A 43,813-nucleotide genomic window follows, 5' to 3' on the forward strand; every position below is an offset into this window, starting at 1 on the left:
TCGCTGCATGGTATCTTCCAAAGGAATAGGCTCGACCGTGACCCGTACAAGGTCCTCTGACTGGGAGTACTCTTCTGCTAGGTGCTGATCATACCGCTCGTTGATAATCAGTTCCCACTTTTCCCGACCGGGAATGGTAAAAAACGCATAGGTTCCTGCCGGAATATCGGCACCGTTTACGACGACATCGTTGGAAAAAGTCACTGCCGTAGCCCAATGGGATCCGCTTACCCAAACCTGGTCATAGGACACGAGACCGTTCCAAATAACCCTGCCTCGAACACCTGGCGATCCATGGTTGATGGTGACGGTGGTGTTACCGACCCTGCCATGAACCTCTAGCCTTGCACTTCCCCGCTCTGTATCTTCTCTCAACCCTCGGTTTACACTATCCGCATACCCCACCAATTCCGTCAAGTGCTCTTTTTCTAACCGGCTAAGTTCTTCGGCCGGAGTTGTTGCAGATTCCTCGTCGGTGTCAGTCTGCATCCGCTCCCCGCCACAGGCAATCACCGTAGAAAAAACAATAAGGAGGACGAGCCTCCACCCAGCTAGTAGACTTTTCATTTTTTTGTTTGTTTTTCAATTATTTCTTCCTTACAAAAGTAAGGAAATTGAAAGAATTCTTGCAGCTATTGCCTGCTTTTTGATGGGAGTTGTCCTAATACAGGAAATCCTTGTCTTTATATCTAGGGCGGGGATAAGTATAAAAACCTTCACCGGACTTTTCACCTAGTTTGCCCTGTTCGATGTATCTTCCCAACAGATCCGCAAACGCCTGCGTGTATTTGTCGGGATTGTTGTTGGTCACGTGCCACGCGGTGTCCAAACCGATCTGATCCAGAATACCAAAAGGCCCTATCCCCATGTGAAAATTGACCATCCAGGACCTGTCAATATCCTCCACTTCAGCCACACCCCGGGTCAACAGCTTGCCGGCCGCATGGATACATGACATCAACATGGTATTGAAAAGGTAGCCCGGATATTCCTTTCTCACCACCACCGGCACTTGATTCAGGGATCTTCCAAATACTTCCAGTACGGGTATCACCGATCGATCCGTTTTTGGATGCGGCATGATATCCACAAGGCGTGCATGAAACACGTCATGAAAGTGCAATGCACAAAATAACGAAGGCCTACCGGAACTACTTGCAAGCTGCGATGGGAGCAAAAAAGACGTATTGGTTGTAAACAGTGTTTTGGAAGGGGCCACCTCTCCGAGTTCCTCCCAAACACGTTTTTTTACAGCCAGATTTTCTGTTACACTCTCACTCACAAGATCCGCATCCGCAATGGCTTCCGCTAGATGCGGCAAAAATTGGATGGAGGCCAATGCAACTTCCGGGTTCTCCGGCAAGGCCACCTTTAGCTTGATTAGCTGCCCCAAGAGCTTTTGCATCAAGTTAATGGATCGATCCAATGCCTTTGTGTCCACATCATAGACATGAACCCTGTACCCTGAGAGTGCACATTGCATCGCAATTCTACTACCCAATGTACCTGCCCCAACGATACATACTTTCCGTATTTCCATGTGCGTAAGTTAGGTCACTGCTATACGGTAAAGCCACCGTCCACCGTAAGCACGGCACCCGTTGTATAGCCTGATGCTTCCGAGGCAAGGTATAATGCGGCAGCACCAATCTCCTCCGCCGTCCCTATGCGCTTGATCGGTAGCCGCTCCATCATCTTATCCCAGATGACCTGATTACCCCAGAGTGCCTCGGAAAATTTAGTCTTAATCAATCCGGGACAGATCGCGTTCACCCGAATTTGATGACCACCCCACTCCTTTCCGTAAGCCTTGGTTAAAGAAATTAACGCCGCCTTACTAACGCTGTAGATCCCGAGTCCCTCTTCGGGAGATAAGCCTCCTATAGAACTAATGTTAATTACAGATGCTGTGGTAGATTCGATCAAGTAGGGAAAACACAGGTTCATCAACTGAAACGGTGCCCTGACATTGACATTCATAATCTTGTCAAAGGCCTCCAACGAGGTTTCGTGTACGAGACCAAAGACCGGGTTCGTCGCTGCATTATTCACCAATATATCAAGTTGCCCGTACCGTTCCACCGTACTGTCCACCAAGTGCTGCAAGGCCTCGGGGTCACCTACATTACAGGCTATCCCAACAACCTCGTACCCTTTGTTAGTCAATTCTTCGGCTGCCTCGTCCAGTGCCTCCTGCTTTCGGCTGCTTATGACGACTTTTGCACCTGCAGCGGCGAAAATCTCCGCAGTGGCCAAGCCGATACCCTTACTGGCACCCGTGATAATAGCCACTTTGTCGGAGAGTGAAAATAAGTTTGACAGATCCATTTTTCTGATTATTAGTTGACATAACAAAGAATCCAAATTACGGACTTGCTGTCTCAATGGCTAAGAAAATCGGAAATAGTTCCGAATAATCCTTCCTAGCAACCAAGCAAACTACTATCTACCAATAACTTATGCAATTCCACAAACCATGAGCCGGAGCTGCCCAAATCTGTTTAGGTAAGAGGATCAGGTACCGCAAAACGTTTGGTAACCCATCTCCCATTCCGCTGCCGGTACAGACTGATAGGGCCTTAGTGACCGGTCTAGGTTGTAGGGATTCTGGACCACTTCCAACAGCCGATACAATGGGCGAATGTCTCCATTTACCGCCTGATCCAGCACCTCCTCCACTAGGTGATTTCGGGGTATCACTTGGGGATTATAGGGCCTCATTAACTGCTGAACTTGCTCCAAGGATCGGCCGTCAGTTACTACCCGCTTAGTCCAACGCATCCACCAATCCTGAAACTTGGGATGTAAAAATCCGGACTGCTCCTCCGACTCGAAATCTCCCTGCAAAAAAAGGAAAGCATGGGTATAATCCAACTTCAATTCAGACAGCACATCCAGTAGATCGGAAATGAGTTCCCTGTCGGTTTCTCTTTTGGCACCGAGTCCAAGTTTCTCTCCCATCATTTGCTCGTAGCGTTCCTGGTACCTATCCGTAAACGAATATACCGCTTCTTTGGCCAGGGTGATGGCGGTCTCCTTATTTTCATGGATTAAAGGCAGCAACGAACTGGCTAGACAAGACAGGTTCCATAAGGCCACCTTGGGTTGATTTCCAAAGGCGTACCTCCCTTGCGTGTCAATGGAACTGAAGACCGTCTCAGAATGGTAGGCGTTTACAAATGCACAGGGGCCATAATCGATCGTCTCTCCGGCTATACTCATGTTGTCGGTATTCATCACTCCATGGATAAAGCCCACGCGCATCCATTGGGCAATCAAAGCCGCTTGTTGGTTAACCACTTCCTTAAAAAAAGCGAGGGCAGGAAAAGCGTCTCCGGCAACATGTGGATAGTGCCTTTTGATGGTGTAATCCATCAAGGCCTTCAAGTTTTCCGTGCCTAAATACTGTGCGGCATACTCAAAAGTCCCTACGCGTATATGGCTCTTGGCCACGCGGGTAAGCACCGCCCCGGCCTGTACCCGTTCGCGGTATACGGGTTCTCCGGTGCTCACCACTGCCAGCGAACGGGTAGAAGGAATCCCCAAACCATGCATGGCTTCAGAAATCAAAAATTCACGTAACATGGATTTAAGCGTAGCGCGACCATCTCCCCTTCGGGAAAAAGGCGTACGGCCCGATCCTTTTAGCTGAAGGTCCCAAAGTGTTTCGTCCGGCGCTTCCTGTTCACCTAACAGCACCGCCCTGCCGTCACCCAACATGGTGAAATTGCCAAATTGGTGACCTGCGTACGCCTGCGCAATTGCCATACTGTCTGGTGGCAAACTATTTCCTGCAAATAACCGGGCCAGCTGCTTTTCGTCCGAATCCTCGAAATCCAGTCCCAAAGAGTCAGCCAATGGTTCATTTAACAGCACCATGCCGGGGTCCGCTACCGACTGAGGCTTTTGATTGGCGAAGAATTTCTCAGGTAGAGACGTATAGGTGTGCCGGAGGTTCCAGCCTTTGCCTATGGGAGATTTTGGCATAATTTCCATGGAAGTTCGTTAGCAATTCAAGTAATGCTAACAAAAGCACGGTACCGATAATTCCGCTACGCCTACTAAGCGTAGATACTTTTCTGCCTATTCCTTTTATGGAAGGGTCTTTGAATACCCTCGCCGGCATATAGCCATCGGCAACCTTGCGCGTCATCGAATATTCTCTAGATAAAACGATTTAAGAATGTAATTTAGCTGTTCAAACTCGATCAAAAATGCGTCGTGTCCATAGATGGAACGTATTTCGCGATAGTTTCCACTCGGCACATGCCTACTTATAAAGCGGGATTCCTCACTGGTAAAAAGCACATCCGAGTCCACCCCTACGGCCAAAACCTTGCAGGGAATTTCGGAAAGCGCCTTTACGGTACCGCCTCTACCTCTACCTACGTCGTGGCTATCCATGGCTTTGCTCAGCACCCAGTAAGAAAGGGCATTGAATCTATTGGCCAGTTTCTTACCTTGATAACGCAAGTAACTGCTGATTTTAAAATTATCCCGCTTTTCCTCGGTTTCACTTTGGCTTTGGATAAAAGTCTGCGGGTGCCGATAGCTCAACATACCTATGGCCCTAGCCGCTTCCAACCCACGCTTTCCCGCATCAGGGCTCTTTTGTCCCCAGGTGCTGTCAGATTCGATGGACATCCGCTGTGACTCGTTAAATCCAATGATCCATGGAGAGGCTTTTGCATTAGAGGCGACGATTACTGCATGCTTTAACCTATCCTTCAAGGTGTAGGCCCATTCCAAAGCGACCTGTCCGCCCAAGGAACCACCTATAAGGGTATCTATTTTCACAATACCGAGATGAATCCGCAACTTGTCAAAGGCAGCAGCTAAATCCCGGGTAGTAAGCTGCGGGAAATCATAATAGTACGGCTCTCCGGTGGCGGGGTTTATACTTAAAGGCTGCGTAGATCCATAGCAGGAACCCAGCAGGTTAGCGCATACAATGAAATGGTTGGTGGGATTAAAAAATTTATCTTCCCCAATCAGCCCAGACCACCATTCGTGGGCATTTGCGTCGCCTGTAAGCGCGTGCAAAACCCAAACCACATTGTCCTGCTTGGGAGAAAGATGACCTTGCGTGGTATAACTTAGTTGGAACTGGGGGAATTTCTCCCCCGATTCCAACGTAAGCCCTTCTTCACAACTGAAAATTTCTTGGGTCATTTCACTGATTATGTACGGATGCGCAACGTTCATTAGTCTTATTTCAGGCTGTCAAAGGCAGCTTGGAGGTCTTCTTTCAGGTCTTCAATATGCTCGATTCCAAGAGAGATTCGAAGCAAGGTAGGCGTTACACCAGCAGCCAGTTGTTCCTTATCGGTCAACTGCTGATGGGTGGTAGCTGAGGGCTGTATTATCAGCGTTTTTGCATCACCTACATTGGCTAGGTGCGAAATCAGCTTCAGGTTATTGATGAATGTGGATGCGGTTTCCTTTTCTCCTTCAATCTCAAAACTCAATACGCCACCAAACCCGTGCTCCAAGTATTTCTTGGCTTCTTTATGGTAGGGGCTAGAAGGCAGACCGGGATAATTCACCTTTTTCACCGAAGGATGGCTTTCCAGCCACTTGGCAAGCTCCAAGGCATTATCTACCGTACGCTGTACCCGTAGCGATAAGGTTTCCAATCCCTGCAGCAATAAGAAAGAGTTAAATGGGCTTAAGGCTGGCCCAAAGTCACGTAGTCCTTCCACACGTACCCGAATAGCGAAAGCAATATTGGGCAGACCGAGCGGATTGTCTATGCCAAATACGTTGGAAAAAACCAGTCCGTGGTATCCATCTGAAGGTTCCGAGAATTGAGGAAACTTGCCGTTGCCCCAATCATAATTCCCCCCATCCACGATGATGCCACCGATAGATGTTCCGTGGCCTCCAATCCACTTAGTGGCCGACGAGGTCACCACATTCGCTCCATGCTTGATAGGCTGGCAAAGAAATCCACCAGCACCAAAAGTGTTGTCTACCACTAGTGGAATATCGTATTTTTTTGCAACGGCAGCTACTGCCTCAAAATCAGGAATATTAAATTCGGGATTGCCGATAGTCTCCACGTATATGGCCTTGGTCTGATCGTTGATCTCTGCTTCGACGTCAGCTGCTTTATCCGACTTGGCAAAGCGGGCCTCTATGCCCAAACGCTTGAAGGCGACTTTAAACTGATTGTAAGTGCCACCATACAGAAAGGGGGATGTAACAAAATTATCACCAACGGTCAGAAAATTGTTAAGCGCAAGAAATTGGGCAGACTGACCCGAGGCCGTAGCTACTGCTGCTACGCCTCCTTCCAATGCGGCAAGACGCTTCTCGAAAACATCCGTAGTCGGGTTCATGATCCGGGTGTAGATATTCCCAAATTCCTTCAGTGCAAAGAGGTTTGCACCGTGTTCTGCGGAATTAAAGACGTAAGAGGTTGTCTGGTAAATGGGTACAGCCCTGGAGTTGGTGGTTGGATCTACCTCTTGGCCAGCATGAAGCTGCAATGTTTCGAAACGATACTGTTTTGACATGTTTTTTGAGAGTTTAGGTTTATTATTTTGCCCATGAAGATACTGAATTTACCGATAGCTCTCCTGCTGAAAATACCAAGCAGGCTAAAAGCCATGGATACGCCGATGACACATGATGCCAACGTTCCATAAGTGGTCAGAATACAATGGGAAATACAGTTTTTCGGGAGGAATCTTTTTCATATTTAGATTTTATATCCCCGGGGATCAAAACGATTTCCCGGCAGGAATTGGCACCTTGGACTTTCCAGGTTGCCAGAGGATCATCGAGCCTGTCTCTCACCTCTTCTCTATAAATCCAGATACGCTAAAAGTAAAAGGACGCTGCAAAGTAAATCGGTATACCCAAAAATTACAACATTTCAGGAGAATAATTTTCAAGTAAACGAAACCTTTTCCCAAAAAACCAGTGCTATAGAAAGAACCTAAAACCGCGTATCCATTGAAGCAGGCTTTAGCCGTTTTTCTTCTGATTCTCTCGCACAGCTTGGTAGCCCAAGAATCGGCAATCCGCTTGGGTGCGGAGATCCAATACGGGTTTATCATACCACACGCTGCCGACCTTGTCCCAATTTCACAGAGCAACCCATTCGGTATACGCTTGGGGTATGATCGGATTCGAATGGACAAAAGAAGCTGGGAGGCTTGTAACTGCTTTCATTACCTTGGGGTACAACTATCCCACTACCAGTTTGGTAATCCTGCGGTATTGGGCCATGGAACAACCCTGTCCACCTCCTTTGAACCAATTCTGATTCGTTCGAACCGATGGCAGGCCTCGCTTTCCACCGGATTGGGAATCAGTTACCTCAATCGCGTTTACAACGAAGTCTCCAATCCGGAAAACACCTTTTTTTCCGCACCCCTAAGCTTTCTGCTGGTTGTCACGCCTCGAATACAGTATTCCCTGAACGAACGCTGGTTGGCCAGTTTATCCCTGAATTACAACCACATATCCAATGGCGGACAGCGGCAACCAAACCGAGGCATGAACTTTCCAACGCTTGGACTAGGACTTCAGTATTTCATTCAATCCATCGAATTCCCAGACCACGAGTCCTCTGAATTTGAGGATAGATGGCAGCCCTACATCGAACTGGCAGGAACGATGAAAAACGAGCCAACTTCAAACAGCCGCAGCCCCGCTGCAGGCATTTCACTGGGCGCTTACCGGCAAGTGACCAATATCAATGCCTTTGGCGGGGGATGGGAAGCCACCTATGACCGCAGCCTGTACCCTGACACGGAGAGTAGCGATCTGCTAAGCCACGGCGTATACATTGCACACCATTTTCTTTTTGGAAAATTTGACTTTAGCCAACGAATGGCACTTTACTTAAAAAAGCCTGAAAATTATGAACCGGGCAAATCATTTTTTCAACGTTATGCGTTACTATATCGATTAAACGAGCATTGGCAGGGGGGAGCTTCGATGAAAGTGCATGGTCATGTAGCCGAAAATATTGAATTCAGAATAGGATATCTGTTTTAAAAGAAAACTATATTGCACAGCCAACCTATTAAGCCAATAAAGCGAAACGTATCAAAAATCGGTTGGCACGTTGCCCGCACAAATAAAACGTTGCTGGCCTTTCCAATTTATCAAATTAACTATATCTTCTATGCGTAAAGTATCTTCAATTATTTTTCTGGCTTTGAGCCTGACGTTTAGCCAGGCCTTTGGGTCATCCAACCTCCACTTTAATACAGCCCCTCTACCAATAGACAGCCTTAAAGCTCCAAACGATTGGTTTCTAATGGATCCAACAGACGACGGGGTCATAGGTACCGGAGCTCAGAAGGCATATGAACTGCTAAAGGATAAGCAACCCAAACAAACCGTGATCGTGGCGGTGATCGACTCCGGTGTGGACATTGAACACGAAGACCTAAAGGGCAAAATTTGGGTCAACAAAGGAGAAATTCCAGGCAACGGCATCGATGACGACAAAAACGGCTACGTGGATGATGTCCACGGATGGAATTTTATCGGCGGAAAAGACGGGTCTCACATAGCCGAGGATTCCCACGAACTTACCCGGGAATATGTTAGGCTGAAAGCCATCTACGAAGGATTAACGGAAGAGGATATCAAAAAGAAACAACAAAAAGAGTTTGCTTACTGGCAGCGGGTAGAAAAGAATTTCGATACAGACAGATCAGAGGCAGAAATGAATTACGAATTCTTCCAAAACATGGAGAAGATGTTTGTTCAGGCTGCTGATATCGTTAAGGAGCACCTCAATGCGGACGACTTTGGAGCAGACGAACTTGCCCAGATAGCATCGGATGACACCAAGGTGAAAAGTTCCGTTGGCATGCTTAGCCAAGTGTTCAATAATATCAGGGACAGTGACATGAGCGTCAACGAGGTAATCTCTGAACTTGCAGAAGCAAAGGCCCATTTTGAAACCCAAGTCAACTACGCTTACAACCCGGAGTTTAACCCAAGAGATATCGTGGGTGATGATCCCGAAGATTACAAGGACCGCGATTATGGGAACAATGACCCTACCGGTCCGGATTCCAGTCACGGAACCCATGTAGCGGGCATCATTGCTGCCGATCGTAACAACGAATTGGGAATCCGGGGAATTGCCGAACATGTGCTGATTATGCCCATCCGAGCAGTACCGGAAGGCGACGAACGCGACAAAGACATTGCCAATGCCATCTATTATGCAGTGGACAACGGCGCACACATTATCAATATGAGCTTTGGAAAATCCTACTCTCCCGGAAAAAAAGCTGTTGACAAGGCGGTAAAGTATGCCGAACGTAAGGGGGTAGTCCTGATTCACGCCGCAGGTAACAGCTCCAAAGAGACAACGCCTACCAACAATTATCCCAATCGCTACTACGAAAAGAAAGGAGAAGCCTCCAATTGGCTGGAAATCGGTGCCTCTTCTTGGCAGGCTGACGAGGACCTGCCTGCGAGCTTTTCCAACTTTAGCAGTACCGGCGTGGATCTCTTCGCACCGGGGGTGGATATCTACTCTACCATGCCTGGAGGGGAATACAAAAACAACAGTGGAACCAGCATGGCAGCTCCTACCGTGGCCGGTGTTACCGCGTTGATTTTAGCCTATTTTCCTGATTTGAAACCCGAACAAATTCGCCAGATTCTAAAGAGTACCGTACACGATGAACGCTCCACGAAGGTAAACAAGCCTGGAGCGGAAGAAATGGTGTCGTTTGGCGAACTTAGTCAAACCGGAGGCGTGGTTAATGCATACGGTGCCTTGCGAATGGCCGAATCCATGACCAAATAACCCATGCAGCTTCCAATCTACCTGGATCATAATGCCACTACCCCTTGCGACCCGGAAGTTTTGGAGGCCATGCTGCCGTTTTTTGTAGAGCAGTTTGGAAATGCGTCAAGCAAACACCACCCTTATGGGTGGCTGGCAGAGGATGCTGTAGAACACGCCAGGGAACAGACCGCCCTACTGATCGGTGCCAAACCTACCGAAATCTACTTTACCAGCGGTGCTACGGAAGCCATTAATTTAGGTATCCGTGGCATCATGTTGGCCAAAGAGAGGCCCGCGGGAAAAAATCACATCGTCACAGTTGCCACAGAACATGCCGCGGTACTCGATACCGTCAAGGCGTTAGAACAGGAGGGATTTACAGCCACTTACTTGCCTGTAAAAAAAGATGGCTTGGTCGATCTAAATGAGGTGGCGGCTGCCCTAACGGAAAAAACGGCACTTCTGTCGGTAATGACCGCCAACAACGAAACCGGCGTCGTGCAACCATTACAGGAAATAGGGGAATTGGCCCGCAAGCGCGGAGTTCTATATATGACCGATGCCGTGCAGGCGGTAGGAAAAATCCCAATAAAGGTGACAGACATGCCCGTAGACCTGCTAGCGCTTTCTGCCCATAAATTTTATGGTCCCAAAGGCATAGGAGCACTCTACGTCCGAAAAGGCAAACCAACTTTCGCGCTTTTCCCTTTACTGACAGGAGGTGGCCACGAAAGAGGCTTGCGAAGCGGCACGCTCAATGTTCCGGGCATAGTAGGTCTGGGCAAGGCCTGTGAAGTAGCAGGTCGGCTTATCGATAACGAAACGCGTCGCCTCAGTAACCTACGGGATACCCTGGAATCGGCCATACTAAAGCTTCCTGGAACCCAAGTAAATGGGAATCTGCAAAGACGGCTACCGCACGTTACCAACATTTCGTTTGACGGAGTACCCGCCAAAGAGTGGCTTATTGCATTGAACCAAAAAATTGCCGTTAGCTCAGGCTCTGCCTGCAGCAGCATCACCGAACGCGCTTCCCACGTGCTTCGGGCCATGGGCATTTCCGAAGAGCGAGGGCAAGCCAGCGTACGCTTTGGATTGGGAAGATCCACCACGGAGGCAGACATTGCAATTGCCGTGCAGCATATCTCCTCTACCTTACAAAAACTTCAACGAAACCCCGTATAGCTATGGAGCTTCCAAAAAAAGACTTCACGCACCTAGACCAACATACAGGAAATCCTACGATGGTAGACGTTGGCACCAAAGCAGCGACTAAACGGATTGCAACCGCCGTTTGCGAGGTAGTGCTCGGCCGCGATATCATGCAACGACTGCTGGAAGAAAAGGACATTGTCACAAAAAAGGGCCCGGTGTTTCAAACGGCCATAATAGCTGGAACCATGGGAGCCAAAAAAACAGCAGAGCTCATCCCCTTATGCCACCCCCTCGCCTTGGAAAAAATCAAGATTGAAATTGATCCGATATCAGAAACCAGCATACAGATACGCTGTACAGCCTCGCTCACGGGCAAGACCGGGGTGGAGATGGAAGCCATGACCGGTGCATCCGTGGCAGCGCTGACAATTTACGATATGTGCAAGGGATTTTCGCACGATATCCTGATCCGTGAACTCAGGTTAGTGGAAAAAAAGGGGGGTAAGAGTGACTTCAGGCGTGACTAGCCCCCTTAACGGATTGGTGTTGATAGGAGGTAAAAGCTCCCGAATGGGCAAAGATAAAAGCCTTCTCTGCTATCAGGGCACCATCCCCCAACGCGAGTACCTTTTAAGTCTGCTGGCGCCAATCTGCCAATCTACGTACCTATCCTGCAATCAACACCAACTCGCCCAGATTAGTCAACCTGAAGCAGTAATTGTGGATCGCTTTCAGGAAAGCGGCCCGATGGGAGCTATTTTATCTGCATTTGGACACCGTGCAGACTGCGCATGGCTGGTTGTGGCTTGTGACCTACCTATGCTGTCGGTTACTTTTCTAGAGTGCCTGGTAGCTGCTAGAAACACAAAAAAACAAGCCACCGCATTTCGCAAACAGCACGCAAGGCTTCCCGAACCTCTCTGCACCATCTACGAACCTAGCAGTTACCAAACGCTTCAAAATGAATTTGATCGAGGTAATTTATCACCCGCCAAGGCTTTGCTAGCCATGGACGTGGCTTGGCAGGAATTGAAAGATGACGACATATTAATGAATGTCAATAATCCACAAGAGCATATAGAAGCACTGGCAAAAATAGGGAGGCATCTAAAATAATCGCCGTATATTTGGCTCTATGTTAGATTTTGAACGAAAAGGAACCATCGTTGTCACTTGCTTTGACCGATTTTCCCCCTATCTGGAGCAGGAAATAATCAACTTGGGCTATACCCCAACCGAAACCTACCGAACGCGGGTTACTCTGACAGGAAGCTTGCTTGATTGCATCATCCTCAATATGCACTTGCGCACCGCTAGTAACGTACTGTTCAAACTGATTGAATTCCCCTTGCACCACATCAAAGACCTTTATGGCAAGGTAAAATCCATGCCCTGGGAAAACTATCTGTCCAAAGATGGTTACTTCTCGGTGAGCAGTACGGTCGATCACGAAACCGTGGACAATCCGTTATTTGCCAATGTGACGGTCAAAGACGCCATCGTAGACCGGTTTAGGGAAAAATTTGACGTTCGTCCGGATACCGGCGCCGACTTTAAAGGGGCCGTAATACAGCTTTTCTGGAAAAATGACCACGCATCCATTTACCTCAACACCTCCGGAGAAACCTTGGTCAAACACGGGTATCGAATGGTTCCCGGCAAAGCCCCAATGATGGAAGCCTTAGCTGCAGCCACCATCCTGGCTTCCGGATGGGATCGTCAATCCCCCTTTATCAACCCTATGTGTGGTGCCGGGACAGTGGCCATCGAAGCCCTTCTGATTGCTACAGACCGATTTCCTGGCATTTACAGGGATCATTATGCTTTTCAACACCTACTTGGTTACGAAGAGAAAACCTACAGGCAGCTGAAGAAGCAACTTTATTTGAAAATCAAAGAGGTGCCGGTAACCATCGTTGCTTCAGACATCAGCGAGCGGGCCATTACAGCATCCCGCATGAACGCAGAAACGGCCGGCGTGGAGGACCTCATTACATTCGAAACCTGTGACTTCGCCGATACTAGTATCCCGGAGGGAGGGAAAGGTGCCGTTTTTCTAAACCCGGAATATGGGCAACGTTTGGGAGAAATGGAAGAATTGGAGGGCACGTACAAACGCATCGGAGACTTTCTCAAACAGCGGTGCGGGGGGTATGCCGGATTGGTGTTTACCGGCAACATGGATTTGGGGAAAAAAATCGGCCTTAAGCCGAAACGCAAAATCCCCTTCTACAATGGAACACTGGATTGCCGCCTATTGCATTTTGAATTGTACGAGGGCACCCGTAGAAAGACCTTTTTGAATTCAGAAAGTAATTGACAGGCTGGTTTGGAGACCCTACTCTGCCTGTCCATGACGAATGAACTTACGCCAGCCACCGCAAATACGTGCATGTGAATCGATTTTATGCATCAAAAGAAACCTTACCTTTGTTTCACTAACCCGCAAAAAAATGACGCTTACACATAGGTGCACCCAATTCTTTGTATGTTTCCTGTTGCTTTCGCCTTTATGGGCACAAGAAAGTGAAGAATGGGATATTTCAAATCCTCCTGGAAACTGGGATTTCAATGAGGTCAACTTTAGCACCGACGAGGGCACGTGGATGAATCTCGACGTAAGCCCTGATGGAACGACCATTGTTTTTGACCTAATGGGTGACATCTATTCCCTGCCGATTACGGGTGGAAAAGCCAAGCCATTGCGTACTGGATTAGCCTTTGAGATTCAGCCCCGCTATAGCTTTAACGGAGAATGGATCTCCTTTACCTCCGACGCAGGAGGCGGCGACAATATTTGGGTGATGAAAAAGGACGGCAGCGAAGCCAAACAAGTCACTAAGGAATCGTTTCGCCTGCTCAATAACGCCACTTGGATGCCCGATGGCAATTACTTGGTAGCTCGCAAGCACTTTACTTCTGGACGCTCCCTAGGGGCCGGCGAAATGTGGCAGTACCACATCACGGGGGGACCAGGCTTGCAGCTAACCAAGCGAAAAAACGACCAGCAAGACGTCAATGAACCAAGTGTGTCAACAGATGGTAGGTACTTGTATTTCAGTGAAGACATGGCTCCCGGTGGGGCCTTTGAATACAACCGAGACGCAAACAATCAGATTTACGTCATCAAACGGTATGATTTCGAAACCGGCGAAACCATTACGTTGACTGGAGGTCCGGGGGGAGCTGCAAGACCACAGGTGTCGCCGGATGGAAAAAAGCTGGCGTTTATCAAGCGTGTGCGTACAAAAACAGTCCTATACCTACACGACTTGGAAACAGGTGAAGAATGGCCGGTTTTTGACGGACTGAACAAAGATCAACAAACAGCTTGGGCTATCTTCGGTGTATATCCCGGTTTTGGCTGGATGCCGGATAGCCAAGACATCGTGGTATGGGCCAAGGGACATTTGCAACGGATCAACACCCAAACTTTGGCGCATTCCCCTATCCCTTTCCGCGTAGATGCCGCCATCAAGGTTGCCAAACGCGTTTACCACACTCACCCCATTGAGCGGGACGTGTTTGATGCCAAAATGATAAAACATGCGGTAACCTCTCCCGATGGCAGCACATTGGCTTTTACAGCCCTTGGATATATCTGGACCAAGCAGCTTCCCAATGGAAAACCAAAGAGACTGACCACCGGTAGCGACTTTGAAGCGGAACCACAATTTTCACCGGATGGAAAAAAGGTGCTTTTTGTCACATGGAATGACCTAGAGAAAGGAACCATTTCCGAAGTCCGCCTCAACGATGGCCTTGTCAACCGTCTCACTGCTGAAAAGGGTATCTACCGAACCCCGGCATACGCGCCAGATGGTCGGCAGGTCGTGTACCGCAAGGAACCCGGAAACTTGGATCAAGGAAGGACATTTTCCAAAAATCCGGGCCTTTACCTCATGGATGCAAATGGCTCCGAACCGCGTCTGTTGACGCGAGAGGGTGCTAACCCCCAATTTACGGCAGACGGAAAACGGGTATTCTACCAAACCGGAGGCACCTTCTTTGGCAGCATCACCAAGGAGCTGAAAAGTATTGACCTCCATGGCCACGACGAGCGGACACATATCCGATCAAGCTATGGCAACCGACTGGTACCCAGCCCGGACAACAAATGGGTAGCCTTTATCCATTTACATAAAGCGTATGTGGCGCCGCTGGTGATGAATGGGCAACCCATAGACCTGGATAATCAGACAAAGTCGGTTCCCGTTGCCCAATTGACCAAAGACGCAGGGATCAACCTGCACTGGTCCAAAGACAGTCAGACGGTATTTTGGACGATGGGAGACCGTTACTACTCCAATAAATTGTCTGAACGCTTTGATTTTCTGTCAACGGAAAGTAACAAAAAAGCGCAGGAATCAGCGGGTATCCCCATCGGACTAACTGCACAAGTGGATCGTCCAAAAGGAAAAATCGCCTTCGAAGGTGGGCGCATTATCACCATGGAAGGAGACGAGGTCATTGAAAATGGAACCCTCGTGGTGGACGGCAATCAGATCCTAGCTGTGGGTCCTAGCTCATTGGTGAAGGTACCTTCGGACGCCAAAACCTACGATATGAGGGGCAAAACCATCCTGCCCGGCCTAGTAGATGCACACGCCCACGTGGGGGCTTTTCGGGAGGGGCTGACCGTGCAGCGAAACTGGCAACTGTACGCCAACCTAGCGTATGGAGTAACCACCTCTCACGACCCATCTGCCAATACCGAAACCGTCTTTACCCTATCTGAAATGGTTAAAAGCGGTGCGCTAGTAGGCCCTCGGATTTTCAGTACGGGATTTATACTGTATGGTGCCGATGGAGACTTCAAGGCGGTGATCAACAAGCTGGAAGATGCCCGTTCTTCCATACGTAGGACCAAGGCATTTGGCGCTACAGCCGTTAAGTCTTATAATCAACCCAGAAGGGACCAACGGCAACAGGTATTGCAAGCCGCGCGGGAATTGGGCGTAAATGTGGTTCCTGAAGGCGGTTCCACTTTCTTTCACAACATGACGATGGTAATAGACGGACACACCGGAATCGAACACAATATCCCAATTGCACCCGTTTACAAGGACGTTTTAGAGCTTTGGAGTCAGACCGAAGTAGGATATACGCCTACGCTGATTGTCAACTATGGAGGTATAAATGCAGAACGCTACTGGTACCATCAGACCAACGTGTGGGAAAACGAAAAACTATTACAGTTTACCCCAAGGGGAGCAGTAGATGCCCGATCGCGACACCGTATCATGGTCCCGGACGAGGAATACGAAAACAGCCACATACTCACCTCAAAAGCCGTCACCAAACTGGCTGAAAAAGGCGTAAAAGTCAATATGGGAGCCCACGGGCAATTGCAGGGATTGGGAGCGCACTGGGAACTCTGGAGTTTGGCCCAGGGTGGCATGAGTAACCACGAAGCCCTTAAAACGGCCACCATACACGCGGCCCAATACATCGGAATGGGCGAGGACATCGGATCCCTAAAAGCCGGTAAATTAGCCGATCTTATCATCATGGAAAAGAATCCCCTAGAGGTTATTCAAAACTCCGAATCCATCACACATACCATGGTCAATGGCAGGCTATATGATGCTGCCACCATGCACGAAATCGGAAACGAGCCACGTGAACGAGGGGCCTTTTACTGGGAAAACGGTCTTTTCCACGAGGCCTTTCCCTGGCACGAGCATATCCGCGGATTTACCCATAGTGGTTGCGGCTGCGGCCTGCAATAGGTACATTCAGGTCTCGCCCTTGACAGAAAAGGCCTGAGGCACGGATCGATAGACGCACCAGGATGTAACCATAGTTGGAAGAGCGTGAGGACAAAAAATAAGATAATGAAAAATGACCTGCCCCTGCGGTGGGAGGAATTCCAGCGGGTAGAAATGCGTGTGGGGACGGTGGTATCTGCGGAGGTTTTTCCGGAGGCCAGAAACCCGGCCTATAGACTTCAGATTGATTTTGGCCCCTGGGGCATCAAAAAATCTTCGGCGCAGATCACCGATCTGTACCATCCGCAGGATTTGATAGGCAAACAGGTAGTTGCCGTCGTCAACTTTGCCCCAAAACAAATAGCGAACATGCGCAGCGAGTGCCTTGTGTTGGGGGCGGTAGGAATGAATTCAGAAGTTTCCCTCTTGGGTGTGGATCGGGTGGTAGAAAATGGTACCCTGGTGGGGTAATCCAATAAACATACTATGCTGCTAAAGGCGTTCGGTAATCATTTGTATCTAACACAGGATAATCCTTCCCCAGCTCTTTCTTTGCGGCTTCGTCATGTTTGTGCGACATATACCTCAGGAATAAATAGGTTTTTGAGACTCCATGGACATTGGCGCTAGACTTCGATAGTGCTTCAACAATCCAATACAATAATCATCTTCTTCGACCGAGGCAATTGCCACGTCCTTATTTAAAACATATTCTGCAAAAATGGACGGTATTCTATTTGCCCATTTAAGGTAGGACTTTACAGGCCTACTTTCTTTAGCGGAATATTGCATGACGATATAACCAATAGGAACTGATAGATTAATGGGTATTTGGAAGGATATATTCTCCGGCTTCAACTCCCTTCGTTGATCCCACTGCTTTTTCCAAGTACTCAAGGTAATTCCCAAATTTTTGATGCCTTGCAGAGAGAATAGGTCTGATGCCACAGGCATCACAATAAAGTCAGAGCAGATGGTCACCGCTCGATTTATTGCACCCAAATTAGGTCCAACATCTATCAAAACATACTCCGCATTAAATTGGGCTGTTGCATCTTGAATAATGGTAAGGTATTCATTTATCTCCTCAATATGGACAGGATAGAATGGGTCACCTGATAACACCGGATTAATGGAATCTAAAATAGTAATAGGAAGATTATTTTCATAAACTTCCTCTAACCGTTCTGCACTCACAAACATGGAAGTCAAATTTGACTGAGGATCTAAATCAAAATCAGGTTGTCCATTACCATTTTTGCTAAGATCATCGATTGCTCGCTTTACCCCGTAGTTAAACCTGTTTACATAGCCCAATATTTTTAAAGCTTCGGCAAGCACAACGTTTCTATAATCAATGGCATCAGGGAAATTTTGGGCATTCACATCGCCAATTAAGCCCCCCGGATTTATAATTTCAATACGATTTGAAAATTCATACATGTAAATTGGTGAATTTGACTCGTAATTTCTATGCATAATGGCATTCATTAGAAGTTCTCTAAGTGCCCAAAAGGGATAGTTTCGGATACTATTTTCTTTCAGGGAATCAATTTTCACTGGCCTTCCCTTGATTATAATGTTTTTGATAAAATCATCCATCGAGTTCAGTTCAGTAATCAATGCCCCAGAAAACTTCTTTTCATACGCTACATCACTGTTCATTTGTTCACCATTGAATTTTACATATTGTATGTAAGCACCCGGCAAGTAGAATTCAGGATTAATCCCAAATATCAAAATACCAGCATTTGTCGGACATTGCTCTTTGTTGTCAAAAAAACGTAGGGATGCTAATTGTTGCTCTAAGGTTCTTCCATTTTCTTTTAAAGTGTCTTTATCTATAGCGGCAGGCAGATACGTTGACTTAAAATATTCAAGGGCTAAATCATCTAATCTTGCTCCCAATGCAGGAACCAGATCATAGGTCCTTGCATAGGAAGCCCTTCTTTCAATCAATATTTCTTCTTCCTCTATGGTAGCCTTATCCCTTCTGGGACCTATTCGAATCCAGCATCTGCCGTCGTAGCGTACAGGTGGATAGGAAGAAGGGGTGACTTGAATCACTACTACTTCTCCTTCTGGAAATTGGGTAACTGAACTTACTACCATTGAAGGCTGGGGAAGCACGTTTCCATTTGTCTTTAAATTTCCTATAGCCTGCAATTCCTTATCGGGCCAAGTCATTCCCGCTAGCCTACCATCGTCATGAACTCCCAATAAAATGTAGCCCGTTTTTCTATGATTTGGAAAATCATTGGACAATGCACAAACCGCAGGGCCCAATTTGCTTTCCTTGACAGAAATGGTTCTTTCTATCAAATCACTTCCTATTTCTGCTAGTAGTTCCTTTACTTTTTCTTCAGTTATCATGATAACGTTAATTAATTACAATTTCCGGAAACAACCCCTGCATCAAGCCCATTTTATGTTGCTGCAATTGCTCAATTTTCTCCGCCTGTGCCGTGATGAGTGCAACTAAAGCAAAGTTCTAGTTGGATAAAAACTGCGTTTATTATACTCAAGTGGCTGCGATGCGTTGGCTATTAGATACGCCGGTTCCGTCCTTTTTTTTTGATGAATTTTTCTGCGCAACGCATAGCCCATAGGAGACATATGCCTCAAACTCGTTGATTGGATTGCGCAGCTGACATAAACAGGCAGTCTGGGTGAAAAAATCGATCATTTTGTCTTATATTCAATCGAAAAACGATATTTCTATCTAGTCAACGTGATTTCAACAAACCCCTAACCCCATGAAAAACCTAAAAATTGAACTAAAATGGGCTATCATCTTTTCAGTGGTAGTATTGTTGTGGATGGTCCTGGAAAAACTCAGCGGATTGCACGACAAATACATCGATTACCACCTGTATCTTACCAACCTGTTTGCCATCCCGGCGATAGTGGTAATGGTAATGGCCTTAAAGGACAAGAAAAGAACCCACTACAAAGGCCAAATTAGTTACCTGCAGGGCGTGACTTCCGGTGTCATCCTATCCATTTTTATTTCGTTGCTCAGTCCGATTACCCAATGGATCACGACCTATGTCATCACACCCGAATATTTCCCGAATGTGATTCAGCGTTCGGTTGAATTGGGCTATTATGCAACAACCGCCGAGGCGGAAGCAACCTTCAATTTCAAAAACTATGTGGTGCAGGGGCTAATCGGTGCCCTGATAATGGGCATTCTTACGACAGCGATTGCCATGATCTTTATTCGCAGCAAACGCCAATAAGCAATTTATCAGGTGGGCTGTCGGCACCATTAAAACCAAAAAACGCCAACTTCCCCAAAAAACTCCCGTTAAAATTTTCATATTCATTGCTTTCCCGTATATTTAACTAATCTATTAGTAATTTAGCATTTGTTATGAAAGTCGTTCCGGTCTTCTTGCTGTTTCTTCTTTTCGTCCTGTCAGGGTGCCTAGGGCAGTTTCAAAGAGGTGAAGCGTACTTCCGAAATCAGGAGTATGAAAAAGCCATCGCCGAATTTGACCGGGTCTTATTTGTAAGCATTTCGGACGTAAAATCCCTACACCTTAGGGCAAGATCCTTTGAGGAATTGGAGGAATATGAAAAGGCAAAAGAAGATTACCGAAAAATACTAAAGCTCCAACCGACTTATTCGCAAGCCCTTGCCGGACTTGGAAAAATCGCCTGGAAAGAAAACAATATGCCTGATGCAGAAAAATTTCTGCTGAAAGCTGCCATGCACGATCCGAATGACTACGACATCCTCATGCTACTAGGACGAACCATGATCAAGAATCAGCGCTTTAAAAGTGCAGAGGAGTTTTTACAGCTTGCGAGTGACCAACATCCGGAAAATCCCCAACCGTACTTCTATATAGGCATAGCCCGGGGTTATCAAGGCGACGGATTGGGTGTTGTGACCGCCTTGAATGCCTACCTTTCCCTCGAGAATGACAATCTGGCCGCCCATTATAACCGCGGATTTGCATTGATGAAACTCGGCTTTTCCGATTGGGCAATAGAAGATTTCAACGAAGTCCTTAAAAGAAAACCGGATCATTACGACGCCCTTGCCCGAAGAGGCATCTGCCTTCTGGAAGACAACCCAAGTCAGGGAATGCGCGATATTCAAAAAGCCGCTCAACATGGCAATCCTTTGGCCAAGTCCATTTTGAATCAATTTGGCAAAAAAAGTGGAAGGGGCATGAATTAAGCTCCTGTTTGGCCTTGCTACGCGGTAGGTTCTAACCAAATGGAATGGAAAGCTCACGCCTCACCAGTGAACGTAGATTTTGCCCACACTTTTACCGGATTCCAACAATGCCTGGGCAGATGCGATTTCAGCAGCGGAAAAGACACCGCCTACCCGCGGGAAGATTTCGCCTGCATTGTACAACAGAATCAATTCCCGCAAACAAGCCCCTATCACCTCCACCCGATGGTCGGCCAGTCGCAACATATTTACCCCTAGGATACTTTGCGATTGCATCATCATAAACAGTGGACTCAAAAACCCTGTTTGAAACAGAAACGAAAGATCATTTAGTAGATGCCTTTTGGATCCACTTCGCGCGGCCCCACCAAAGCAAAAGAGCTTGCCACCATAATTTAGCAGCGTCCTGTCTTTACCAAAGCTCCGTCCCATGGTGGTGTTGAAGATATAATCAACCTTTCGGTTACCCAGCTTTTGTTCGATCACCGTGACGTAATCGTGCTCTTTATAGCAAATAGGAAGATCCACCCCCAATTCCCGCAGGTAGCACATCTTTTCGGCAGACCCGCATAAACCGATCACGAAAACTCCCTTTCGTCTGCATAACTGTACCACTGCGGTCCCTACCCCCCCTGCCGCGGCATGGATCAGTGCGGTTTCTCCTTCCCGCAGCTTGTGACTATAATCGGTCATATAATAGGCCGTACAATACTGCGTAGCAAGTGCACAGGCCTCTCCAGCCGGGATCGTTTCAGGTATAACCGCAGCAGCACGGTTGTCTACCAACGCCTGATCTGCATACCCCCCAAACCTGGAAAATGCGACCACCCGCTTTTCCAACCAATGGCTATCCACTCCCTCACCGAAGGCCATCACGCGCCCGACTACCTCATAACCCGGCACAAAGGGCAGCGGTGGGGCTTCCCTGTACAGACCTTGCCTCGCCATTACGTCTGCAAAGTTCAACCCAAAACCCTCCACCTCGATGAGTAACTGTTCAGGTCCAGGGATCGGAGTAGGCACCTCACGGAGTTCAAAGGCTTCCGTTGCTTTGCCATGGGCCACTAGCGTTAACTGCCTCATTCGCTTTTCTTCAAAAAGTCCACGATTGTAGTACCTCTTCCCCTCTCCAAGCTTATCTTGCGCACCTCTTCACCCACGATCACCTCATAAGTGCCATAAAAGGCCGAAAGGGACACAAGTCCGTTTTGACTTACCTTCACGCGGCCTTCGGTCCACCATTCCTTGAATATCAAATCCTGATAAGCTTCTGCTAATGCGGTGGGCGACCAATCCTTGCGATAAAGCGAAGAGACCGGTATCCAATTGGCTCCGGCCCAAAATCCCCACATCAATATCCCTTCGACTGACGGGTGTGCAAAACATATCCGGTAATAATCCACCAACTCAGCCGCGGTAAACCGCTCCGCCTCGAGAGTCATCTCTCGAATGTCCTCTCGGTGATACTTCGAACGCTGCCCCGGCATATTAAATTCCGTTACCAGAATCGGCAATCCAAAAACCGAAAGGGAATCCAATGCCCTCCGCAGCTCATTCCGATCAAAACTTTCTTCGTGCAGGTGTCCCTGCACGCCTATCCCGGCAATACGCACACCTTGGGCTATTAGCCCGCGGATTTGCTTAAGGTAATCATCCAGCCGGTTTCCGGTTAGGATATCGTAATCATTCAGAAACAGTTGAGCATCCGGATCTCCCTGATGAGACCACTCGACCATCTTCTTGGTGATCTCCGGCCCCAGGCGATCTTCATAATAGTTGCCATGTACCATTTCGTTGTTAAGATCGTAGCCGGCAAAACGGCCCCGATACCTTGTAGTTACATCTAATGCGCGGACTCGAAGTGTTTGCTCCAGCGACTCATTATCTAATGCAGTAAGCCACTCCTGAACAAACTTGGGGATACCCCAAAAAATATTATGCCCACGCAAGGGAATGCGGTGTTGTTCAGTCCATGCCAACAAAGCATCTACCACCGAGTAATCGACCACTCCCTTTTCCCTTTCCATGCTATGCCATTTCAACGCATTTTCGGTGACAGCCGCATTGAAGTTCTCCAGAAATTTCTCCGCGTACTGCGTTTTGTCGGCCTCGGACATGGAACCGACAAATCCATTACTCAGGGCGGCGCCAAACCAGAATTCATGCGAAAGCTGCCGGATATGCACTTCCTCCCCCGGCCTAGCGAAAACGCGTATGGTTCCCTTGCGGTGTTTCTTTATTTGGATCTCCTCTTCCTCCCCTTGGCCAAACAGACTTATGCCGTTAAAACAGTGGAAAAATAGGAGCAACAAAAACACGTGTAATTTTCTACCTATCATAGCAGCTTGGGGTTTAGGATAAAAACAAAGGGGCATTTTAGAACTTCCATAATACGATTTTTATAGCCATCCAACAACTATCCAAAATATCCTGGTGTACCAACTGATAATGCCAAATCCGCTTCCCGTTAGCTACATCCAAGGCCAGTAGGGTATTGGCAAACAGGGTGGTGCCTAGTCGATCGCCCCCGTAAAAATCGGGAGCAGGAGATCCTGTGGGCACATATACGATCCCCCGTTTGCGGTCTACCGCCATACCAGCCCAATTAACAATAGATTATTTTTCAATATCGAACTAATTTCGAATAATACAAACATAAAGCTAGGCAATGTGCATGGAAAATCGTGGAATTGAATCCAACCTTAAATACCGAAAAAAGCACGGCAGAAAAGACCTTCGACATCCTAGACGCCACCGCTCGCTGGCAGTGAATTCCTGAGCAACTCAGTCTATGTGATGGGTGATTTACTCCTTACAAAAGCCGTCAAATGGAGGGAAAACGCTATATTTGCACCGCTTTAGGTTAAGCAAGCATACCACCGTATCAACTCTACATCGACCTAAAATTCCGCTATGGATATCGAAAACCAGTTACTGCAGCATATATCGTCGGCATTTAAATCGCTCTTTGGACACGAAATAGCACCGGAAAAACTGGCTTTGCAGCCTACGAGGAAGGAGTTTGAGGGTTCGTTTACCTTCGTCCTATTTCCATTTTTAAAGATTACCCGTTTATCCCCGGAAGAAAGCGGCAAACGCATCGGTGATTACCTGAAAGAACAGGTGGCTATAGTCTCTGATTACAATGTAATCAAGGGATTTTTGAACATTTCGCTGGACGACTCCCATTGGATAAATGTTTTTCAGCGTATTGTTGCCGACCCGGATTTTGGACAATTTGCCCCTAACGGTCAAAAGGTCATGGTCGAATACAGTTCGCCCAATACGAATAAACCCTTGCATTTGGGCCACCTTCGCAATAACTTTTTGGGCTATGCCGTGTCGGAGATTCTAAAAGCCAACGGCTTTGACGTAATCAAGGCCAACCTGGTAAATGACCGCGGAATCCACATCTGTAAATCCATGGTGGCTTACCAAAAACTTGCTCAAGGAGAAACACCGCAATCTGCAGGAATTAAAGGAGATCACTTGGCTGGAAAGTATTATGTTCTCTTTGATAAGGAATACAAAAAGCAAATCGACGAACTGGTGGCAGCCGGAATGGACAAAGAGGAAGCCAAAAAGAAAGCTCCTTGGATGCTAGAAGCCCAGGAAATGCTCATTCAATGGGAAAAAGGCGACGAGGACGTAGTAGCGCTTTGGAAAACCATGAACGAATGGGTTTATGAGGGCTTTTCAGCCACATACCAAACGATGGGGGTAGACTTTGACAAAACCTATTACGAGTCGGACACCTACCTGCTGGGCAAAGACATCGTGGAAGAGGGGCTTAGGAAAGGTGTTTTTTTCAAAAAACCAAACGGATCAGTTTGGGTGGATCTATCTGCCGAGGGCTTGGACGAAAAGCTGGTGCTAAGGGCAGATGGCACTTCGGTGTATATCACACAGGACATGGGCACCGCTGATCTCAAGTACAAAGACTTTCAGATCACCCGCTCCGTATATGTCGTAGGAAATGAACAGGATTATCATTTCGACGTGTTGTTCAAGATCATGCGCAAGCTGGGCCGTCCTTACGGGGAAGGCTTATATCATCTCTCCTACGGCATGGTGGATCTGCCTTCAGGCAAGATGAAATCCCGAGAGGGAACGGTGGTGGATGCGGATGACCTGATGGCTGAGATGGTGGACACTGCACGGGACCATACCCAAGAACTCGGAAAAATCGAAGGCTTTTCGGAACAAGAAGCCGAGGAGCTTTATCGTACATTGGGCATGGGAGCGCTTAAATACTTTTTGCTAAAGGTAGACCCTAAGAAACGCATGCTCTTCAATCCGGCTGAGTCCATCGAATTTCAGGGAAACACCGGCCCCTTTATACAGTACACCCATGCGCGCATCTCTGCGATTCGCCGAAAAGCAGATCAGATCGGTTTAGGCTACGGGCCGGAAGACCTTGCAGGCCTAACCTATATCGGAGAAACCGAAAAGAATTTGATTATCTTACTCCAGGATTACGAGCGGAAACTTAGATCCGCTGCCGAGGAGTATGCCCCATCGGTAATCGCTCAGTACCTGTTTGATTTGTCCAAAGAATACAATCGATTTTACGCAGAACTTCCTATATTTAGCGAGACCAAAGGACAGATCCAGGCCTTCCGGGTGGCACTTTCCGTAGAAGTTGCCAAAACAATCCGCAAGGGCATGAAGTTACTAGGCATAGATGTACCCGAAAAAATGTAACTATGAACACACTATTTATCTCTTTGTCAGCCCTCATGGTAGCCATGGTAGCGGGATTGACGCTTTCTCCAAATGGCGCAGACCAACCTGAAAACCAACCTATGGAAACGTCCATTTACGATTTTAAAATGAAGGACATCGATGGAAAAGATGTCGACTTCTCGACCTACAAAGGCAAGAAGCTGTTATTGGTCAATGTGGCTTCCAAGTGTGGCTACACCCCCCAATATGCAGACCTTCAGGAGCTGAATGAAAAATATGGTGACAAGGTTACCATTTTGGCGTTTCCTGCCAATAACTTTGGAGGACAGGAACCCGGAACGCACGAAGATATTAAGTCTTTCTGCACAGAAAACTATGGGGTGACCTTTCAGTTGTTTGAGAAAATATCCGTAAAAGGGGTCGATAAACACCCGCTTTACCGGTGGCTATCTGATAAAAACCTGAACGGATGGAACAATACCGAGCCTTCCTGGAATTTCTGTAAATACTTTGTAAACGAAAACGGGAAACTGGTTAAGTTCTTTCCTTCTTCCACCAAGCCCATGGATGCGGAAATCTTGGCATTGATCAATGCCTAAGGGCTTCAATCAACCTTGCCAATTGCCCAAGGCCCTTCACGGCTTTGGGTATTGCTTTTTTTCAGCGGCTCCTTTTTGACCCGTCCCTTAAACGAAGTTCTACCAAGCGTTCATCAGATTTGGAAATCACATTAACCTCAAAGAAACAGGCTTGGCTTCACGCATTCCGGCTAAGAACCCTTCCATTGGCCCTATCGAGTATCTTTATGGGCAGTATCCTTGCCGCTAGAGAAGGGGTATTGCGCTGGGACGTCCTGGTTTTGGCTTCCCTTACGACTGTCTTGCTCCAGGTTTTATCCAACCTGGCCAATGATTATGGTGATAGCGTGCATGGTGCCGATAATGCAGATCGAAAGGGTCCGATTCGTGCGGTACAGTCCGGCGTGATCTCTCCCTCCGAAATGAAAAGGGCCATGATAATCTGTGGTTTCCTCTCATTGATTTGCGGATTGTGGTTGCTATATGCCGCATTTGACGATCTATTGGCCTTCTTAGGCTTCTTGGCGTTGGGACTTCTGGCCATCTTTGCGGCCATCAATTACACCTCGGGCAAAAACCCCTACGGCTACATGGGATTAGGAGACCTTTCGGTATTCCTCTTTTTTGGTCTCAGTGGCGTACTGGGCACTTATTTTTTGCACAGCGGCGAATTTGATCTTTGGGTATTGCTTCCGGCATGTGCTTTGGGCTTTTTTTCCATGTCCGTATTAAATATCAATAATATTCGGGATATTGAATCCGACCGGGTGGCTGGCAAAAAATCCATCCCCGTCCGCATCGGAAGAACCGCTGCGGTTCACTATAACTGGGCACTTATACTCGGCGGGAACCTATCCATGGCGCTTTTTCTTGGGTACGGAAATACGCTTGGTGGCTTTAGCTTTCTGCTCGTACTCCCGCTCATGTTATCGGTAGGCAGGGGAGTTCAGCTGGCCAATTCAGCTGCCAAAACAGATCCCTATTTAAAGAAAATGGCCCTCAGTACCTTGCTATGGGTGGTTGCGTTTGGAATTGGGTACCTGTTTTTTTAAAACTATTCCTTTGCTACACTATCGTTTTTAATTGGTTTTTTGTAGCTTACTGCACCAATAGGATACTTGATCAACGGCTTGTATCCAGTATAACATACCTTACAATTCACGGTAACAATTGACGAATCATTTCCTGAAGTTAATCAGGAATGATTGCCAAAAAACAACTAGAAAAACATGAAAAGCATACTGGTTCCCTACGATTTTTCCAAAGAGGCGGAATATGCCCTTCAACTAGCCCAAGAATTTGCCGCAAAGGCGGCATGTAAACTCAAACTGGTGCATGTGATTGAGATCCCGACTACCCAGCATTTCAATACCATCGGTGAGGTTACCCTGGAAGATTCCTATGTAGATAAGATCTTCATGACTGAAATGGTGGAAAAACGCAAGGAGCAAATGAAAGCCTTGGAGGAGTTGCACCGTGAAAAGCCTTATCAATTCAGTACCAAGATCTTGTACGGAAACCCCTATGCGGGAATTGCATCGGAAATCAGCGAAATCAAGGCTGACTTGGTGGTGATGGGTTCCAAGGGTTCTAGCGGGCTGGAGGAGCTTCTGATCGGATCCAATACTGAGAAAGTTGTACGCCTTTCCAAATGCCCGGTTATCACTGTAAAACAGCCAATCCACACCGAACGTATCAAGAATATTGTATTTGCGAGTGATTTCAGTGAAAACAGCAAAAAAGTAATACATGAATTGAAGGACCTGCAAACCCTGCTGGGTGCTGAACTCAGTTTGGTAAAAATCAACACGCCCAATTCCTTCGAAAACTCGCTGGTATCCAAAAAGAATATGAAAGCCTTCATCAAAGCAAATGACCTAACCAACGTAAAAGTAGAAATTTTCAATTCAGGAAGCGAAGAAGAAGGTATTTTGGAGTATGCAGACGACGTAGACGCAGATATGATCGCAATGGCCACCCATGGGCGTACCGGGCTGATGCACCTGCTAGGCGGAAGTATCGCCGAGGATGTGGTAAATGCTGCCGTTCGACCCGTCTGGACGATGAAATTTAAATAAGGCAGCATGGGTAGAAAAAAATCCAACGACTGGAAAAAACGGGACGGGGTAGTGTATTCCACGTCTGATGATTTTGAGTTTGACGATAACAGCCTGGAAGCGCAACTAACCCTGCCTCCCCAACAGCAGCAGTTACGTATCCAATTGGACAAAAAATCCCGCGGTGGCAAGCAGGTTACCTTGGTGACCGGGTTTGTGGGGAGCGAAGAAGATCTCAAGGCGCTGGGCAAGGCCATCAAAATCAAATGCGGTGTGGGAGGCAACGTCAAAGACGGAGAAATCCTGATTCAGGGAGATTTTCGAGACAAGATCTTGGACTTTCTAGCATCGGAAGGATACAAGGTAAAAAAAGTGGGGGGCTAGCAGACGTGTACACGAACGTGGCATTTCCAGTATGAGGTATCTTTTTATTTACAGCGCCTTTGCAGGGCACGTATACCGTACTTTTCTGCTAGCAAAACAGTTGGTCGCGGACGGCCATGAAGTACATTACCTTCTCCTGACTAAAAATCCTCCTAATTGGAACGTACCTGGCGCTAGGATACAGGTAATTGGCTCGGCACCTATGTATACGGCCTTCCATGGATTTCCCGAAAAAAAAGATGAAAGGACCGTTCGAGAAATCTTTACAAAAGCAGGGAACATACTACTGGAAGCCGTCGAAGCACATCGCCCAGATCACATCTTCTTGGATGAATTCTGTAGCATTGAGCTTCATTGTCTTATACCAGCAGGTTTTGCCAACCAAATCGAAGTGCTTACACCATTTCTTCCTTCGAATCCAAACACGGACTTTCCTCCGCAAGATAGATACGGCATGCCTGGTCCTGATGCCAGCGTTTTATGGTCAAACTACGAAGAGGAACAAGGAGAAACTGTTTCGGCGCGTCAAAAGCTCATTCGTGCACTTTTCGGCGAGCATATAGCCCATTTAGAACATCGGATTTGGACATTTAACAAATTGCACCCCGCAGTATCAGGCATTAAAAAAACCTACCTGCACGATGCTTCTTTTGACTTTGGCGGACAACCCATCAAACCTTGGGAGCGCTATGGAGGACCATCCATCGACCTTTCGAGACCAGAAGATGTGGCACCTTTACTTTCTACCATGGTGGCACATCATCTCGGAAAAAAATCCGAAAACAAACTGATCACCGTATCCTTCGGGACGGTGATTAACGACTTGGTTGCTGCTGACGCCCTGATCGAATTTTTCGATTCACTGAATGCCCTAGCGGAAAAATTTAAATGGATACTTTTTGTTGCAAAACTACCCGCTCCCATCGCTTCAAGCGTAAAAAAAACGGCAGTTAATCTCATTTTTATGAAATCGTTGCCTCAACTTTTCTTGGTAAAGCAATCAAGTCTATTAATTACCCATGGGGGTGGAGGAGCGGTATACGAAGCGTTGGCACTGGGAATACCGTTGCTGGTTATACCGCCTAAGAACATCTTTGATTATCCAGGAAATGCAGCTAGGGTGGTCTACCATCAAGTGGGTCTTTCTCTTTCCTCTCAAAGCCCTATTGAGGCGATCAGTCAGGCATTAGAAGAGTTGCTTGCAAACAAAAAATACACCCTAAATGCCCAAAAATGGGCAAAGAAATTGGCTTTTGAAAGGATTGCATGAACGTTGGATTCCTAAAACCATACTTCCTACGGAATCCGTTTATTTACGATGGTGGTAACGTTGCCCCTCACGTAATAATTGAATACACCAAACACCTCCACGATCGCCTTAAAAAACGCTTGACCACAGCCTGGGAATCGGCGGTCGTGAAGCTCAATCTGAAGAATCTTCACTCGCTTGAGCCAATTTTGATAATCTTTGGAAAAAAGCATACGCTCTGCACCTTCGATATCCACTTTGAGCAAATCAATGCGTTTAAATTGGTATTTGGTTACGATCCAATCCATTGATACTGCTCGGACATTACCTGAGGTCAGATTTTCCTCCGAATAGATAGTGAAGGGATATCCATGGGGGTTCTTTAGTTCAAGCGTGACCGCAGAATGCCAAATCCCTGCCTGCTCAAGGTTGATTCCTTGGTATGGATCGGAATTCCTTTTAAGCAATTCAAAATTGGCTGGGTCGGGTTCTACGCAGATAATGTGCGCTTCCGGATGTTCCCGTTTAGTGAACAAAGTATACAGGCCTATATTTGCACCCAAATCAACCACTGTTTGAATAGGATACGTTACCGGCAACTTATAGGCTTCCTCCTCAAAAATTTCTTTGTACACCCACCTATCCGAAAACTTCCCATCCCGTAGATTCACGGGATACCGAAGGTTTAAGGGACTTTCCTGAATTATCAATGTAAACGTTTAGAGAGCAAATGGAAAACCACATTAAAATAACCCCTATGGTGATTTTGAAGACCTTGCAACAAAATCACGCTATTTGTCACGAAGTACCGTCGTAAAAAGTACCTTCGAAGGAGCCAGCTATACCCCCTGATTCAACTGTTGCCTCTTCCATTTTCGGTTCAATCCATACTTTCTTTCCCATTTTCTTAGTTGTTAAAAGGTTTCTCCACAGAATTTACGTGATCAAATATATCATTTTTTTTTACTAACTGATTACCTTCCTCGTAAAAAACCGAAAAATCGCCAATTGTCATCCCAAATCAAATCTCACCCCCTCAAAACACCCACCTAACCAAGGACAGCGAAACCAACCAAAGCAACAGCACCGCCATTAAATTTAACCAAATACCCACCTTCATCATTTCCTTGATGGAGATCATTCCACTGGAGAAAAGGATGGCATTGGGTGGGGTGGAGATGGGAAGCATAAAGGCAAAACTGGAAGCCATGGTAATGGGGATCACAAAGGGCAAAACCTCCTCTCCCATCCCATCGGCTATGCCAAATACCACCGGAAGAAAGATCGTGACCAACGCCACATTGCTCATCAGCTCGGTTAAAAACAGGCAAACCAGAATCAACCCCAGAATCAGCCAAGCAAGAGACAAAGCCGAGGTTCCTGCCACATAGGCCCCAATCGCCTGAATAATACCTGCGGCCTCCATGCCTTTGGCCAAGCTCATTCCTCCCCCAAAAAGTAACAAGACCCCCCAGGGCAGCTCCTTCATACTCTTCCAATCCAGCAGCTTGGCATCGCTACCCGCACCGTTGGGCACCAAAAACATGCAGATCCCACCCGTCATGGCAATGATGGTGTCGTTTAGCAGTGTCGTCTGAAACAGCAGATTGAGCGGTTCCCGCAAAATCCAACACAAGGCCGTGGCTACAAGTACCAGGGAAACCCGCACCTCCGCTTTGGAAATGGGCCCCAAATTCCGCAACTGCTCCTGAATGACGTGATCCGATCCCGCGATCTGCCCCAGTCCATTGGGGTAAAGCACACGGACCAAAAACACGTACATCATGAGCAGCATCACTCCCCCTACCGGCAAGCCGATCAATAGCCAGCGGTTAAAGTCCAAACTAAACCCGTAAAACTGATCCATCAAACCCACCAAAACCACATTGGGCGGCGTGCCGATAAGGGTAATCACGCCACCGATGTTGGCGGCATAGGCAATACCCAGCATCAACGTGAACGAAAAATGGACAAATCCCTTGTGATCCCCCATATCCGGATTGGCCGTTACGATTAACTGAACGATGGACATGGCAATCGGCAGCATCATCACTGCGGTGGCAGTATTACTGATCCACATGCTCAAAAATGCGGTGGCCAGGTAAAATCCGGCGATAATGCCATTCGCTTTGGTGCCCGTGACCCGAATTAAATTAAGGGCAATGCGTAAGTGCAACCGATTCTTTTCCATTGCCAACGCAATGATAAACCCGCCCATGAAGAGGTAAATAACGGGATCGGCATAGGGCAGCGTAGCCCCTCTCATATCAAAAATCCCTAACAGCGGAAACGCCACAATAGGTAACAATGCCGTAACAGGTATGGGTACTGCTTCGGAGACCCACCAAGTGACCATCCAAGCAGCCAGGGCAATTACCCGTATCCCATCGGAAGGCTCCACAAGCCCTGCGAAGGAAGCTAACAGGATCCCTCCAAAAATCATAGGCGCTAGCCAAATTCCCACCTTGCTTACGTGCATCGTATTGGAATCAATCGTTTGAGTTATTCCAGTAGTTGAAATCCGCCCTTGCCCTGCCAATTACGGAATATCCCTGCCAAAGCCCCCTAGGGTAGGTTAGTTCCCACAGGTAGCACCTCTACAGTGAGCGAATCGATGACATTGACCTCAAACCCGAGATTGACCGTCAACTTACCGAGCTTACTTTCCAGCTGATTGGCGCCGCCCTCCGTCACACGGGTCTCCCAGGCATAGAGGCTTCGTAGATTTCTCAATTCCGAAAGGCTGGATATACCCTGGTCCCCAACTTGAGATCCGTAAATATTCAGAAACTCCAGATAGGTCAATCCTTTGATATGCTCCATGGCGGCATCCGAAACCGGTGTTTTCTCCAGTCTGAGCTTGGTCAGGTTCTTTAGTTTGGCTACAGGTGCCAGCCCTTGATCAGATATATTGCTTTCCTTAAGGTCCAGCCAAGTTATTTGATCCGGGAAATTCTCTGCAAGTCCCGCCAAAAGTTCTTCCACAGGCAGCTTTTTGTCTATCGTTACCTGTAACCAATTCGAATTTGCTGCCAAGGTTTTGATCATTACCCCCTGATCCTGAAATTCCTTTATCTTCTCCGCACTGGGTACCGGCGGTTCAGAGGCCAAGAGGATTTCAACTTCAGACTTGTTTGCATTGGGATCTACGAGGGTTTGGAGAATCTCATCAATCGAACCATCCACCTTTACCTCTGCCACTTTCTTGTCAAAAGGAGCTCCTTCCGAAATCCACCATTCAAGCAAGGCAACCTGCTGTTCGGTAAGCTGCGTCTTTCCCTTGGGCGGCATATGTTCTTCGTCGGTCTCGGGCAAGTGGATCCGTTGTAACAACAGGCTTTGCGCAGGATCTCCGGCTACGAATGCCGCTCCACTTTCTCCGCCGCGCTGCATCGCCTGCACTGTGTGCATCTGCAAATCTCCCTTTTTCTTGCTCGCATTGTGGCAGGAATTGCAGCGCATCTCCAAGATGGGATGTACGATATCGCCAAATACCTCCGCTTCCTCCAGGTTCGTGATAAGCTTAGGTCCTTTGGACTGCTCCAGACCGACCAATGCACGGAGTGAATTTGGCATATTTTGGGTAAGGTAGTTACTGCCATGGGTAAGCGAGCCCCCGTAGTGCCCTGCCCCACCCAAAAAGACCATCATCAGGGCCAAACTCCCCAAATAGGCCTTTTTTAACTTCTCCGTGCCCTTTTCCTCGTATTGACGCTGTAGCCACCAGGCTCCAAAGGAGAAAACGACCAGTGCGATACCGAGCCATTGGTGAATTCCCAGCAAGTCTTCGCTGTATCCTCCATCTCGGGCGAGCATTAAGCCCAAAACGGCCGCTACCAATGCGGAAACTGCGCCTATAAACAATGTAAAGCCTACGGCAGGCCGAAGGGATTGGTAGTTTTTCCTTTTGGATACCAGCTCCAACAAAACGGCCATTACCAAAAAGCCGATGGGCAGGTGCAAAAATAGGGGGTGAAACCTCCCCAAAAACAGCAGCAAATCTCCTGATTCCTCCATGAGTATATTATCTTTCTATGCAATAACTTTATGAACTACCTTCCCAGCCACATCCGTGAGTCGAAAATCCCGCCCTTGGGCAAAGTAGGTAAATTTCTCGTGGTCCATCCCGGCCAAATGCAAAATGGTTGCCTGAAGGTCGTGGACATGCACCTTGTCTTTGATTCCATAGTAGCCGATTTCGTCCGTCTCTCCCAAGCTAAATCCCCCCTTTACGCCACCTCCGGCCATCCAAATGGGAAAGGCCTCGGTGTGATGATCACGGCCTTTAAATGGCCAAACCCGTCCTCCCCGGTTTTCCTGCATCGGCGTCCGTCCAAACTCTCCGCCCCAGACGACCAAGGTTTCATCCAACAGGCCCCTTTGCTTGAGGTCTTTTACCAGGGCAGTCATAGGTCGATCCACTTGGCCGCACTTACGGACCAATCCGTTTTCCAAAGAGTCACCCTCGCTTACCCCATGCGTATCCCAACCCCAGTCAAACAACTGCACAAAGCGTACTCCCTGCTCTACCAACCTCCTGGCGAGGAGGCAATTGTTGGCAAAGGATGTCTTCCCGGGTTCGGTACCATACATCTGATGGATGTATTCGGGCTCATCTTTGATATCCATGACCTCTGGCACCGAGGTCTGCATTCGAAACGCCATCTCATATTGGGAGATGCGGGTCAAAATCTCCGGGTCTCCCACCTCCTGATATTCCGTCTCGTTTACTTGATTGATCGCATCTATGGTACGCTTGCGTAGGTCGCCGCTCATTCCCTCCGGGTTGGAAACATACAGGACGGGATCGCCTTCTGACCGGCACTGTACTCCTTGGTAGACAGAGGGCAAAAAGCCACTACCCCACACGGACTTACCAGCATCCGGGGTATTGCCACCGGAAACCAGCACGATAAAGCCGGGCAGGTTTTCATTGTCGGTGCCCAGCCCATACGTTACCCAGGATCCCATGCTTGGGCGCCCTAACCTAGGACCACCTGTCTGTAGCAGCAACTGCGCCGGCGCGTGGTTAAACTCGTCGGTATGCATGGTCTTTATCAGCGTCACATCATCGGCGATGGTAGAGAAATGCGGAAGCAAATCAGAAATCATCATCCCGGACTCTCCACGAGGCTTAAACACGGCTTGGGGACCTAACATCTTTGGAACCCCCTGAATAAACGCAAACTTCTTACCTTCCAGAAGGGATTGGGGACAGTCTTTGCCATCCAGCTTGGCCAATTCCGGTTTGTAATCAAATAGCTCCAGTTGAGAAGGAGCCCCTGCCATATGGAGGTAAATGATGCGTTTGGCCTTGGGTGCAAAATGGGGCAGCTTGGCCGCCAATCCTTCCATCACCTGCTTGGCCTTTTGCTCCTCGGTGGGAGAAGGGCCGCACGACATCATAGACCCAAAGGCTACAGACCCCAGCCCAGCAGCGCATTTCTTCAAAAAATGCCTCCTTGTCTGCTGCTGTAGGGATCGAAATTGCAGTTCCTGCAGTAAATTCATCGAATGCTTCATTAAGATTTCATCACAAATTCATCCAAATTCATGATCACGTTTGCCATGACCGTCAGCACCGCCAGTTCTTTGTCTTCCTCTCCGGTAAACTGGCAAATCGCCTCCGGATCGTTGTCAAAATAAACTTGGGTTTCTTCATATAAGCCCTGTAGGGCTTCCAGTTTTTCGGGATCAATGCCTCGCAACATGGCAAAGCTATACATCAGTGACAACTTTTCCGTGGCGGAATCCCCCGCCGCACTGGCCAATACCCGTTTGGCCAAAAACAGGGATGTTTCCAAATATACCGGGTCGTTCAACGCAACCAAGGCCTGTAAAGGGGTATTTGTATCGATTCTTCTAGGTAGGCAAAATTCCCTGCTGGGTGCATCAAAGGTGATAAAAGAAGGATAAGGGCTGGTACGTCGCCAGAAAGTGTATAGAGCTCTTCTGTATTTGTCCTCCCCTTTGCTGGTCTTCCATTTTTCCCCTCCACTATATACTACCTGCCAAATCCCTTCCGGCTGCTCAGGCATCACGCTGGGACCATACATTTTCGTACTTAGCAAGCCGCTTACGGCCAATGCCTGATCCCGAACTTGTTCTGCTTTGAGTCGTGTCCTTGGCCCTCTGGCGAGTAGGTAATTATTCGGATCCTTATCCTTTAAATCCTCCCGGACAAAGGATGACTGACGGTAGGTTCCTGACATGACTAGTTGCTTTATCAGCCCCTTCAATTCCCACTTGTGCTCCTCCATAAACTGAAGCGCCAGCCAGTCGAGCAGCTCTGGATGTGTTGGGGCAAATCCTTGAGAACCGAAATCCTCCAATGTCTCCACGATTCCCATACCAAACAATTGTTCCCAGAAGCGATTCACCAATACCCTGGCAGTCAGGGGATTCTCCTGGGAAACCAACCAATGTGCCAGTCCCAACCGATTGGACGGATAGGAATCAAAGGAATTCCACTTCTCGGGCACTCCCGGCTCCACTTCCTCCCCATGAACCATCCAATTTCCTTTTTCAAATACCTTCGATACACGCCGGTGACTCTCGGGCAGATCTAACATGATCGGCGTACTGATTTTCGGTTTGGTAGTATTCAACAAGTCATAAAACGTGGTTGCCACGTCCTCGTATCCTTGGCTGCCTTCACCGGGAATCGCCTCATGAAAGACCATCCACTCAATAATACATCCCGATCCCTCGGGCCCGTCAATCACCAGATACAAGTCCCGCTTACCGACTACCGGATTCACCGGTATGGATACAGTCTGATACAGGGTATATTCCTTGTTCTTTTTCTCCTTTTCATCGTATTCGGTTCGGAATTTACGCTCCAACGGCAAGGTTCCAATCAGTTCCCCACCCGTAGAGTCGAGCCGAACTTCCATGTTGCCCGCGGTTTTGTCCGTCCGGTACCGAAGCATCAATCGATCCTTTCCGGTGAACGGGAGCTCTTTGATGCGGGAATATACACTGTCGGCCACTTTGAACGTGGAGGTACCCAATACCGGTAACCCTTTTTCAATCTGTTCGACGTAGTGCGGATGGATTTTAGGTTCTCCAATTCGGATCAGCTTCTCAAAGTAATCCACCTTTTGATCCTTCTCGGCGGCAGGTACCTGGGCAGCTACCCATTCCTTGATCGTTGAAAGCCTCTTTTGGTCTTCCTCTTCCTTGTATTGAATCAATACTGGTGCTTCACTGGGAATATCTGCGTCGGCACTTTGGTTAAAGAATGCATAAGACCGGTAAAAATCCTCGTGCCTGATGGGGTCATAGGGATGGCTATGGCATTGCACACATTCCATGGTAGTTCCCTGCAGCACCGACCAGGTGGTATTCACCCGATCAATTAGTGCGGCCACGCGGAATTCCTCATTGTCTGTGCCGCCTTCATCATTGTTCATTGAGTTACGATGAAAAGCCGTGGCGATATACAGCTCATCACTTGGATTGGGTAGTTGATCACCGGCGAGTTGCTCTGTCACAAATTGGTCAAAGGGCATATTGTCATTCAAGGCTTTAATGAGCCAATCCCGGTATTTCCAGATACTTCGGTGACGGTCTGACTCATACCCTTTTGAATCCGCATAGCGGGCCAAATCCATCCACATCGCAGCCCAACGCTCTCCATAAGCGGGAGATGCCAACAACCGATCTACTACCCGCTCATAGGCATCCGGAGATTCATCTTCCAAAAACTGCGTTACTTCCTCGAGGGTGGGCGGTAATCCAGTCAAATCCAAGCTAACCCTGCGGAGCAGCGTAAAACGGTCTGCCTCGGGATTTGGAAGCAATTTTTCTTGGTGTAACCTGGCAAGTACGAAGCGGTCGATGTCATTTTTTACCCAAGGCGAAGAAACCTGCGGCACTTCCTTGGGCTTGGGTGGAATGTAAGCCCAATGATCCTTCCATTTAGCGCCTTGGTTTATCCAGCGAGTAAGCAGCTCAATTTCCTCTTCTTCCAGAGGCTCCGCTTCCAGCGGCATTCTCAGTTCGGGATCGTGATGGGTGATGCGATTAATAAGCTCACTTTTCCGGACACTTCCAGGAACGATTGCCCGCTCGCCCGATTCATTCACCTCTAGCGCCTCTTCTTCGAACAACAGACTAAAGCCGCCGGACTTCTTAACCCCCCCATGACAGGCAATACACTTTTTGTTAAAGATGGGCCGTATGTGGACGTTGAAATCAACTTCTTCTCCTAACACGAAAGCCGGTAGGTACTTGTGCTTGTTTTCCAATGAGATAGAATGGGCTATCCAGGCAAACAGACAAAGCGAAAGTACGATGGAAAAAAAGCTTTTCCATCTTGCGGCAAGGTAATGCATATGGGATTGAGGCAATTTGGCTATTATTGGATTAGACTAACTCAGCATAATGGGAACAAAGTAACTAAATAAAGCATCAATTCAAAATTGCTTTTTGTGAAATATGCGATCAATTACCCGAGCTGCTGATGTATCTGTTTCCTTTTTACATTTCGTGCGATAGCGGTATCAACACTGCCCGCAAATCCGGATCAGCCATCTCCCGGTCGAATGGAAACATTGGCCGGTTGATACGCTTGTACTCCAAGCGATCCAAATCCTGATCCACTCCTCCCGGGGTCAAGGCCATAATCCAGTCTGCCCGCATATCGTATAATTCCGGAACTAAGTACCCGATTTTCACGACCACAATGTCCGCCTCCCTTGGATTGAGACCCAACCGGGTAAAATCCGACTCCCGATGATAGGGCTTTCGCTTCTTTGTTACAATCACATGGGCGCTGCCCACCTTTACCACTACCTCTGTCTCAGCATTTCGATCTCCATGCTCGATGGCCATAACGGTTCCTTCCAACAAGATCGGTGGGGCAAACCGGTCGTCTACCGCAGCCCCCGCCTTTGCGGAAACCCGATTACCTACGCCTGCCTTTATCGCAGCTTCCACAAACTCGGGCCCGGGCAGGGAAGCATAGATCAAGGTGGGTCCTGATTCATCTTTAAACTCGGGCCGTTTTAGGATTTCGTGCATGGTCCAGGTAACGTCCCCCGCCCCACCGGCCGTGGGATTGTCTCCCATATCACTGATCATAAAGGGTTTTTTGTCGCTTTTCACCGCTTTATCCAACGCTTCTTGCAGGGTAGTCGTGGGGGCTATAAAGTCAAATTCATTGCGTACAGCCCAAAAAGCTTCTGCCAGTTCTTCGGCAGTTGCAGTAACCGCGTCTTTGTCATCCCCAGTCACCATGACCACGCCTTGATTTCGAGGCTCATCCGCCCAGGCATAACCAATCCAGATGGCGGCATCGATCACCCCATCTCTCTCAGCAGCGGGATAGACCTTCGCGTAGAGACTCTTACCGGGATCCACACGGGTACTGGTTTTTTCTCCCGGCAGCAAAATAGGAACCGGTATCCACGCCTTATAGGCAGGCTTGCCCTTGCCACTTTCCAACCGATCAAGCAAGTTATCCATGGCCCGCTTTTTGGATTCCAGGGCGTCTTCGTGGGGAGCCATCCGGTAACAGGTAATGATATCTGAATGGCCTGCCAATTCCCGGGTGACGTTTCCGTGCAAATCCATCGAAGTGGAAATGATGGTTTCCTTGCCCACGACTTCCCGGATACGTGTGATCAAATCACCCTCGGGATCGTCTATTCCCTGAACGCTCATGGCACCGTGGATGTCAAAAAACAACCCATCATAGGGCAGATTTTCCCGTAGCATATCCAACGTTTTGCCCACCATGGACTCGTAAGCCTCGCGGGAGACGATACCTCCCGGAATGGCATGGCCCCGAAACGTCGGAAACCATTCAGCCCGATTCCGATTGGCGGAGTCTTGCGCCATAAAAGGGTAATAGGAGAAAATTTCCTCCCCCACCCGCGCCTGAAAGGCATCTTCTTCCGTCACCGCAGGAGAAAACGTACTTGATTCAATAGCGATGCCCGCAATGGCTACCCGAGGCAGCTTCTTTGTGCTGCCGTCGTTTGCCGGGCCGGAACAAGCCACCAAAAGTACCCATAGTAGTCCAAGTGTGAAAAGGGAGGCGACTTTAGAATTAAAGGAGTGCATAATGAATCTGTCAGGTTGGTTAAAGAAATCAAAAATAAGGCACCAATCCCACAAAAGAAATAGGTTAAGCTAATATCTCGATAACGCCTCACTAGAATATCTTCTGTATCCGGTTGCTTACCGCCTACAAATACATTCGCAATTTCCAACTTGCCATTGCTAATTCGAACGCTGCGAGGTTGTCGCCTTTCGTATGCTTCTTTGCGGCTAAAGCCTTCATCCCAAATTGGCCAACACCTTGCAAAACGTTTTCCATGAGGTTCAAATATGGTTTATTTCGAAATTCACCGCCTGAACCGAGAGGGGTTCTACAGTACGAGAACCGTACTGCCTGTCCCGGGTATCGGGGCCCGGTGGTGTGAACTAGCCTTCCGATAGGGTGGTTATTTTCTTTCCACCTTCCCACGGAACTGCCGTAAAAACGGGACAGGCTGTGCGTGAGACTCTCACCTCGATACATCGGGCCTCCTCATACAAACAACCACTGTTAATTTGCTTTATCGAGGCTTCATCGTTGGTTCACCCCGAAAGCTTTCGGGGTTCCGCTCCACAATACTCACCTACAGGAATCTATGTCCCCGTTTTTCCTTAACCGTTCACCACACCGGAGTTTCCGCCAGATGCAGCGTAAGGCGGTTTGATGGCTGCTCCCTGAAGTCTCAGGGCAGGCTCGGCAAGCCGCCATCGGAGGGCCTGCCTGCTGGTCGCCCAGCAGTCCTCCATCCATTTCAAAGCATTCAGCCCCTAGAGGCTGATTCAAGTCACACACGTTTTGCAGCTACCCGAAGGTGGCGATTTTCACCACAAATGTTGATGCGGAGAACCAAACTTTGATTAACCACAAATGTGTCTGCGGAGCACTGAACCGCTACTTTTGCCAAACGCCTGTTATGTGTTCGGGCATTCTTCAATTCCAAATTTCATTCATTTTAGTCAGCACAATTGGTTTACCATCTGTCACTACAATTGTATGTTCGTGTTGTGCCATAAAACCGCCTTTGTTTCCAACCATTGTCCAACCGTCATTAAGTTCCGTTGTATAAGAGGAGGTCGTTGCGATAAACGTTTCAATAGCTACAACTGAATTTTTCTTAAATCGTCTTTGGTCAAATCGGTTTCTATAATTCAATAACTCGTCAGGTTGTTCGTGTAAACTTCTGCCAATACCGTGTCCACCAAGATTTTTAATAACCTTAAAGCCCCTTTTCTTTGCTTCTGTTTCCATTATGTGTCCGATGTCTGAAATGCGAACACCGCCTTTAATATTATAGATTGCTTTGTGCAAAATTTCTCGTGATGCTTCAATGAGTTTTTGATGTTGATTAATGTCTTGTCCAAGCACAAATGAGCCACCATTGTCTGACCAAAAACCGTCAAGTTCAGCTGAAACATCTATGTTCACTAAGTCGCCTTCTTTTAGTATTCTTTTGTTGGACGGAATACCGTGGCAAAATTCGTCGTTCACACTAATACAAGTCCAACCTGGAAAACCATAAGTCAAATAAGGTGCTGATTTTGCTCCAAAGTCCGACAAGATTTTTGCTCCAAAGTTGTCTAATTGTTTTGTTGTCATACCGGGTTTAGCGTAGTTTCGCATTTCTTTTAAAGTCAAAGCAACTGCTTCACTTACTTTTTTCATTCCGATAAGTTCTTCGTCTCTTGTTATGGACATATTCGTCTATTTTTCTGTTAGTTTATTTTTGTACGGTGGTCGCTCGTTGCCTGACACATAATCGGGTCAGGCGGGGGAATTTACTCACTATTTTTATGATTTTTAAACGGCGTTCGTGATTTCCAATTCACCCCTACCTTCCCACAGAACTCCTGACGCGTCAGGACAGGCTGTGCGTGAAAGTCTCCCTTCACACGGCTCTTCATGTTCTTTGTCGCTGTGAATGCACTCATGGTTGTACCAGTTTCCAATGTTCAAACAAGCCGGGAGCTTCCTTGTATTGCCGTTTGAGCCAGCGAACTGACGCATTCTTATACAAACCCTTCTCCCATTTGACCCATTTGAGCAGACGATGGTTCAGGCCATTCCATACTTGGCGCATGCCTGCCAGCCAAAATTTGTGGTAGTAGTTCATCAGTCCACGGATTATCGGATTCAGCTTTTGCGCAAGCTCCCGCAATGGAACCCTGCGCTTGTGAATCTCCAACTCCCGGAATTTTGCCCGTATAGCTTTCTTTGAGCTGTTGCTCACGAAGATGCCTGGTAGGAATCTACGGCCACCTTTTACCTCACGCATTACCGGGCGGATGCTGAAACCAAGAAAATCATATTTCCTGGGATACTGCTGCTCCGATTGGCCACGCAGGTTTACAATTTTGGTCTTGTCAGGGTGTAAGGTCAGTTTGCAGGCGCTCATGCGCTGGCCTATTACCCGCAGCATAAATTGCGCCTGCTTCTCTGTCTTGCAATGCACCACAATGTCATCCGCATAACGCTCAAATGGCTTCTCAGGATGGTACTTGTCCATCCATTTGTCGAATACCACATGGAGGAAAAGATTAGCCAAAAGTGGGCTGATCACTCCTCCTTGTGGGGTGCTGGCAAGGCGTTTGCGAATTTTCATTTCTTGCATAACATCGGCTTTAAGCCAACGCTCTGCATACAGATGCACCCACTTGTCTTTACAATAGTGCCGCAGGGCCTGCATCATCAGGGTGTGGTCGATATTATCGAAATACCCTTTGATATCGAGGTCTATGGCAAAGTCGTGGTTGAAACAGTTTCCATGACTTTGGTCCACTGCATCATGGGCACTACGTCCGGGTCGGTACCCAAACGAGGCATCGTGAAACAGCGGCTCCAACTGCTTTTCCAAGTGGTGATTGACCACTTGCTGTGCGATGCGGTCAAGTAAGGTAGGGATGCCAAGAGGCCTGCTCCCTCCCCCCTTTTTCCTTATCAGCACGGCTTTGACAGGCTCAGGAAAATAACTTCCTGAACTCAGACGGTTCCAGAGCTTGTACAAATGACCGGACAGATCACTCTCAAGCATCGCCCAAGTCATTCCGTCCACGCCGGAACTGCCTTTGTTCTTTCGTACCTTCTTGTAAGCCTGCCATACCATCATTTTGGTGATTGGTTGCGACTTTGTCTCATAATAGTCTATCATCCCGTTCCCGGTTGTAGGTTATTAATTGAAACGCAAACATGCCGCTCCCTTCGCTCCGCAGCCATTACGACTGCTTCAACACTACTACGAAGCGGTCTGCCGCCATTGCCTCACCACAACCAATGGTGTCTGTTTTCTCTACCCGAGGCGGATTTTACAGAGCGACAATGACTTCACTTGTTCCGATGTACCGCCTGTCCTGTATTCCTGCCAACTTAACCCCGGGTGAGACACAACCAGTAATCCGGTTTCCGTTGTGCTTGGTCTCGGGTACAAACGTAACTACCCGATTTTCTCTCCGTGTTGCCCTTTCGGGGCTTCATCATTGGTTCTCCGCCTAGGCGGATCAGCTCTACAGGACTCAACTGCAAGGGTCTTTACCCTCGCTTTTAACCTATCGCTCACTACCACATCGTTTCCTTTGCAGCAGCATAGGCCGTTTTGAGAACTCCCCCGGAAGGGCGTCTTCGGGAGGCCGTCCCCGCTATTAGCAGGGTTCTCCCATCGGTACATCAGCATGTCATTGAGCTGTTTCATGGCTCTGTGACTTCAAGTCACACACGTTTTGCAGCTACCCGAAGGGCGGGATTTTTACCACTAAACTTCATTCGGAGAACTGAACTTTCGGCTACCACAAAACTGTCTGCGAAGCACGAAACCCCGCCTTTTGGGTAGGTGCTGTGTGTGCCCGGCATGGGCATCTGGTATCGAAGATACCATAATATTCCAGAGGGTGCAAGTCCCTTACGTGCGGGGGTAACGCCCCGAAGCGTTAGCAAGTCGCAAGGTGGTTTGCCGTGAGGCATGCACTGAAGGAAGCGAGACTGCAAACCCCG

At 47.9% G+C, this 43,813-nt stretch carries 36 protein-coding genes, 1 pseudogene and 1 riboswitch (1 of these 38 only partly in view); of the genes and pseudogenes, 16 read left to right on the top strand and 21 right to left on the bottom strand.

Annotated features, from left to right (window positions below; translation table 11 throughout):
* The 6 genes from IAQ59_RS01860 to IAQ59_RS01885 all read right to left on the bottom strand — a co-directional run.
* Positions 1–567 carry the 5' portion of a DUF2911 domain-containing protein gene (locus tag IAQ59_RS01860; RefSeq protein ID WP_209329050.1) on the bottom strand. Its footprint begins 96 nt before the window's first position, so 567 of the gene's 663 nt are visible here — the first part of the coding sequence; its start codon is at positions 565–567; its stop codon lies off the left edge, out of view.
* A 94-nt stretch (positions 568–661) separates the two neighbouring features.
* A complete protein-coding gene (locus IAQ59_RS01865; RefSeq protein ID WP_209329051.1) occupies positions 662–1,540 on the bottom strand; it encodes a 3-hydroxyacyl-CoA dehydrogenase NAD-binding domain-containing protein in 879 nt (292 codons plus the stop codon).
* 20 nt (positions 1,541–1,560) lie between these two features.
* A complete protein-coding gene (locus IAQ59_RS01870; protein ID WP_209329052.1) occupies positions 1,561–2,328 on the bottom strand; it encodes an SDR family NAD(P)-dependent oxidoreductase in 768 nt (255 codons plus the stop codon).
* A gap of 186 nt (positions 2,329–2,514) precedes the next feature.
* Positions 2,515–3,996 carry a protein adenylyltransferase SelO gene (locus tag IAQ59_RS01875; protein WP_245189362.1) on the bottom strand — a complete coding sequence of 494 codons (1,482 nt, stop codon included), beginning with the start codon at positions 3,994–3,996 and terminating at the stop codon, positions 2,515–2,517.
* 153 nt (positions 3,997–4,149) lie between these two features.
* The gene (locus IAQ59_RS01880; RefSeq protein WP_209329053.1) at positions 4,150–5,205 is read right to left on the bottom strand and encodes a homoserine O-acetyltransferase family protein; all 1,056 of its coding nucleotides are present in this window, start codon (positions 5,203–5,205) and stop codon (positions 4,150–4,152) included.
* Between the two features lie 5 nt (positions 5,206–5,210).
* Positions 5,211–6,518, bottom strand: coding sequence for an O-acetylhomoserine aminocarboxypropyltransferase/cysteine synthase family protein (locus tag IAQ59_RS01885; protein ID WP_209329054.1), 1,308 nt, complete (start codon positions 6,516–6,518; stop codon positions 5,211–5,213).
* A gap of 189 nt (positions 6,519–6,707) precedes the next feature.
* Positions 6,708–6,817: riboswitch (SAM riboswitch) on the bottom strand.
* Between the two features lie 143 nt (positions 6,818–6,960).
* Between IAQ59_RS01885 and IAQ59_RS01890 the strand changes: the two genes are divergently transcribed.
* The 8 genes from IAQ59_RS01890 (at position 6,961) to IAQ59_RS01925 (ending at position 17,109) form a co-directional block, all read left to right on the top strand.
* Entirely contained in the window at positions 6,961–8,010 is a 1,050-nt protein-coding gene (locus IAQ59_RS01890) for an acyloxyacyl hydrolase (RefSeq protein WP_245189363.1), read from the top strand.
* Positions 8,011–8,140: 130 nt separating this feature from the next.
* Positions 8,141–9,790, top strand: coding sequence for a S8 family peptidase (locus IAQ59_RS01895; RefSeq protein WP_209329055.1), 1,650 nt, complete (start codon positions 8,141–8,143; stop codon positions 9,788–9,790).
* Between the two features lie 3 nt (positions 9,791–9,793).
* Positions 9,794–10,957 carry a cysteine desulfurase family protein gene (locus IAQ59_RS01900; RefSeq protein WP_209329056.1) on the top strand — a complete coding sequence of 388 codons (1,164 nt, stop codon included), beginning with the start codon at positions 9,794–9,796 and terminating at the stop codon, positions 10,955–10,957.
* Between the two features lie 2 nt (positions 10,958–10,959).
* Positions 10,960–11,454: a cyclic pyranopterin monophosphate synthase MoaC gene (gene moaC, locus IAQ59_RS01905; RefSeq protein ID WP_209329057.1), complete on the top strand. Its 495-nt coding sequence runs from the start codon at positions 10,960–10,962 to the stop codon at positions 11,452–11,454.
* 16 nt (positions 11,455–11,470) lie between these two features.
* Positions 11,471–12,043: an NTP transferase domain-containing protein gene (locus IAQ59_RS01910; RefSeq protein ID WP_342450673.1), complete on the top strand. Its 573-nt coding sequence runs from the start codon at positions 11,471–11,473 to the stop codon at positions 12,041–12,043.
* Between the two features lie 19 nt (positions 12,044–12,062).
* Positions 12,063–13,247: a THUMP domain-containing class I SAM-dependent RNA methyltransferase gene (locus tag IAQ59_RS01915; protein WP_209329059.1), complete on the top strand. Its 1,185-nt coding sequence runs from the start codon at positions 12,063–12,065 to the stop codon at positions 13,245–13,247.
* Between the two features lie 133 nt (positions 13,248–13,380).
* The gene (locus IAQ59_RS01920) at positions 13,381–16,659 is read left to right on the top strand and encodes an amidohydrolase family protein (protein ID WP_209329060.1); all 3,279 of its coding nucleotides are present in this window, start codon (positions 13,381–13,383) and stop codon (positions 16,657–16,659) included.
* 105 nt (positions 16,660–16,764) lie between these two features.
* On the top strand, positions 16,765–17,109 hold the full coding sequence (locus IAQ59_RS01925; protein ID WP_209329061.1) for a tRNA-binding protein: 345 nt from the start codon (positions 16,765–16,767) through the stop codon (positions 17,107–17,109).
* 114 nt (positions 17,110–17,223) lie between these two features.
* Here IAQ59_RS01925 and IAQ59_RS22275 read toward each other — a convergent pair whose 3' ends face one another.
* Positions 17,224–19,011 (bottom strand): RNA-binding domain-containing protein, encoded by a 1,788-nt coding sequence (locus IAQ59_RS22275; protein WP_245189364.1) that lies wholly within the window; start codon positions 19,009–19,011, stop codon positions 17,224–17,226.
* A 383-nt stretch (positions 19,012–19,394) separates the two neighbouring features.
* On the opposite strand from IAQ59_RS22275, the gene IAQ59_RS01940 reads away from it, so the two are divergent.
* Entirely contained in the window at positions 19,395–19,880 is a 486-nt protein-coding gene (locus tag IAQ59_RS01940; protein WP_209329062.1) for a DUF4199 domain-containing protein, read from the top strand.
* A gap of 134 nt (positions 19,881–20,014) precedes the next feature.
* Positions 20,015–20,830, top strand: coding sequence for a tetratricopeptide repeat protein (locus IAQ59_RS01945; RefSeq protein ID WP_209329063.1), 816 nt, complete (start codon positions 20,015–20,017; stop codon positions 20,828–20,830).
* Positions 20,831–20,890: 60 nt separating this feature from the next.
* On the opposite strand, the gene IAQ59_RS01950 is transcribed toward IAQ59_RS01945, so the two are convergent.
* From IAQ59_RS01950 to IAQ59_RS01960, 3 genes and pseudogenes are all read right to left on the bottom strand, one after another.
* Positions 20,891–21,913: a quinone oxidoreductase family protein gene (locus IAQ59_RS01950; RefSeq protein WP_209329064.1), complete on the bottom strand. Its 1,023-nt coding sequence runs from the start codon at positions 21,911–21,913 to the stop codon at positions 20,891–20,893.
* Entirely contained in the window at positions 21,910–23,169 is a 1,260-nt protein-coding gene (locus IAQ59_RS01955) for an endo-1,4-beta-xylanase (RefSeq protein WP_245189365.1), read from the bottom strand. Before IAQ59_RS01955 ends, IAQ59_RS01950 begins: the two co-directional genes overlap by 4 nt.
* A 79-nt stretch (positions 23,170–23,248) precedes the next feature.
* Positions 23,249–23,437 (bottom strand): annotated as a pseudogene (locus IAQ59_RS01960) (hypothetical protein); the annotation flags it as partial.
* Positions 23,438–23,743: 306 nt separating this feature from the next.
* On the opposite strand from IAQ59_RS01960, the gene argS reads away from it, so the two are divergent.
* The 6 genes from argS to IAQ59_RS01990 all read left to right on the top strand — a co-directional run bounded on the left by argS (position 23,744) and on the right by IAQ59_RS01990 (position 29,805).
* Complete coding sequence (gene argS, locus IAQ59_RS01965) at positions 23,744–25,534, top strand: arginine--tRNA ligase (RefSeq protein WP_209329066.1); 1,791 nt, start codon at positions 23,744–23,746, stop codon at positions 25,532–25,534.
* 44 nt (positions 25,535–25,578) lie between these two features.
* Entirely contained in the window at positions 25,579–26,115 is a 537-nt protein-coding gene (locus IAQ59_RS01970; protein WP_425342593.1) for a glutathione peroxidase, read from the top strand.
* A 119-nt stretch (positions 26,116–26,234) separates the two neighbouring features.
* Complete coding sequence (locus IAQ59_RS01975; protein WP_209329067.1) at positions 26,235–27,146, top strand: 1,4-dihydroxy-2-naphthoate polyprenyltransferase; 912 nt, start codon at positions 26,235–26,237, stop codon at positions 27,144–27,146.
* A gap of 177 nt (positions 27,147–27,323) precedes the next feature.
* On the top strand, positions 27,324–28,172 hold the full coding sequence (locus tag IAQ59_RS01980; protein ID WP_209329068.1) for a universal stress protein: 849 nt from the start codon (positions 27,324–27,326) through the stop codon (positions 28,170–28,172).
* A 6-nt stretch (positions 28,173–28,178) separates the two neighbouring features.
* Positions 28,179–28,535 carry a translation initiation factor gene (locus IAQ59_RS01985; RefSeq protein WP_209329069.1) on the top strand — a complete coding sequence of 119 codons (357 nt, stop codon included), beginning with the start codon at positions 28,179–28,181 and terminating at the stop codon, positions 28,533–28,535.
* A gap of 31 nt (positions 28,536–28,566) precedes the next feature.
* Positions 28,567–29,805, top strand: a complete 1,239-nt coding sequence (locus IAQ59_RS01990) for a glycosyltransferase (RefSeq protein ID WP_209329070.1) — start codon at positions 28,567–28,569, stop codon at positions 29,803–29,805.
* Between the two features lie 26 nt (positions 29,806–29,831).
* Here the strand turns inward: IAQ59_RS01990 and IAQ59_RS01995 are convergent, their stop codons facing one another.
* From IAQ59_RS01995 to IAQ59_RS02040, 11 genes are all read right to left on the bottom strand, one after another.
* Positions 29,832–30,455, bottom strand: a complete 624-nt coding sequence (locus IAQ59_RS01995; RefSeq protein ID WP_209329071.1) for an FkbM family methyltransferase — start codon at positions 30,453–30,455, stop codon at positions 29,832–29,834.
* Between the two features lie 365 nt (positions 30,456–30,820).
* Positions 30,821–32,263, bottom strand: coding sequence for an SLC13 family permease (locus IAQ59_RS02000; protein ID WP_209329072.1), 1,443 nt, complete (start codon positions 32,261–32,263; stop codon positions 30,821–30,823).
* Positions 32,264–32,349: 86 nt separating this feature from the next.
* Complete coding sequence (locus tag IAQ59_RS02005; RefSeq protein WP_209329073.1) at positions 32,350–33,801, bottom strand: c-type cytochrome domain-containing protein; 1,452 nt, start codon at positions 33,799–33,801, stop codon at positions 32,350–32,352.
* A gap of 15 nt (positions 33,802–33,816) precedes the next feature.
* Positions 33,817–35,295, bottom strand: a complete 1,479-nt coding sequence (locus IAQ59_RS02010) for a DUF1501 domain-containing protein (protein ID WP_209329074.1) — start codon at positions 35,293–35,295, stop codon at positions 33,817–33,819.
* 11 nt (positions 35,296–35,306) lie between these two features.
* Positions 35,307–38,123 (bottom strand): DUF1553 domain-containing protein, encoded by a 2,817-nt coding sequence (locus IAQ59_RS02015; protein WP_209329075.1) that lies wholly within the window; start codon positions 38,121–38,123, stop codon positions 35,307–35,309.
* Positions 38,124–38,268: 145 nt separating this feature from the next.
* The gene (locus IAQ59_RS02020; protein WP_209329076.1) at positions 38,269–39,855 is read right to left on the bottom strand and encodes a M81 family metallopeptidase; all 1,587 of its coding nucleotides are present in this window, start codon (positions 39,853–39,855) and stop codon (positions 38,269–38,271) included.
* A 588-nt stretch (positions 39,856–40,443) separates the two neighbouring features.
* The gene (locus IAQ59_RS22510) at positions 40,444–40,578 is read right to left on the bottom strand and encodes a hypothetical protein (RefSeq protein ID WP_280866563.1); all 135 of its coding nucleotides are present in this window, start codon (positions 40,576–40,578) and stop codon (positions 40,444–40,446) included.
* Positions 40,579–40,762: 184 nt separating this feature from the next.
* Positions 40,763–41,527: a type I methionyl aminopeptidase gene (gene map, locus IAQ59_RS02025; RefSeq protein ID WP_209329077.1), complete on the bottom strand. Its 765-nt coding sequence runs from the start codon at positions 41,525–41,527 to the stop codon at positions 40,763–40,765.
* Between the two features lie 80 nt (positions 41,528–41,607).
* Positions 41,608–41,760: a hypothetical protein gene (locus IAQ59_RS02030; RefSeq protein ID WP_209329078.1), complete on the bottom strand. Its 153-nt coding sequence runs from the start codon at positions 41,758–41,760 to the stop codon at positions 41,608–41,610.
* Positions 41,757–42,977, bottom strand: a complete 1,221-nt coding sequence (gene ltrA, locus IAQ59_RS02035) for a group II intron reverse transcriptase/maturase (protein ID WP_209329079.1) — start codon at positions 42,975–42,977, stop codon at positions 41,757–41,759. The genes IAQ59_RS02030 and ltrA overlap by 4 nt, the downstream gene beginning before the upstream one ends.
* 554 nt (positions 42,978–43,531) lie before the next feature.
* Positions 43,532–43,813, bottom strand: a 282-nt coding sequence (locus IAQ59_RS02040; protein WP_209329121.1) for a hypothetical protein, incomplete at its 5' end; no start/stop codon positions are given.

The organism is Lunatimonas salinarum (assembly GCF_017811155.1).
GTDB lineage: Bacteria > Bacteroidota > Bacteroidia > Cytophagales > Cyclobacteriaceae > Lunatimonas > Lunatimonas salinarum.

Excerpts from the sequence above, each read along its gene's own strand:
- IAQ59_RS01865 (WP_209329051.1), bottom strand. The coding sequence starts at position 1,540 with ATGGAAATACGGAAAGTATGTATCGTTGGGGCAGGTACATTGGGTAGT.
- IAQ59_RS01870 (WP_209329052.1), bottom strand. The coding sequence starts at position 2,328 with ATGGATCTGTCAAACTTATTTTCACTCTCCGACAAAGTGGCTATTATC.
- IAQ59_RS01875 (WP_245189362.1), bottom strand. The coding sequence starts at position 3,996 with ATGGAAATTATGCCAAAATCTCCCATAGGCAAAGGCTGGAACCTCCGG.
- IAQ59_RS01880 (WP_209329053.1), bottom strand. The coding sequence starts at position 5,205 with ATGAACGTTGCGCATCCGTACATAATCAGTGAAATGACCCAAGAAATT.
- IAQ59_RS01885 (WP_209329054.1), bottom strand. The coding sequence starts at position 6,518 with ATGTCAAAACAGTATCGTTTCGAAACATTGCAGCTTCATGCTGGCCAA.
- IAQ59_RS01895 (WP_209329055.1), top strand. The coding sequence starts at position 8,141 with ATGCGTAAAGTATCTTCAATTATTTTTCTGGCTTTGAGCCTGACGTTT.
- IAQ59_RS01900 (WP_209329056.1), top strand. The coding sequence starts at position 9,794 with ATGCAGCTTCCAATCTACCTGGATCATAATGCCACTACCCCTTGCGAC.
- moaC (WP_209329057.1), top strand. The coding sequence starts at position 10,960 with ATGGAGCTTCCAAAAAAAGACTTCACGCACCTAGACCAACATACAGGA.
- IAQ59_RS01915 (WP_209329059.1), top strand. The coding sequence starts at position 12,063 with ATGTTAGATTTTGAACGAAAAGGAACCATCGTTGTCACTTGCTTTGAC.
- IAQ59_RS01920 (WP_209329060.1), top strand. The coding sequence starts at position 13,381 with ATGACGCTTACACATAGGTGCACCCAATTCTTTGTATGTTTCCTGTTG.
- IAQ59_RS01925 (WP_209329061.1), top strand. The coding sequence starts at position 16,765 with ATGAAAAATGACCTGCCCCTGCGGTGGGAGGAATTCCAGCGGGTAGAA.
- IAQ59_RS22275 (WP_245189364.1), bottom strand. The coding sequence starts at position 19,011 with ATGATAACTGAAGAAAAAGTAAAGGAACTACTAGCAGAAATAGGAAGT.
- IAQ59_RS01940 (WP_209329062.1), top strand. The coding sequence starts at position 19,395 with ATGAAAAACCTAAAAATTGAACTAAAATGGGCTATCATCTTTTCAGTG.
- IAQ59_RS01945 (WP_209329063.1), top strand. The coding sequence starts at position 20,015 with ATGAAAGTCGTTCCGGTCTTCTTGCTGTTTCTTCTTTTCGTCCTGTCA.
- IAQ59_RS01950 (WP_209329064.1), bottom strand. The coding sequence starts at position 21,913 with ATGAGGCAGTTAACGCTAGTGGCCCATGGCAAAGCAACGGAAGCCTTT.
- IAQ59_RS01955 (WP_245189365.1), bottom strand. The coding sequence starts at position 23,169 with ATGATAGGTAGAAAATTACACGTGTTTTTGTTGCTCCTATTTTTCCAC.
- argS (WP_209329066.1), top strand. The coding sequence starts at position 23,744 with ATGGATATCGAAAACCAGTTACTGCAGCATATATCGTCGGCATTTAAA.
- IAQ59_RS01970 (WP_425342593.1), top strand. The coding sequence starts at position 25,579 with ATGGTAGCGGGATTGACGCTTTCTCCAAATGGCGCAGACCAACCTGAA.
- IAQ59_RS01980 (WP_209329068.1), top strand. The coding sequence starts at position 27,324 with ATGAAAAGCATACTGGTTCCCTACGATTTTTCCAAAGAGGCGGAATAT.
- IAQ59_RS01985 (WP_209329069.1), top strand. The coding sequence starts at position 28,179 with ATGGGTAGAAAAAAATCCAACGACTGGAAAAAACGGGACGGGGTAGTG.
- IAQ59_RS01990 (WP_209329070.1), top strand. The coding sequence starts at position 28,567 with ATGAGGTATCTTTTTATTTACAGCGCCTTTGCAGGGCACGTATACCGT.
- IAQ59_RS02000 (WP_209329072.1), bottom strand. The coding sequence starts at position 32,263 with ATGCACGTAAGCAAGGTGGGAATTTGGCTAGCGCCTATGATTTTTGGA.
- IAQ59_RS02005 (WP_209329073.1), bottom strand. The coding sequence starts at position 33,801 with ATGGAGGAATCAGGAGATTTGCTGCTGTTTTTGGGGAGGTTTCACCCC.
- IAQ59_RS02010 (WP_209329074.1), bottom strand. The coding sequence starts at position 35,295 with ATGAATTTACTGCAGGAACTGCAATTTCGATCCCTACAGCAGCAGACA.
- IAQ59_RS02015 (WP_209329075.1), bottom strand. The coding sequence starts at position 38,123 with ATGCATTACCTTGCCGCAAGATGGAAAAGCTTTTTTTCCATCGTACTT.
- IAQ59_RS02020 (WP_209329076.1), bottom strand. The coding sequence starts at position 39,855 with ATGCACTCCTTTAATTCTAAAGTCGCCTCCCTTTTCACACTTGGACTA.
- IAQ59_RS22510 (WP_280866563.1), bottom strand. The coding sequence starts at position 40,578 with ATGGAGGACTGCTGGGCGACCAGCAGGCAGGCCCTCCGATGGCGGCTT.
- map (WP_209329077.1), bottom strand. The coding sequence starts at position 41,527 with ATGTCCATAACAAGAGACGAAGAACTTATCGGAATGAAAAAAGTAAGT.
- IAQ59_RS02030 (WP_209329078.1), bottom strand. The coding sequence starts at position 41,760 with ATGAGTGCATTCACAGCGACAAAGAACATGAAGAGCCGTGTGAAGGGA.
- ltrA (WP_209329079.1), bottom strand. The coding sequence starts at position 42,977 with ATGATAGACTATTATGAGACAAAGTCGCAACCAATCACCAAAATGATG.